General features: G+C 39.5%; 54 protein-coding genes, 2 rRNA genes and 1 pseudogene (1 of these 57 running past the window's edge). 31 read left to right on the top strand and 26 right to left on the bottom strand.

Translation table 11 applies throughout. The features are described from left to right. Nucleotides 1-330, bottom strand: the 5' end (the start) of a protein-coding gene (gene secA / locus AC5YD2_RS10685) for a preprotein translocase subunit SecA (protein WP_496126315.1). 2,388 nt of this gene lie to the left of the window's left edge; 330 of the gene's 2,718 nt are visible here — the first part of the coding sequence; its start codon is at nucleotides 328-330; the stop codon falls past the left edge of the window. A gap of 335 nt (nucleotides 331-665) precedes the next feature. Between secA and AC5YD2_RS10680 the strand changes: the two genes are divergently transcribed. Further along, nucleotides 666-1,301 (top strand): peroxiredoxin, encoded by a 636-nt coding sequence (locus tag AC5YD2_RS10680; protein WP_496126314.1) that lies wholly within the window; start codon nucleotides 666-668, stop codon nucleotides 1,299-1,301. 253 nt (nucleotides 1,302-1,554) lie between these two features. Next, entirely contained in the window at nucleotides 1,555-2,151 is a 597-nt protein-coding gene (locus AC5YD2_RS10675) for a dual specificity protein phosphatase family protein (protein ID WP_496126313.1), read from the top strand. Nucleotides 2,152-2,174: 23 nt separating this feature from the next. Here the strand turns inward: AC5YD2_RS10675 and AC5YD2_RS10670 are convergent, their stop codons facing one another. The 4 genes from AC5YD2_RS10670 to trpA are packed head-to-tail and all read right to left on the bottom strand — an operon-like array spanning nucleotide 2,175 to nucleotide 6,109. Next, nucleotides 2,175-3,140, bottom strand: a complete 966-nt coding sequence (locus tag AC5YD2_RS10670) for an SPOR domain-containing protein (protein ID WP_496126312.1) — start codon at nucleotides 3,138-3,140, stop codon at nucleotides 2,175-2,177. Further along, entirely contained in the window at nucleotides 3,127-4,416 is a 1,290-nt protein-coding gene (folC, locus tag AC5YD2_RS10665; RefSeq protein ID WP_496126311.1) for a bifunctional tetrahydrofolate synthase/dihydrofolate synthase, read from the bottom strand. Before folC ends, AC5YD2_RS10670 begins: the two co-directional genes overlap by 14 nt. After that, on the bottom strand, nucleotides 4,413-5,309 hold the full coding sequence (gene accD, locus AC5YD2_RS10660; RefSeq protein WP_496126310.1) for an acetyl-CoA carboxylase, carboxyltransferase subunit beta: 897 nt from the start codon (nucleotides 5,307-5,309) through the stop codon (nucleotides 4,413-4,415). The genes folC and accD overlap by 4 nt, the downstream gene beginning before the upstream one ends. After that, on the bottom strand, nucleotides 5,306-6,109 hold the full coding sequence (trpA, locus tag AC5YD2_RS10655; RefSeq protein WP_496126309.1) for a tryptophan synthase subunit alpha: 804 nt from the start codon (nucleotides 6,107-6,109) through the stop codon (nucleotides 5,306-5,308). Before trpA ends, accD begins: the two co-directional genes overlap by 4 nt. A gap of 348 nt (nucleotides 6,110-6,457) precedes the next feature. On the opposite strand from trpA, the gene AC5YD2_RS10650 reads away from it, so the two are divergent. Further along, on the top strand, nucleotides 6,458-7,807 hold the full coding sequence (locus AC5YD2_RS10650; protein ID WP_496126308.1) for a Na+/H+ antiporter NhaC family protein: 1,350 nt from the start codon (nucleotides 6,458-6,460) through the stop codon (nucleotides 7,805-7,807). 125 nt (nucleotides 7,808-7,932) lie between these two features. On the opposite strand, the gene AC5YD2_RS10645 is transcribed toward AC5YD2_RS10650, so the two are convergent. After that, entirely contained in the window at nucleotides 7,933-8,973 is a 1,041-nt protein-coding gene (locus AC5YD2_RS10645) for a helix-turn-helix transcriptional regulator (RefSeq protein ID WP_496126307.1), read from the bottom strand. 169 nt (nucleotides 8,974-9,142) lie between these two features. Between AC5YD2_RS10645 and AC5YD2_RS10640 the strand changes: the two genes are divergently transcribed. Together AC5YD2_RS10640 and AC5YD2_RS10635 are read left to right on the top strand one after the other, a co-directional pair. Next, nucleotides 9,143-10,018: a metal-dependent hydrolase gene (locus AC5YD2_RS10640; protein ID WP_496126306.1), complete on the top strand. Its 876-nt coding sequence runs from the start codon at nucleotides 9,143-9,145 to the stop codon at nucleotides 10,016-10,018. A 198-nt stretch (nucleotides 10,019-10,216) separates the two neighbouring features. Next, the gene (locus AC5YD2_RS10635; RefSeq protein WP_496126305.1) at nucleotides 10,217-11,092 is read left to right on the top strand and encodes a metal-dependent hydrolase; all 876 of its coding nucleotides are present in this window, start codon (nucleotides 10,217-10,219) and stop codon (nucleotides 11,090-11,092) included. 62 nt (nucleotides 11,093-11,154) lie between these two features. Here AC5YD2_RS10635 and AC5YD2_RS10630 read toward each other — a convergent pair whose 3' ends face one another. Next, nucleotides 11,155-12,150: a DUF2804 domain-containing protein gene (locus AC5YD2_RS10630; RefSeq protein ID WP_496126304.1), complete on the bottom strand. Its 996-nt coding sequence runs from the start codon at nucleotides 12,148-12,150 to the stop codon at nucleotides 11,155-11,157. 172 nt (nucleotides 12,151-12,322) lie between these two features. After that, on the bottom strand, nucleotides 12,323-13,441 hold the full coding sequence (locus tag AC5YD2_RS10625) for a CaiB/BaiF CoA transferase family protein (RefSeq protein ID WP_496126303.1): 1,119 nt from the start codon (nucleotides 13,439-13,441) through the stop codon (nucleotides 12,323-12,325). Nucleotides 13,442-13,648: 207 nt separating this feature from the next. Between AC5YD2_RS10625 and AC5YD2_RS10620 the strand changes: the two genes are divergently transcribed. Continuing rightward, nucleotides 13,649-14,659: an AraC family transcriptional regulator gene (locus AC5YD2_RS10620; RefSeq protein ID WP_496126302.1), complete on the top strand. Its 1,011-nt coding sequence runs from the start codon at nucleotides 13,649-13,651 to the stop codon at nucleotides 14,657-14,659. A 406-nt stretch (nucleotides 14,660-15,065) separates the two neighbouring features. Next, nucleotides 15,066-15,281, top strand: coding sequence for a cold-shock protein (locus tag AC5YD2_RS10615; RefSeq protein ID WP_496126301.1), 216 nt, complete (start codon nucleotides 15,066-15,068; stop codon nucleotides 15,279-15,281). A 70-nt stretch (nucleotides 15,282-15,351) separates the two neighbouring features. Here the strand turns inward: AC5YD2_RS10615 and AC5YD2_RS10610 are convergent, their stop codons facing one another. Beyond that, entirely contained in the window at nucleotides 15,352-15,627 is a 276-nt protein-coding gene (locus AC5YD2_RS10610; protein WP_496126300.1) for a hypothetical protein, read from the bottom strand. A gap of 205 nt (nucleotides 15,628-15,832) precedes the next feature. Here AC5YD2_RS10610 and AC5YD2_RS10605 point away from each other — a divergent pair, with 205 nt between their 5' ends. Further along, nucleotides 15,833-17,038 (top strand): acetyl-CoA C-acetyltransferase, encoded by a 1,206-nt coding sequence (locus tag AC5YD2_RS10605; protein ID WP_496126299.1) that lies wholly within the window; start codon nucleotides 15,833-15,835, stop codon nucleotides 17,036-17,038. Between the two features lie 11 nt (nucleotides 17,039-17,049). After that, entirely contained in the window at nucleotides 17,050-19,194 is a 2,145-nt protein-coding gene (locus tag AC5YD2_RS10600) for a 3-hydroxyacyl-CoA dehydrogenase NAD-binding domain-containing protein (RefSeq protein ID WP_496126298.1), read from the top strand. Between the two features lie 86 nt (nucleotides 19,195-19,280). Here AC5YD2_RS10600 and AC5YD2_RS10595 read toward each other — a convergent pair whose 3' ends face one another. Next, a complete protein-coding gene (locus AC5YD2_RS10595; RefSeq protein ID WP_496126297.1) occupies nucleotides 19,281-19,751 on the bottom strand; it encodes an Lrp/AsnC family transcriptional regulator in 471 nt (156 codons plus the stop codon). Between the two features lie 135 nt (nucleotides 19,752-19,886). Here AC5YD2_RS10595 and AC5YD2_RS10590 point away from each other — a divergent pair, with 135 nt between their 5' ends. Together AC5YD2_RS10590 and AC5YD2_RS10585 are read left to right on the top strand one after the other, a co-directional pair. After that, nucleotides 19,887-20,555: a LysE family translocator gene (locus tag AC5YD2_RS10590; protein WP_496126296.1), complete on the top strand. Its 669-nt coding sequence runs from the start codon at nucleotides 19,887-19,889 to the stop codon at nucleotides 20,553-20,555. A 206-nt stretch (nucleotides 20,556-20,761) separates the two neighbouring features. Further along, complete coding sequence (locus tag AC5YD2_RS10585; protein WP_496126295.1) at nucleotides 20,762-21,109, top strand: hypothetical protein; 348 nt, start codon at nucleotides 20,762-20,764, stop codon at nucleotides 21,107-21,109. Between the two features lie 73 nt (nucleotides 21,110-21,182). On the opposite strand, the gene AC5YD2_RS10580 is transcribed toward AC5YD2_RS10585, so the two are convergent. Together AC5YD2_RS10580 and AC5YD2_RS10575 are read right to left on the bottom strand one after the other, a co-directional pair. Next, a complete protein-coding gene (locus AC5YD2_RS10580; protein WP_496126294.1) occupies nucleotides 21,183-21,623 on the bottom strand; it encodes a GNAT family N-acetyltransferase in 441 nt (146 codons plus the stop codon). 106 nt (nucleotides 21,624-21,729) lie between these two features. Then, complete coding sequence (locus AC5YD2_RS10575; protein WP_496126293.1) at nucleotides 21,730-22,947, bottom strand: class I SAM-dependent methyltransferase; 1,218 nt, start codon at nucleotides 22,945-22,947, stop codon at nucleotides 21,730-21,732. A gap of 103 nt (nucleotides 22,948-23,050) precedes the next feature. Here AC5YD2_RS10575 and trhA point away from each other — a divergent pair, with 103 nt between their 5' ends. The 3 genes from trhA (at nucleotide 23,051) to AC5YD2_RS10560 (ending at nucleotide 25,921) form a co-directional block, all read left to right on the top strand. Next, nucleotides 23,051-23,701 carry a PAQR family membrane homeostasis protein TrhA gene (gene trhA / locus AC5YD2_RS10570; RefSeq protein ID WP_496126292.1) on the top strand — a complete coding sequence of 217 codons (651 nt, stop codon included), beginning with the start codon at nucleotides 23,051-23,053 and terminating at the stop codon, nucleotides 23,699-23,701. Nucleotides 23,702-23,843: 142 nt separating this feature from the next. Beyond that, a complete protein-coding gene (locus AC5YD2_RS10565; RefSeq protein ID WP_496126291.1) occupies nucleotides 23,844-25,157 on the top strand; it encodes an MFS transporter in 1,314 nt (437 codons plus the stop codon). 140 nt (nucleotides 25,158-25,297) lie between these two features. Next, nucleotides 25,298-25,921, top strand: coding sequence for a hypothetical protein (locus tag AC5YD2_RS10560; protein WP_496126290.1), 624 nt, complete (start codon nucleotides 25,298-25,300; stop codon nucleotides 25,919-25,921). 68 nt (nucleotides 25,922-25,989) lie between these two features. On the opposite strand, the gene AC5YD2_RS10555 is transcribed toward AC5YD2_RS10560, so the two are convergent. Next, nucleotides 25,990-27,027 carry a metallophosphoesterase gene (locus AC5YD2_RS10555; protein WP_496126289.1) on the bottom strand — a complete coding sequence of 346 codons (1,038 nt, stop codon included), beginning with the start codon at nucleotides 27,025-27,027 and terminating at the stop codon, nucleotides 25,990-25,992. Nucleotides 27,028-27,120: 93 nt separating this feature from the next. Between AC5YD2_RS10555 and AC5YD2_RS10550 the strand changes: the two genes are divergently transcribed. Further along, a complete protein-coding gene (locus AC5YD2_RS10550) occupies nucleotides 27,121-28,746 on the top strand; it encodes a phospholipase D family protein (RefSeq protein ID WP_496126323.1) in 1,626 nt (541 codons plus the stop codon). A gap of 200 nt (nucleotides 28,747-28,946) precedes the next feature. Here AC5YD2_RS10550 and AC5YD2_RS10545 read toward each other — a convergent pair whose 3' ends face one another. Next, the gene (locus AC5YD2_RS10545) at nucleotides 28,947-29,744 is read right to left on the bottom strand and encodes a lysophospholipid acyltransferase family protein (protein ID WP_496126288.1); all 798 of its coding nucleotides are present in this window, start codon (nucleotides 29,742-29,744) and stop codon (nucleotides 28,947-28,949) included. 194 nt (nucleotides 29,745-29,938) lie between these two features. Between AC5YD2_RS10545 and AC5YD2_RS10540 the strand changes: the two genes are divergently transcribed. The 6 genes and pseudogenes from AC5YD2_RS10540 to AC5YD2_RS10515 all read left to right on the top strand — a co-directional run bounded on the left by AC5YD2_RS10540 (nucleotide 29,939) and on the right by AC5YD2_RS10515 (nucleotide 33,740). Next, entirely contained in the window at nucleotides 29,939-30,076 is a 138-nt protein-coding gene (locus AC5YD2_RS10540) for a hypothetical protein (RefSeq protein ID WP_496126287.1), read from the top strand. Nucleotides 30,077-30,145: 69 nt separating this feature from the next. Then, nucleotides 30,146-31,477, top strand: coding sequence for a ribosome rescue GTPase HflX (hflX, locus tag AC5YD2_RS10535; protein ID WP_496126286.1), 1,332 nt, complete (start codon nucleotides 30,146-30,148; stop codon nucleotides 31,475-31,477). Between the two features lie 59 nt (nucleotides 31,478-31,536). Then, nucleotides 31,537-31,908, top strand: coding sequence for a hypothetical protein (locus AC5YD2_RS10530; RefSeq protein ID WP_496126322.1), 372 nt, complete (start codon nucleotides 31,537-31,539; stop codon nucleotides 31,906-31,908). A gap of 9 nt (nucleotides 31,909-31,917) precedes the next feature. Then, nucleotides 31,918-32,592, top strand: a complete 675-nt coding sequence (locus tag AC5YD2_RS10525) for an LrgB family protein (protein ID WP_496126285.1) — start codon at nucleotides 31,918-31,920, stop codon at nucleotides 32,590-32,592. Nucleotides 32,593-32,681: 89 nt separating this feature from the next. Then, a pseudogene (locus AC5YD2_RS10520) lies at nucleotides 32,682-33,130 on the top strand (DUF2147 domain-containing protein). Nucleotides 33,131-33,296: 166 nt separating this feature from the next. Further along, nucleotides 33,297-33,740 carry a DUF2147 domain-containing protein gene (locus AC5YD2_RS10515; protein ID WP_496126284.1) on the top strand — a complete coding sequence of 148 codons (444 nt, stop codon included), beginning with the start codon at nucleotides 33,297-33,299 and terminating at the stop codon, nucleotides 33,738-33,740. Between the two features lie 87 nt (nucleotides 33,741-33,827). On the opposite strand, the gene AC5YD2_RS10510 is transcribed toward AC5YD2_RS10515, so the two are convergent. Genes AC5YD2_RS10510 through pdxA form a run of 3 tightly spaced genes read right to left on the bottom strand, consistent with a single transcriptional unit; the run spans nucleotide 33,828 to nucleotide 36,505 of the window. Beyond that, nucleotides 33,828-34,688, bottom strand: a complete 861-nt coding sequence (locus AC5YD2_RS10510; protein WP_496126283.1) for a symmetrical bis(5'-nucleosyl)-tetraphosphatase — start codon at nucleotides 34,686-34,688, stop codon at nucleotides 33,828-33,830. A gap of 2 nt (nucleotides 34,689-34,690) precedes the next feature. After that, the gene (gene rsmA, locus AC5YD2_RS10505) at nucleotides 34,691-35,503 is read right to left on the bottom strand and encodes a 16S rRNA (adenine(1518)-N(6)/adenine(1519)-N(6))-dimethyltransferase RsmA (protein ID WP_496126282.1); all 813 of its coding nucleotides are present in this window, start codon (nucleotides 35,501-35,503) and stop codon (nucleotides 34,691-34,693) included. A gap of 33 nt (nucleotides 35,504-35,536) precedes the next feature. Continuing rightward, the gene (gene pdxA / locus AC5YD2_RS10500) at nucleotides 35,537-36,505 is read right to left on the bottom strand and encodes a 4-hydroxythreonine-4-phosphate dehydrogenase PdxA (protein ID WP_496126281.1); all 969 of its coding nucleotides are present in this window, start codon (nucleotides 36,503-36,505) and stop codon (nucleotides 35,537-35,539) included. A gap of 685 nt (nucleotides 36,506-37,190) precedes the next feature. Here pdxA and rplM point away from each other — a divergent pair. From rplM to AC5YD2_RS10455, 9 genes are all read left to right on the top strand, one after another. Further along, the gene (rplM, locus tag AC5YD2_RS10495) at nucleotides 37,191-37,619 is read left to right on the top strand and encodes a 50S ribosomal protein L13 (protein WP_496126280.1); all 429 of its coding nucleotides are present in this window, start codon (nucleotides 37,191-37,193) and stop codon (nucleotides 37,617-37,619) included. Nucleotides 37,620-37,631: 12 nt separating this feature from the next. Next, on the top strand, nucleotides 37,632-38,018 hold the full coding sequence (gene rpsI / locus AC5YD2_RS10490) for a 30S ribosomal protein S9 (protein WP_004647927.1): 387 nt from the start codon (nucleotides 37,632-37,634) through the stop codon (nucleotides 38,016-38,018). 545 nt (nucleotides 38,019-38,563) lie between these two features. After that, entirely contained in the window at nucleotides 38,564-39,217 is a 654-nt protein-coding gene (locus AC5YD2_RS10485; protein ID WP_496126279.1) for a glutathione S-transferase N-terminal domain-containing protein, read from the top strand. A 42-nt stretch (nucleotides 39,218-39,259) separates the two neighbouring features. Further along, nucleotides 39,260-39,694, top strand: coding sequence for a ClpXP protease specificity-enhancing factor (locus AC5YD2_RS10480; protein ID WP_496126278.1), 435 nt, complete (start codon nucleotides 39,260-39,262; stop codon nucleotides 39,692-39,694). 16 nt (nucleotides 39,695-39,710) lie between these two features. Further along, a complete protein-coding gene (locus AC5YD2_RS10475; RefSeq protein WP_496126277.1) occupies nucleotides 39,711-40,361 on the top strand; it encodes a hypothetical protein in 651 nt (216 codons plus the stop codon). 460 nt (nucleotides 40,362-40,821) lie between these two features. Continuing rightward, a complete protein-coding gene (locus tag AC5YD2_RS10470) occupies nucleotides 40,822-41,181 on the top strand; it encodes a roadblock/LC7 domain-containing protein (RefSeq protein ID WP_496126276.1) in 360 nt (119 codons plus the stop codon). Between the two features lie 64 nt (nucleotides 41,182-41,245). Further along, nucleotides 41,246-42,202: a hypothetical protein gene (locus AC5YD2_RS10465; protein WP_496126275.1), complete on the top strand. Its 957-nt coding sequence runs from the start codon at nucleotides 41,246-41,248 to the stop codon at nucleotides 42,200-42,202. A 12-nt stretch (nucleotides 42,203-42,214) separates the two neighbouring features. Next, nucleotides 42,215-42,748, top strand: a complete 534-nt coding sequence (locus AC5YD2_RS10460) for a GTP-binding protein (RefSeq protein WP_496126274.1) — start codon at nucleotides 42,215-42,217, stop codon at nucleotides 42,746-42,748. 11 nt (nucleotides 42,749-42,759) lie between these two features. After that, nucleotides 42,760-43,173, top strand: a complete 414-nt coding sequence (locus AC5YD2_RS10455) for a roadblock/LC7 domain-containing protein (RefSeq protein WP_496126273.1) — start codon at nucleotides 42,760-42,762, stop codon at nucleotides 43,171-43,173. Nucleotides 43,174-43,242: 69 nt separating this feature from the next. On the opposite strand, the gene AC5YD2_RS10450 is transcribed toward AC5YD2_RS10455, so the two are convergent. The 6 genes from AC5YD2_RS10450 to AC5YD2_RS10425 all read right to left on the bottom strand — a co-directional run bounded on the left by AC5YD2_RS10450 (nucleotide 43,243) and on the right by AC5YD2_RS10425 (nucleotide 51,780). Continuing rightward, the gene (locus AC5YD2_RS10450) at nucleotides 43,243-45,183 is read right to left on the bottom strand and encodes an acetyl/propionyl/methylcrotonyl-CoA carboxylase subunit alpha (protein WP_496126272.1); all 1,941 of its coding nucleotides are present in this window, start codon (nucleotides 45,181-45,183) and stop codon (nucleotides 43,243-43,245) included. Nucleotides 45,184-45,271: 88 nt separating this feature from the next. Further along, complete coding sequence (locus AC5YD2_RS10445) at nucleotides 45,272-46,105, bottom strand: enoyl-CoA hydratase/isomerase family protein (RefSeq protein ID WP_496126271.1); 834 nt, start codon at nucleotides 46,103-46,105, stop codon at nucleotides 45,272-45,274. 11 nt (nucleotides 46,106-46,116) lie between these two features. Next, on the bottom strand, nucleotides 46,117-47,274 hold the full coding sequence (locus AC5YD2_RS10440) for an acyl-CoA dehydrogenase family protein (RefSeq protein ID WP_496126270.1): 1,158 nt from the start codon (nucleotides 47,272-47,274) through the stop codon (nucleotides 46,117-46,119). A gap of 98 nt (nucleotides 47,275-47,372) precedes the next feature. Continuing rightward, nucleotides 47,373-48,986: an acyl-CoA carboxylase subunit beta gene (locus tag AC5YD2_RS10435; protein ID WP_496126269.1), complete on the bottom strand. Its 1,614-nt coding sequence runs from the start codon at nucleotides 48,984-48,986 to the stop codon at nucleotides 47,373-47,375. 21 nt (nucleotides 48,987-49,007) lie between these two features. Continuing rightward, entirely contained in the window at nucleotides 49,008-49,880 is an 873-nt protein-coding gene (locus AC5YD2_RS10430; RefSeq protein ID WP_496126268.1) for an SDR family oxidoreductase, read from the bottom strand. Nucleotides 49,881-49,968: 88 nt separating this feature from the next. Further along, the gene (locus AC5YD2_RS10425; protein ID WP_496126267.1) at nucleotides 49,969-51,780 is read right to left on the bottom strand and encodes an acyclic terpene utilization AtuA family protein; all 1,812 of its coding nucleotides are present in this window, start codon (nucleotides 51,778-51,780) and stop codon (nucleotides 49,969-49,971) included. A gap of 161 nt (nucleotides 51,781-51,941) precedes the next feature. On the opposite strand from AC5YD2_RS10425, the gene AC5YD2_RS10420 reads away from it, so the two are divergent. Continuing rightward, nucleotides 51,942-52,559: a TetR/AcrR family transcriptional regulator gene (locus tag AC5YD2_RS10420; protein WP_496126266.1), complete on the top strand. Its 618-nt coding sequence runs from the start codon at nucleotides 51,942-51,944 to the stop codon at nucleotides 52,557-52,559. A gap of 64 nt (nucleotides 52,560-52,623) precedes the next feature. Here the strand turns inward: AC5YD2_RS10420 and AC5YD2_RS10415 are convergent, their stop codons facing one another. The 3 genes from AC5YD2_RS10415 to AC5YD2_RS10405 all read right to left on the bottom strand — a co-directional run bounded on the left by AC5YD2_RS10415 (nucleotide 52,624) and on the right by AC5YD2_RS10405 (nucleotide 57,505). Then, nucleotides 52,624-53,787 carry an acyl-CoA dehydrogenase family protein gene (locus AC5YD2_RS10415; RefSeq protein WP_496126265.1) on the bottom strand — a complete coding sequence of 388 codons (1,164 nt, stop codon included), beginning with the start codon at nucleotides 53,785-53,787 and terminating at the stop codon, nucleotides 52,624-52,626. A gap of 522 nt (nucleotides 53,788-54,309) precedes the next feature. Further along, nucleotides 54,310-54,424 (bottom strand): 5S ribosomal RNA (gene rrf / locus AC5YD2_RS10410). A gap of 184 nt (nucleotides 54,425-54,608) precedes the next feature. Beyond that, nucleotides 54,609-57,505, bottom strand: a 23S ribosomal RNA gene (locus AC5YD2_RS10405). Between the last annotated feature and the right edge of the window lie 166 nt (nucleotides 57,506-57,671).

Genomic DNA, 57,671 nt, shown 5'->3' with positions numbered 1-57,671 from the left:
CAGGGTTTTACCTTCACCAGTACGCATTTCTGCAATTTTACCTTCATGTAAGGTAATACCACCGATCAGCTGAACGTCATAGTGACGCATCCCCATAATGCGCTTACCCGCTTCACGGCACACCGCAAAAGCTTCTGGTAGCAACTTATCTAGGCTTTCGCCTTTCTTATATCGTTGTTTGAATTCTTCGGTTTTTGCAGATAAATCTGCATCACTTAATGCAGAGATCGTCGGCTCGAGCGCATTGATCTTCTCGACAATTTTACGCATACGCTTCAGTTCGCGCTCGTTTTTAGTACCGAAGATACCTCCGATCAGACTTGCCAACATGTATAAACTCTCTAAAACTTGCTTATTAAAAATAAATTTTTTCTCAGACGTTATTATGGTGCTAGAAATTTGAAGTACAAGGGTTTTAAACAAAAGCATTCAAAAAATTCTGACCAGTGCATTTACAGCATAGCGTCAAGGGCGAATTAATGTAGCAAATTTAATCGTTCTATAGATAGTTGATTCTTATCAAACAAATCATTTTTTTAAATAAATTTTAAGTATTTATCCATTTTTTTCATAATAAAAGCTTAAAACACTATTTTTCATTCTAAATAAAATCCTCCATATTCTGATTCAACATACACCATATACAGCATAAATGAGGATTTAACATGTCTTTACGTTTAGGTGATATTGCACCAGATTTCCAACAAGAATCGAGCCAGGGTACCATTAATTTTTACGAGTTTTTAGGTGATCATTGGGCAATTCTATTTTCGCACCCTGCTGACTTTACCCCAGTCTGCACCACTGAGCTTGGCTTTACGGCAAAACTCAAAGATGAATTTGAAAAACGTCATGTCAGAGCGATTGCTTTGTCTGTAGATGATGTCGAATCACATTATGGATGGATTCAAGACATCAATGAAACACAAAATACTCAAGTGAACTTTCCCATTCTTGCCGATAAAGATCGTAAAGTATCCACGCTTTATGATTTTATTCACCCCAACGCCAGCGAAACCACGACTGTACGTTCTTTGGTGGTGATCGATCCAGATAAAAAAGTGCGTTTAATCATCACTTACCCTGCTTCAACAGGTCGTAATTTCCATGAAATTTTGCGGGTCATTGATTCTTTACAACTCACAGAGAACCACAAAGTTGCTACCCCTGCTAACTGGCAACAAGGTGAATACGTCGTGATTGTCCCTGCGTTAACAGATGAACAAGAAATTAAACAACGCTTCCCTCACGGGTATACAGCTGTTAAGCCTTATCTGAGATTTACGGCTCAACCCAAATAAAGAGCCATGATATCTTTTGACTTAGGTTCAAGATTCTTTGACGAGCCATCTTGAATCACACCGCTTATTTTCAAATAGGCCTTTTTCTTTAAACAACATTAAATCCAATTAAAATCTAAGCTACACCTCAATCATCAGATTCGTTTTTTTGATATTTTCATTCAGCTTTGGTTGCAAGAATCAACTTGAATCCACTGAACTTCGTCACCTAAAATCGCTTTAAATTTAAATCTTGAAAATATCTAGAACGACAATGAAAACAAAACCAAATTTTAATCATTTCTGTTACAGCTTGATCCTCTCTAGTCTGCTTTTAACAGGCTGTATGACCACACCTACGCTGCCAGATGATCGCAGACCAAGCCATTGGGGGAAATCAATACAGCGCGCTGATAATTTCTACCAAATCAGTTCATTTGTGTTTCGAAGCGAACAGCCTGAAGCTGAGATTATTCCTTTACTTAAACAACATCGCATTCAAACCGTTATTAATTTACGTAGTCGTGACCAAGATTCCAAAGTTTTATCCAACACCGATTTAAATCTCGTTCATATTCCAATACACACGTGGGCAATTAGCCGAGAAGATTTGCTCAAAGTCATGCGTGAAATTCAACATGCTCAATTGCAAGATAAAAACGTACTGATTCACTGCTATCACGGCTCAGATCGAACAGGTGCAAGTATTGCGATGTATCGCATTATTTTCGAACATTGGTCAACTCAAGATGCACTTGATGAGATGAAATATGGGGGTTATGGGTTTCATCCCATTTGGATCAACATCGAAAAAATATTCACCCCTGAAAATATAAAATGGATTCGAGAGCAACTCTCGAATCCATCTTAATTTTATCAGAACATCTACACAAATTAGCGCTTATCTAAAGGCACCCAATCAATCACCCATGCTGACTTCATGTTCAGGCTTGGATCAGTATTAATTTTCTTACGCGCTGCATCCGCAGTTTCACGGTCTTTCGAAGGGCCAACCATAATACGAATACCCTTTGACGTTGGGCTTTGCGTCACTTTATAGCCTTTGGCGCGAAGTTTCGCAGCAACGGCATCAGCATTTGCTTCATTGGCAGCCAGTGCCACTTGAACCATCCACTGTTTATCACCTTTTTCCAACAGCTCACGTGCTTTATCAGCTTCAGCTTTTTTCTTGGCTTCAGCAGCCTTTTTCTCAGCTTCCGCCTTACGTTTTGCATCAGCAGCTTTCTTATCAGCCTCAGCCTTACGCTTCTCATCAGCCGCTTTCTTTTCTGCTGCTGCCTTTTGTTCAGCTAGGCGTTTTTCTTCAGCCTTTTTCTGCTCTTCTGCTTTACGTTTTTGCTCAGCAGTCTGATCGGCTTTCGCATTCAACTGCTCTTGCTTCTTGGCTTCAGCTTTTTTGTCTTCAACTAACTGTTGAGCTTTGGCCTTTTCATCTTCAACCAACTCAGGGGGAATATGATCGGAGCTTTGCTGCGCCGTACGGTTTGCATTCATCGCAGCATATTCTTCAGCTGCCTTTTGAGCTGCTTGAGCTTCTGCTTGTTGTTGCATGCGTAAAAATTCAGCAGACTTCGCTTCTTGCTCTGCCACTGCCTTTTCCCGCGCGCGTCGTTGTTCTTCAAGCAGACGCTTTTCTGTTTCAACATCAACCGTTAAAGCTTCTAATTGAACTGCTTCAGCAGGACGATTGGCTTGTTGTTGTACTTTTTCAGTCGTCGGTGTTTGGACTTGGGTTTGATGTATTTCTTCTTTACCCTTTAATAGGAGGGCTGCCAATAAAACACCACCACCTAATAAAACAACGCCACCCATCCAACGCTGTTTGTTATTCATTGACATGCTCTAAATACTCCCAGACCGCTTCTAAGGTATGAAACGAACCACACACCAAAATCAGCTGATTATTATTTGTGTCTTCAAGCGCTGATTGAAATGCTGCTTGTACATTTTGATAGGGTTGAACTGTTTCACCTTGCAATGCGTTCTCTAATTGTTCTAAAGACGCAGCACGAGGCACAGCCATAGGTGCAATTTTCCACTCTAATATGGTATTTTTCAACAAGTTAACGACAGAATGAATATCTTTATCTGCAAGCATTGAAAAAACAGCAACCACTTCTGTGTACTGTTTATTGTATTCTAAGAAATTACGCAATTGCTTTAACAAAAATTCTACACCATGCGGATTATGTCCTGCATCAAAAATCACTGTTCTATCGGCGATTTTTCGTACGTCAAATCGCCCCTGAAGCTTGGCATTTTGAATCCCTGTCGCGATTGCTTGTTGTGAAACTTTAAGTCCACTCAACAAAACAGCTGCGACAGCCGTCGAAATATTATCAAGTGCTAAAGAACCGATAGGCAGTTTTAAGGTTGTCCCTGCACTTGCAAAGTTCCAGGTTTTTCCATCCAGACTATCGTTATAAAAATAGTCCCGATTGACGCAATAGAGTTGAGCATTTGAGTCTTGTGCTTTTTGTTGAATCGCCAGAGGTAGGTCTTGCTGCCCCCCAAAAATCACAGGAATATTGGGACGAATAATACCGGCTTTTTCAAAGGCAATTTTTTCAATCGTATCACCCAACCAATCGACATGATCTAAACCAATATTGGTGATCACGGCAACATTCGGATTCACGACATTAACGACATCAAGACGACCACCTAGTCCAACTTCAAGCACCCAGACATCGCAAGCCTTTTGCTTAAAAATCACAAAGGCAGCCAGTGTCGTTGCTTCAAAAAAAGACAGACTGAGATTACATTTACGGCGAGCTTGATCGACCAAGACAAAAGCAGCAATCAATGATTGATCATCAACTTCCTGACCAGCCAATTTGACACGTTCATTAAAACGATAGATATGCGGAGATTGATAAAGGCCTACATGATAGCCTTGAGCATTCAGGATAGAGGCCACAGTGGTTGAGGTTGAGCCTTTGCCATTTGTTCCAGCAACGGTCACCACTTTAGCATCCGGTGTAACCACACCGAGTTTTTCTGCCACAGGGATGACCCGCTCTAAGCCTAAATCAATCCCTGTAACGTGAACATGGCTCCAATAATCGAGCCATGTTTGTAAATCATCAGTTTCTAATGGTGCTGTGTGCATCAAGGCAAATTCATCAACTTCGCTACTATGCGGTAAACTGTATCACGTAATGCATGACGATGGACAATTTGATCGACCACACCATGATCAAGCAAAAATTCTGCACGTTGGAACGGTTCTTCCAATTTTTCACGTACAGTTTGCTCAATCACCCGCTTACCAGCAAAGCCAATCATCGCTTTAGGCTCAGCAATATGTACATCACCTAGCATAGCAAGTGATGCCGTTACACCACCGTATACAGGATGCGTTAATACCACGATATACGGTACACGTGCATCTTTCATTTTTTGGATTGCAGCGGATGTACGTGCCATTTGCATCAAAGACAACATGCCTTCTTGCATACGTGCACCACCAGAAGCGGCAAAACAAATCATCGGCTGTTTGGTTTCAATGGCTTTTTCAGCCGCTTGAACAAAACGATCACCGACTACCGTACCCATTGATCCGCCCATAAAATCAAATTCAAAAGCACATGCAATTAGAGATAAGCCTTTGATTTGACCCTGCATCACCACCAATGCTTCAGTTTCGCCTGTTTTTTCTTGTGCTTCTTTCATACGCACAGGATAAGCTTTACTGTCGACAAACTTGAGAGGATCTTTTGCAACGAACTCTTGACCAAACTCTTTGCCTGTTTGATCAAAGAACCAATTCAAACGATCACGGGCTTTCATTTTCAAATGTTCATCACATTGTGGACAAACATAAGCATTGAAAGACATCGCTGTACGGGTAACCAAAGCGTGGCATTCTGGACACTCTATGGTCGGTTCAGTAAATGTCGCTTTTAATGTCTGTTGTTCATCAGGAACATGAATGCCCGGAACAGAACGTTCTGTCCATGGTGTAATTGGACTCAAAACTTTCCCTGATTTCACTTCTTGATTCATACTAACTCATCGAGCGCAGCTCGAAGCTCCTTAACTTTATTGACCGCTTGCTCAGCAGCTTGTTCGGGTGCAAGGGTTGCAAAAGGTTTCACAAATGCACTACCCACAATCACAGCATCAGCCACGCTTCCCATTGCTTTCGCAGAAGCCGCATCACTAATTCCGAAGCCAACACCCACAGGTACATTGGTTACAGCTTTAATTTTTTGGATACGCGCCGCAGCTTCTGCGACATCCAAAGTTGCTGCACCCGTCACACCTTTCAGTGAAACATAGTAAATAAAGCCACTTGCTTGATTTGCTACATGTTGGATACGTTGATCTGTCGATGTTGGTGCGAGCAAGAAAATTTGATCCATATTGTATTTTTTCAATACTGTATCTAAATCTTTTGCTTCCTCTGGTGGTAAGTCCACCAAAAGAACACCGTCTACACCACTTTCGTGTGCAATCGAAACAAAACGCTCATAGCCGATCACTTCAACAGGGTTTAAATAGCCCATCAGTACAACAGGTGTTTCACTGTCTTTCTCACGGAACTGCTTTACCATGTTTAATGCATCGAGGGTATTGGTCCCCGCAGCTAGAGCCCGTTCAGCAGCCAGAGCAATTACTGGACCATCTGCCATTGGGTCGGAAAATGGCAATCCAAGTTCAATGACATCTACCCCTGCCTCAACCATTTGATGTAACAGTGGAACTGTTACCACGGGTTGTGGGTCACCTGCCATAACATACGAAACTAAAGCTTTACGCTGTTGAGATTTAAGCTGTGAAAATCGTGTGGCTAAACGTGACATAGGGGCTTACATTCCTTGAATTGTTTAAAATTGAGGAGTTGATATTGTAAAAATACAAGTCATCTCATTGTAACGCTATTTTTTACTCGATGAACAGAGCGAAACTGAGACAACACTACCTCAAATTCATTTAACAACACAGTGCACATTTATCAATATTTTGATTTTTTTCACAATGATCAAAAACACCTATTTTCGCTTTATTTTAAAATCATCAACGTTAATACTGACTTAGATATATTGATAAAAAAACATTATAAAAAAGTCAGTTAGAGTTTACATTTTAATTTTCCTTAAATAGCAAAAGCTGATTTATACTTCCCCTGTTTACTTATTTATTACTTTTTTATGACGACTCCCACATCAGGTAAAGCTCATCCTCGAGCGCTTGCCTTGCTTCCACTTATTGTTTTTTTAGCCATTTTTTTAGGCAGCGGTATTTATCACTCCCTGATTGGGACAGAATTTGCCTTCTATCAAATCAAAGCACCTGTTGCAGCGATCCCTGCAATTATTCTGGCTGTCATTCTATACAAAGGTAAATTAAACGCAGGAATAGAAGAATTTCTCCGCGGTGCAAGCCATCCCAATTTAATTCTGATGTTTATGGTCTTTATGCTTGCTGGAGCATTTGCAAGTGTCAGTAGCCTGATTGGTAGTGTTGATGCAACAGTTCAGTTTGGTTTATCCATTATTTCACCTGAATTCATTCTGCCCATGCTATTTATCATCTCGGCATTCATTGCAACAGCGATGGGTACATCCATGGGGACCATCGCAGCCTGTGCACCGATTGCTTTTGGCTTTAGCCAAGTCACTGAAATTAATGTACTTTATTCCATTGGTGCGGTAATTGGTGGTGCCATGTTTGGTGATAATTTATCCATGATTTCAGATACGACGATTGCAGCTACACGCAGTCAAAATGTCGAATTACGTGATAAATTTCGGGTCAACGTCTGGATTGCTGTGCCAGCAGCCCTGATCACTTTGATCATTTATATTGCTTTTAGTAATTCCAGCCAAACTGTTGATTATAAAGCTTACAACCCTTGGCTGATTGTTCCTTATATTGCCGTGTTCTTTTTGGCTTTTAGTCGATTGCATGTGCTCGCCGTATTGATGATCGGCATTTTGATTTCTGGATTTATTGGTTACACCGTTCAACCTGATTTCAGCATTCAAAAACTCAATACCTCCATTTATGATGGCTTTGTGGGGATGTTTGAAGTCGCACTGTTGTCCATGATGCTTGGTGGGCTTTCTGCGATTATGCAAAAAGAAGGTGGTCTGGAATGGCTCATTCAGCGTATTTACAGCGTGACTCGATTATTTAAAGTCGGTACACAACGCGCAGGAGAAATTGGCATTTGCTTCTTAGTCATTTTCTCCAATCTTTTTGTGGCAAATAATACCGTAGCGATTATTTTATCTGGAGATATGGCGCGTGAAGTTGCTAAAGAATATGGCGTTGATCCAAAACGTGCCGCGGCCTTGTTAGATATCTTCTCTTGTGTGATTCAAGGGCTGATTCCTTACGGCGCACAGCTTCTGTTAGCCTGCTCTATTGCAAAACTCTCACCCGTCGAAATGATTACAAGTATTTATTACTGCTGGGTGTTGGCAATATTTGCAGTTTTGGCAATTATTTTCCGTTATCCACGCTTTAAACAAGTCAGCGCTACAGCGAATACTTAAATTTAGCTTGGATCCATTGGTTCATGATTAACATAGTGCTAAGCATTACAATAGCAACGAAAAAGGTGAGTTTAGACTCGCCTTTTTTTATTTAAATTAATAATTTAAGCTCTGACAAAAACTGGTTAGAACGTCTTCTCTTTTTTATATTGCAGCAACGTTTTCCCTCTGCACGCTTTGTATGCTCGTGCCAATGCAGACTGATCCGAATAACCTAACTGATTGGCAATCTCGGATAAACTACACGCTTGATTCAGTAATTTTTCACACAGTTGCATACGTTCATCATCTAAAATTTCTTTGAATGTGGTGTGCTCGATTTTTAACTGTCTTTGAAGCGTTCGTACTGAAATATGCAATTGTTGAGCAATTTCTTCAATTTTAGGTGCTTGATGTTTGGCTTTTAGATAATCTGCAATATAAATCTGTAGTTGGTGCTTCGTACTGTTATGCTCATGATTCAAATGCTGTTTTGAAGCAATCGCATCTTCCGCTTGTTTCAAAAGTAACTCCATCAACGACGGATCTGCCTGTTCTAACTCTACATCCAAGCTGCTTAGACTAATCTCAAATTCATATCTTGAATGATTAAATATCACGTCACAGCCATAAAATTTTTGGTAATGATAGATCGGCATTTGAGGCGGATGCGCAAAGCTAATTTTTTGCAAGGGAAAATGATTTAAACCCACGATTTGATGTGCCATTTCTATGATAAATGCACTATTCAATTCATTAATTAAAATATAGTCATCCGTAATATAGGGCCAACTCAAAATCAGCGCTTGACCATTATGGCTCATTTGCATCGGTGTAATTTCTTCGCCATCAATCACCAGCCGACTAAAGCGCATCATATAATCGATTGACTCTGAAATTCTTTGGCTTCGCGTAGCCATATAACCGACCAAACCAAAATGCTCTGCTTTAATATATTTCGCCATGTCAAAGCAAATATTGGGAATTCCTAAAGCCTGTTGGGTCAACTGAATACACTGTTCAAAAAGCCGATATGACGATTGCTGTGCAATAGGCGCCGAGAGTATTTCTAATAGTTGTGTTTTGAATCCATGTGATTCTGCAAATGCCAAAGCATCCAAGTGTTGATGCGAGATATATGTTTTCCAGAGATGAAAATATCCATTGGGAATATGTATATCCTTCATCAGTACACCCATTGCAATGCTTTAAGCTGACTTCTCAAATCAGTATTCTCATTCTAACATTCGTTATTTTGATTTGTCGTAAACTGTATAAAAAATGGCAAGAACTGTCAAAACAAAGTTGTGAGCGGACGCCATACTGACTACAACTCAATAATGCTCTAAAAATAAGATGAACGCATTTACACAATATTCAGTCGAAGCCGTAGTACGTAACAACTTCGATTTTAAGTTAGAAGATATTCCGCGCTTTTGGTTTGGTGGAGATCCATTCAAAACACGTATGTTCGATGCTTTAAGCTTAACTTTCCCAGATGGAGAACGTTACTTCATTGAGTCCGTTCGTCTGTTTAGAGACAAAATCTCTGATCCAGACCTACAACAACGCGTTGCCGATTTTATCCGCCAAGAAGCACAACATGGCATCGCACATGACAAAATGAATCAAATAATGAAAAATCAAGGCATGCCTGTTGATCAATTTATTAAAGTTTTAAACAAAATGTTTAAATTCGAGCTCACCAAACGCTCCCCTGCTTATAACATTGCAATGACAGCTGCCGCAGAACATTTAACGGCATTAATGGCAGATACTTTTTACAGTCACAAAGAAACCTTACAGGATGCTCATCCCTATGTCCGTGCCTTATTGGCCTGGCATGCGATTGAAGAAATGGAGCATCGAGATGTTGCTTTTGATGTCATGAAACAAGTAGGGGGAGTCCCTGAACTGACTCGAAAATTTGCCTTAGCATTCACCACGGTATTAATGCTTGGCTTTACCACATATCGTGCCAATATCATGCTCAAATACGATGGTTTTGACCGTTTATCTAGGCTGAAAATGACTGTTAAAGGTCTGCCTTGGTTTATTGGAAGCAATGGCATGCTCACCAAAATGCGTAAACCTTATGCTGAATGGTTTAAGCAAGATTTTCATCCAAGCCACCATCCGATTATTGCTCAATACAATGTTTGGTTGGAAACACTAGCAGAAACCAACGATCCCATCCAAGCGGGTGAAGCATTTTGGCAAGCAGGTAAATAAATTAGCTCTGAAGTGCTTGATTGGTTAACATTTTAAAATCAATTGATCATGTTAAGCTCAATACACTGAGTCGATGCACTGAGTTGTTGAGTATTCATAAAGAGCATTATGATAAATAAAATGATCTTTCATGATAGAGACCCTATTTCATTTATTTTGCATAATCTGAATTCAATTGATTTGAGCGATAAAAATAAAATGAATGCAATTAATCATCCTTCTTTCGATCCAGTGGTTCGTAAAAATCTAGATTTTCGCTTAGATGAAGTACCGCGCTTCTGGTTCGATAATGATCCTTTTAAAACAAGACTCTTTGATGCATTGAGTTTAACCTTTCCAGATGGAGAACGTTATTTCATTGAATGTGTAAGACTTTTTCAAAATCAAATCGAAGACCCTGAGTTAGCCAGTCGTGTGAAAGATTTCATTCAACAAGAAGCGCAACATGGCATTTCACATAACAAAATGAATAAAATTTTGATCAATCAAGGAATGCCAATTGAAAAATATATTCGACAGGTCAATCAACGTTTCAAACACGCCCTAAAACGTTATCCAAACACCTTTAATATTGCGATTACAGCTTCATGCGAGCATTTGACAGCATTGATGGCGACCACATTTTTTAGCGAAAAAAGTACCATGCAGGGTGCACATCCCTTTGTTCGTGGACTTTTTGCTTGGCATAGTATTGAGGAAATGGAGCACCGCGACGTTGCTTATGATGTGATGATTGATGTTGCGAAAACTTCAAACGTGGTTCGGTATACCGCTCTGATTTTGGTTACGATCATGATGTTTGGTTTTACCATGCAACGAACTCATGGTTTGTTAAAACAAGATGGATTTAGTCGTATTGAAAGAGTCAAAATGTTTAAAGAAGGTTTGAAATGGCTCCTTGGTCAAAAAGGCATATTGACCCTAAAAAAACAGGACTATTTAGATTGGTTTGATCCAAAATTTCACCCGAGTCAACATCCGATTATTCAACAATATCAAGTTTGGGTGGAGACTTTAGCGAAAACACAAGATCCCATAGTCGCAGGTGAGGCTTTTTGGCAGGCAGCTCACTGATCTAATCTTTTAAGTAAAAAAGCTCACCTGATTAGATGAGCTTTTATTAGGATCTCAAACAGTCACCACTTCGCGTAGTGTTGCTCAAGCAGTCCATATTGTTGATCAAAATGAACAATACCCTGATCTTCTGTTTCAATCTGTCCTGTAATTTTAGATTGCCATTGGCTAAATTGACTACCGACCATCCGTAGATTCAGATTCTCATAACGGCGCCAACCCGTTTCAACCACTAAATTGAGTTTGTTGTCTAGAGAACGAATGGACCAATGATTTTCACCGGTCACTTCAAATAATACATCAGCCAATGGATACATCCGTCCATTGATCCAGAGGCAATTTTCATTGCCAAAGCTTTCATTTACACCTGATGCTAAGTTAATTCCAATTCGATTTTGTTGTTGATCCCAGAAATTACAAGACAACCAAAACCATGCCGTTTCAGGTCTTAAAAAACCACAAGTATCATCCAATGCCGCAAAACTACGTTCATTAAAGTCAATGCGTTCGCCTTGTTTATTGAAGAAAAAGCCTTCAACAGCCAAAGTCGTTAATTTTTGAGTATAGGTCCAACCATTGGTTCCTGTCGGACTACACATCGATAAAGGGTCTGTACCTGCACAAAAAATTCGAGCACGAAGCTGTTCTTCGCCATGTTTTTTTACTGCAATATAACGCACGCCATTGGCATGTTGAATATCGAGTTCGAAGGGAGAATGACTAAAATGACTATGATTAAATAAAGGTTGCTCATCTACAAGCGTAGCACGAGCCAACACATTGATGGCATTCCACTCTAACACTTGTTGGGTCTGATGATCATAGATATAGATAAATCCATGCCCTGCCCACGCAATATCTGCAATCGCAAGTCCAATACTATAGTGTTCATGTTGAATGCTACAAAACTTAAACTTCTTGAATTTAAGTTTCTTACGCCAACTTTTTAAAGTTTTTCCATAAGGCGTTTTATATACATACTTAGAAACAGTAATGGCACTTGGCAACTCAGCAAACCGCCCAAAACGGGGCTGTCCATTTATTTGTATTAAATCCATTTAAAAGCAGCCTAATGATCGTCTATAAATTTAGACTTTAGTCGAACTTTGTCATTATTACTGATTTTTGGAAATTAGCAAATTACTAAAATGATCAATTTAATTTTTTTAGTCGCCAGCTACTCGACTGGCTCAACTAAAAAAAATAAATCAGGTTCATTGCTTCGCTCTATTACCATTTCCCCTCACCCAAAGCCTGTCCAATAAATTGATACTGCGCTTCAGATCGTGAGAATTTAATAGGAAATGCCAACTGTGGTTCTGTCTCAGATGAATCGAGTTTCATTGGTACATTGACAACCCAACCACGTTGTTGGGCCAAATCTGATGTTAAAGCTTCATCTAGTTGCATCACAGGCTCAACGCAGACATCTAATTCTGAAAATATAGTTTTCCATTGATCAAATGTTTTTTCAGCAATCTTCATTTGTATTGCTTCTTTGACGGCTTTACGCTCATCACGATCAAATGAAGCACCTTTTTGCAAGAGAATGGGTAAATCCAAAGTCGTTGCTAAACCAGACATAAACTGCGGTTCTAAGCTACCAATGGAAAGATATCGACCATCACTGGTTTTGTAATAATCATAAAAAGTACCACCATTAAGATGTTCAATTTCAGGCTGTTGTTTTGCATCCCCCGCTAAAACCGCTGCAGCTGCCATATTATTTAAAGTGACCGCACAATCTGTCATGGAAATATCAATAAACTGCCCTAAACCACTGGTTTGACGCTCAATCACTGCAGATAAAATACCAATCACAGCATGCAATGAGCCTCCCGCAACATCAGCAATTTGTATCCCCATCGGCGGTGGACCATTTTCCAAACGACCAGAATGACCAGCGATGCCAGACAATGCCACATAATTAATGTCATGCCCTGCTTTATTTCTATACACACCTGTTTGACCATATCCAGTAATTGAACAGTAAATTAATCGCGGGTTAATCTCCGATAATGTTGCATAATCCAAACCTAAACGTTGCATAACATCAGGTCTAAATTGCTCAACGACAATATCGTATTCAGATATTTTCTGCTTAATCAGCGCAATACTTTCAGGATTTTTTAAATCTAAGGTAACTGATTGTTTATTACGATTTAAATAGCTATGTGAAGTCGCTTGACCATTGGCATAAGGCGGTAATAATCGGATTAAGTCAGGCCGTGTGGGTGATTCCACATGTACGACTTCTGCCCCCATGTCCGCTAGATATAAAGTGGCGAATGGCCCTGGTAATAGGGTCGAAAAATCGAGTACTTTGAGTCCTTTTAAAGCTGCGTTCATTGATTATTGATCCGTGATTATGTTGATTTTTCATTCATATTAAAAATTTAAATTGAGCTAAACAATGTCATGTTCAGCCATTTACCTTGATCATTTCGGCAATTTATGATGTATCAGAGCAATTACTCTAGTCATAATTGCTAATTTATATTCTAGTGTTATTTAGGTTAAGTAGAAGTGAATATCAAAGATACTGAAGGATTTAACATGAGCCGAGATACGATCAGTATCCATTTTGTGAATGCAGCCCTGACCGGTGTTAAGCGTTTAGGCATGGATGTCGATACTCTACTTTCCCATGTTGGTATTGAAGCAGAACTTCTCCGTCAACCTAAAGCCCGAATTTCTCCAGAACAATATACACGTTTTGTGAAAATGTTATGGATGGTCACTCAAGATGAACACGTTGGTTTTGATATCCAACCGCGTCGTTTGGGTACTTTTGCCATTATGTGCCAATTGGTGATCCATGCTAAAACACTGGGTGAAGCTTTAGAACGTTGTTCTCAGTTCTATAAATTATTTGGTGATGAATGGTCGGTTTCTTTAGAGCGTGACAAGCACGAAGCGCGTCTTGTTCCAATCATTCCAAAGTCAATGGATCCTGACCACTTTATTACCGAAAGTATGCTGATGATTTGGCATGGTCTTGCATCATGGTTAATCGAGCGCCGTATTCCATTAGAACGCGTTCATTTCTCATATCCGCGTCCGCAACATGCCGATGAATATGATGCTTTGTTCTTTGCACCCGTATTACAGTTCGATGCAGCACGCACAGAAATCACCTTTGCAGCAGATTATTTAGACCTTCCGATTCGTCAAGATGAAAATACACTTGAAGAGTTTCTAAAAGGTGCACCTGCTAAACTTTTAGTGAAATTCAAAAACACCAATTCTCTCACCTCACGTATTCGTGAAGTATTGAAGAGCCAAATTGGTGAAGAGATGCCAACATTGAATGATGTTGCAGCAATGCTTTACCTTTCTCCTCAAACCTTGCGTCGTCGCTTAGCGGCTGAAGGTAAGAGTTACCAAGGTGTAAAAGATGCATTACGCCGTGATGCTGCGATTCACTTATTGCTAAATCCTTCATTAACTTTAGAAGATGTCGCTCAACAAGTCGGCTTTAGTGAAACCAGTACCTTCCATCGCGCATTTAAAAAATGGACAGGCGTAACACCAGGTTTATATCGTCAACTCCATGGTTATCATTAATTTTTTAAATGTATGAAAAGCCCATAGTTTTCTATGGGCTTTTTTTATTTACGAGTTAAATTTATAGAGACTTGAAACCTATAATTAAAGTAATGATCTGATCTCATATGTTGAGTTACCTTCATTGAAAATGATAACTTTAAATTAATCAGCAACCTACACTATTGATTTTTAAATAATATAAATATATTAAATAATTATTATAAATTGATTGAATAATACTAAAATTGCTGTATCATGAAATTAACTAGAAAAAAGTGTTGTTTCTATAAATCTTCTTTAAGTATCGCAGTTTTAGTCATAATCCTCCGTTTTTTCAGATTTTAAGTGCTACTCTTTGTTATTTTCAAGTTAAAACAATGTCAAATTAATGACTTAAAATTATTAAAAATCAATAGGATTTATTATGTCTAATTCAACTCTTGTAAATGGTACAGTAAAGTGGTTTAACGAAACTAAAGGTTTTGGTTTTATTCAACAAGAATCTGGTCCTGATGTTTTCGCTCATTTCAGCGAAATCTCTAGTTCTGGTTTCAAAACTTTAGCTGAAGGTCAACAAGTTCAATTCAGCATCGCTCAAGGTCAAAAAGGCCCGAATGCTGTAAATATTGTTGCACTATAAGAATTAAGCAAATTTAAGGAACACATAGTTCATTTAAATTGCAAAAAAGCCTGATTTCGATCAGGTTTTTTTAGTTTAGAGGGAAGTCTTTTGCCTCTCTTATACAGAGTTCTGGATCAGCCTGATACATTACTCTTTTTCCATTTTGAATCAGCATTATTTCTGCTTTTGTGACATTAAAATTTTTATCATATTCACAAGCTAAACCACCGCTTCCTTCATCAGATGGGTGAATTCCGTAGATCATATAAATATAAAAACTGATCAGCAATAAAAAGCCTAATACAACAAATAAAATGATTCCGAGCAATATTTTTAAAATGATCTTTGTTTTCGATTTTGTCATCACATTAGCCCTTTTATATCTTATAAATTCCGTCATCTGTCTTTAAATACATCATCGATTCGATTCACTCTGTTGTTATTTAAAATCCGTTTATAAATGACAAAAAATATCAAACGACTCTCCCGTTCTCGTCATTGCACTCTCAAAAAGATCAATTACACTCGAAGCACCACAACAAATTTTATTTAATAAAAAAGGAAAGCATATGAGCGAGGCATACATCATTGACGCCATTCGCACACCGCGCGGAAAAGGAAAAAAAGACGGATCACTTTACGAAGTTAAACCGATTAGTTTACTTACCACACTACTGAATGAATTGGCATCACGCCATCAACTCGATACTTCTAAAGTTGATGATATTGTGTTGGGTTGTGTCACCCCAATTGGCGATCAAGGTTCTGATATTGCGAAAACTGCTGCAATTGCAGCGGGTTGGAATGATGATGTTGCAGGCGTTCAGATTAATCGTTTCTGTGCTTCAGGCTTAGAAGCCGTCAATCTTGCTGCACAAAAAGTACGTTCTGGCTGGGAAGACCTAGTAGTCGCAGGTGGCGTTGAGTCGATGTCTCGTATTCCCATGGGTTCTGATGGTGGACCTTGGGCGCTGGATCCTGAAACGAATCTAAAATCTACCTTTGTTCCTCAAGGGATCGGTGCAGATCTGATTGCAACTTTAGACGGTTATACGCGCTCTGATGTGGATGCATTTGCAGCCAATTCACAACAAAAGGCTGCCGCTGCGCAAGCCGCAGGTTATTTCGATAAATCAGTTGTTCCAGTGAAAGATAAAGCGGGTGTAAAGATTTTAGATAAAGATGAATTCATCAAACCAACCACCACTGCCGAAGGCTTAGCCAAACTGAATCCAAGCTTTGAAATGATGGGTGGTATGGGCTTTGATGCTGTTGCACTACAGAAATATCCAGAAGCACAAAAAATTAATCATGTTCATCACGCTGGTAACTCATCAGGTATTGTTGATGGCGCCGCTGTTGTGCTGATTGCCTCTGAAAAAGCAGTCAAAGAACAAGGTTTAAAACCTCGTGCCAAAGTATTATCAACTGCCTTGGTTGGCACAGACCCCACGATCATGTTGACGGGTCCTGCGCCTGCTGCGCGCAAAGCTTTGGAAAAGGCTGGCTTAACCATTGACGATATTGATCTGTTTGAAGTGAATGAAGCTTTTGCGGCAGTTGTCATGCGCTTTATTACAGAACTTAAAGTTGATCCTGCCAAAGTCAATGTCAACGGTGGCTCAATTGCAATGGGGCATCCACTGGGTGCAACTGGGGCAATGATTCTCGGTATTTTAATGGATGAGCTTGAACGCCAAGGTAAAAAACGTGGTTTGGCTACACTCTGTGTAGGCGGTGGTATGGGTATTGCAACCATCATTGAGTTGGTATAAGGAGAATCATCATGAGCGCAATTCAATATGAAAAAAATGCGGATGGCATTGTTATTCTCACTTTAGACTCACCGAATCAGTCTGCCAACACGATGAATGCAGATTTCCGTGTCGCTCTAGAAAATATCGTTTCTAAACTGAAATCAGAAACAGATATAAGTGGCATTATTTTTAAATCGGCGAAAAAGACATTTTTTGCAGGTGGTGACTTGGATGAGCTGATTCAGGCTCAGCCAGAACATGCCACTGAATTTTTCGGCATGATTCAAAAGATGAAAGCTGAGTTTCGTTACATCGAAACTTTAGGTGTCCCTGTGGTGGCTGCGCTAAATGGCACAGCCTTAGGTGGTGGTTGGGAAATCGCCCTCGGTTGTCACGCACGTATTGCTTTAAATGATCCTAAAGCAAAATTTGGTTTACCTGAAGTGACATTAGGCTTACTGCCTGGTGGTGGTGGTATTGCCCGTATGGTACGCCTGCTCGGCTTACAAAATGCGTTTCCGTTCCTGATGGAAGGCAAGCAATTTGGTGTTGATAAAGCGAAATCTTTGGGTTTGATTCAAGATACAGCTGACTCAGAACAAGAGTTAATGGATAAAGCAATCGCTTGGGTCAAAGCCAATCCCCCATCTATAAAAGCCTCACAACAACCTTTTGATGTGAAAGGCTATAAAATCCCTGGTGGTACACCATCTTCGCCACAAGTGGCTCAAGTCCTTGCGATTGCACCTGCCATGCTTCGAGATAAAACTAAAGGCTGTTACCCTGCTCCTGAAGCGATTATGGCCGCAGCGGTTGAAGGCGCACAGGTGGATGTGGATACGGCGCTCACCATCGAATCACGATATTTCACTTATCTGGCAACAGGTCAAGTGGCGAAAAATATGATTGGTACATTCTGGCATGGTTTAAATGCGATCAAGTCAGGTGAAAGTCGCCCTAAAGATGTCGAAAAATGGCAAGCAACCAAAGTGGGTGTATTGGGTGCTGGCATGATGGGTGCAGGTATTGCCTATTCAACAGCCATCAAAGGCATTCAAGTCGTTCTTAAAGATGTATCGATTGAAAATGCTGAAAAAGGCAAAGCTTATAGCCAAAAGCTTTTAGACAAACGTGTTTCACAAGGTCGTATGACCGCTGAAAAACGTGATCAATTATTGTCTTTGATCACAGCAACGGCTTCAGCAGCAGATCTTCAAGGTTGTGACCTGATTATTGAAGCTGTTTTTGAAAATCAAGAGTTGAAAGCCAAAGTCACTCAAGAGGCTGAAACCTATCTTGCTGATGGTGGTGTCTTTGCATCGAACACATCAACTTTACCTATTTCAGGTTTGGCACAAGCCAGCAAAGATCAAAAGAACTTCATCGGACTACATTTCTTCAGCCCTGTTGATAAAATGCAACTGGTTGAAATCATTAAAGGTAAAGAAACCTCTGCCGAAACTTTGGCAAAAGCTTTCGATTATGTCCAACAAATTGGCAAGACGCCTATTGTGGTGAATGACAGCCGTGGATTCTTTACCAGTCGTGTCTTTGGTACATTTGTTCAAGAGGGTTTACGTTTACTCGCTGAAGGTGTACACCCAGCAAAAATTGAGATGGCAGCACTCAAAGCTGGTATGCCAGTCGGGCCGTTGGCGATTCAAGACGAAGTATCTCTCACTTTATCTGAGCATGTTGCGTCAGAAACACGTAAAGCATTACAAGCTGAAGGTAAAGACCTCCCTCGCTCAGGTGCTGATGATGTGATTCATCGTATGATTCATGAGTTTGATCGTAAGGGTAAAGCAGCAGGCGCAGGTTTCTACGATTATCCTGAAGGTGGCAAAAAGCATCTATGGGATGGTTTAAGCCATTGGAAGAAAGACACTGATATTTCAGAGCAAGAAATGATTGATCGCTTCTTGTTTGTGCAGTCTTTAGATACCCTACGTTGCCTTGAAGAAGGTGTTTTAGAGTCCGTGATTGACGGTAATATTGGTTCAATATTTGGCATTGGTTTTGCCCCATGGACAGGCGGTGCTTTGCAGTTCCTCAATCAATATGGATTAAACAAAGCCCTGCAACGTGCAAATACCTTAGAAGCTAAATATGGTGAGCGCTTCAAAGCACCACAGCTTTTAATCAGTAAAGCTCAAAGTGGTGAAAAGATCTAAATCACTATCATAAAAGACCTCTCCTTGTGAGAGGTTTTTTTATCATTGAAGACATCGATTTCTCAAAACATGACTAAACATTATGGTTAAACATTTCTACGAACAGGAAAACCTTGAAAAGACTTAATCTCTTTGAGTGTGAACATACTTTGCATTTCTTTAATACCAGGCAATCGACGAATGATTGACATCGAAAATTCAGCATAAGTATCCAAATCATACGAGACCACTTGCAATAAAAAATCAGCATCACCGCCGATACTATAACAAGCTACAACATCCTCTAATTGCATTACTTCTTCTTCAAATTTTAAAGCTTCTGCTTCACTATGCCGATCAATAGAAACTCGGATAAAGACCATGACACCTAAACCTAGTTTTCGTCGATCTAAGAGAACGCCGTATCCACGTATCAATTTTTCATCTTCTAATCGTTTTACTCGGCGCCAACAGGGTGATGCAGACATTCCTATGTTTTCTGAAAGCTGTTGATTCGTCGTCCTTGAATCCTGCTGTAAAATTCTCAGGATGCTTTCATCCGTCTTATCGATTTTCATTGGAAAATTTAACCTTAATTTATTATAAATATTATTTTTTATACCCTAAATATAGCCAATATAGAAATAAATAGATCAGTTTTACCTCTAATTTTAAAACAAAATAATTCCAAATCTTTAGCCTATAAAACCAGTATGAATTATTTTCTCGATCTTATTCCCTATGTCATCACGCTCTCAATCGCAGCACTTATTCCTGGCCCAGGAATGCTCGGACTGCTCTTTAAAACCTTAACCCATCATTATAAAAATGCCTTATTCATGCTTTTAGGACTCATTACAGGGGATTTGATCTATCTGACGATTGCCTTATCAGGATTGAATTTTATCAATCAATTCATTGACCCTATGCTCAGTAAAATTCTGATCATCTTGGCATGTATTTATTTATTTTATATTGCTTGGAAATTGTGGCATTTCCGACAAGTTCCACTCTCCTCAGAATTGCAAGCAGATCAACTTAAGCAACGATACAATCAACAATCAAATAAAAAGCTTCATTCAGATTACGTCGTTGGCTTAGCCATTACTTTAAGTAACCCGAAAACCATCACATTCTATTTAGCATTGTTGCCTTCGATTTTTGGTACACACTTATCACTCAGTCTATCTTTTATGATGATGTTAGTTTTGAGTACGATACTCACTTTAGCCCTTGTCGGTGCTTTATATATTTTCTCTGCTTTGAAAATGAAAGCGCTATTAGACCAACCTCATTTCCAAACTTATTTGATGAAATTTATGGCAATCGCCATGACGACAATGGGTATTGCTTTAATTTACCTACAGATTATTCGGGTTTAATATCAAAAATAAATCTTTATTTCATACACTTAAATTTAATCAAGCATTTAAATTTATTCATCATAATCCATAGATTTTTTATCTTTGATTATCATTATAAATACCTTAATATTTATAGGGTTTTATCAATTTTAAAGTTATCACTGCTGATTTTGTGTTATAAAGTTACATTAACGAATTGTCTTCTTATCGCTTGGTACAGACCTATGACTGATCATTCTTCTCCTGAAAAATCACCTTGGGGTTGGAAAGCCTTAATCATTGCCGTGATCTTAAGTTGCTTCTTTATGGGCTTCTTCTATTTGGCAGTGACCAATGAGCCTGACTATATGCCAAGCCAACAGAATAAAGCAACGCATCAACATGCATTTAAAAACTCACCAGTCATGTCTGAAGAAGCATTAGCTGAAGCTGAACAACAGAAAAAAGAACATGAGCAAGCATCTCAACATGCACATGCCACTGCAGCGGATCACAAAATGACTGCCGAAGAACATGCAGCAATGTCTGACAATGATCAAGCTCTAGCGGAAAGCAAAGAACATAGTCATTAATAAATTTCAGTTAATAAAAAAGAGCTTATTGATAAGCTCTTTTTTTATACTTAGACTCTAATAAAATTTAGTTTCAGCTATGTCCTTCTAAATACATATCAATATGTGGAATTCCACAATCTAAATACTCCTCGCCTTTGATTCTAAAGCCCAGCGTTTCATAAAAAGGAATGGCATGAACTTGAGAGGACAGTTTCAAACATTGACGCTTTTCAGTTTGAGCATATTCAATGATCTGTTGCATGATCAATTGACCTATTCCTCTACCCCGATATGCCTTTAGAACTGCAACACGCCCGATGCTATTATTTTCTAATAATCGTGCTGTAGCAACGGGTTGGCTCTGCTCATGATTGAGGTCATAAACAACAAAATGAAGTGAAACAGCATCTTGATCATCCCATTCATCTTGTTCAGGAATAGATTGTTCTTGGATAAAAACTTTACGGCGAATCTGTGCTGCATCGCGTTTTAATTCAGCCCAAGAGCCACTTTTGATGATGTATTCACTCATTGCTATCCCCTAATGTTCCTATGACCGAAGTTTCTTATTGCTTAATTAATGTTTTCTGATTAGACAAACATATTAAAAAAGCAGTAGGAACTACTCTTAAAGATGATTAACACTTCTCACCAATATTTTTTTGATCCCATTGATTATTCAGCAGTAATTCCAGCGAATGTTTTTGGATCCCATACATCTTCTTCAGATCTTGAATTTGAGCGATCACCTCTACATCAGGCTCAAAAAAATCTTTACGTTTGGTCGCCAAAATCATTTTATTTTTACTGGTATGTTCTAAAGCGACAAATTCAAACACTTTGGTTTCATAACCATAGGCTTTCAACAGTAATGCGCGAATGGTATCTGTCAGCATTTCAGCTTGCTGACCTGCATGTATGCCAAACTGTAACATCGGCTGAATGACTTTTGGGCTTTGTAACTGTGGTCGCAACTCTTTGTGACAACAAGGCGCGCACATAATCACTTGAGCACCCAATCGAATCCCCGTATGAATTGCAAAATCCGTCGCCACATCACAGGCATGTAGTGCAATCATCACATCCAAATGTTCTGGTTCATAGGTACGTACATCGCCTTGGAAAAAATCCAATTGGCTAAAGTTTGAAGCCTGTGCAATGTTCTGACAAAACTCGACCATTTTCGGGTTCAACTCAACCCCTGTCACTTTAGGCGTTTGAAAATGCTGATTGATATAATCATATAAGGCACAGGTGAGATACCCTTTGCCGGATCCAAAATCAACTATATTCAAAGAGCGATCCTGATGATTAATTTGCTCTAAAGCACCTGAAAATATTTCAACAAATTTATTAATTTGTTTCCACTTACGCGCCATACTTGGAATGATTTGTGCCTTCGCATCAGTGATTCCAAGATGTTGTAAGAACAAACTATTCTGATCAACAAATCGATGTTTTGCTCGGTCATGACCTTGAGCGCTGTCAACTTTCTTTGTTGTTTGAGTTTGGCTTTGAGTCAGCATGGCTTTTTTCTTGTTTTTCTTCAGTTGAATTTCTTCAGCATCCGTAAACAGATTTGCTTGTTTACATTGTTGAATCAACGCTGAAATGACTGTTTCAGCCTCACTGATTGTATAGTTCTTGGTGATATCTTGCGTCTTATATCGATACACTGCATTTAACACAGTTTCATTTTGAAGCTGAATCAGACGTAGCGTAATCTTCTCTAAATCAACCAATTCACCTTTATATTGACTTAAAATTACACGATCAATTTTATGCGTATCAATGGCTTGCAACGTTGCATCTAAAAACTCTTGTTCCTGAATAAAGGAGAAAGCCACATGGGACATAGTTAAAACTCAAATCGATCTAGTCCTCTATTTTAAAGCGTCTTACTTTAAAGGTAAAACTTGATTATGATAGAAATGTACCTTTTAACGAATACATATCATCATGGCCCAAGCCAAAATTCCAAAAACTCAAAGTTACGATCCTGTAGAAGAAAAAATCAATGCATTTAGTCATGCGGTTGGTGCTGTACTCGCTTTCATCGCCAGTATTTTTATGTTGATGAAAGGCAGTTATTTACCCACAGGTCAATTTATTGGTTTATGCGTTTATGCTTTCAGTTTAATTTTATTGTTCTCGAGTTCAGCGATTTATCATTTTTCAACTGATGAAACAAAACGCTATTGGTATAAGAAATTAGACCATACGGCTATTTATTATTTGATTGCTGGAACATATACCCCCTTTCTCGCTATTGCTTTACCAACAGACAAAGCCAAGTATTTACTGATTGCACTGTGGGTGATTGCATTGATTGGTACACTATTCAAACTGGTTTTTATTCATCGTTTCCAAAAAATTTCTCTGGCGGCCTATTTGGTGATGGGATGGCTGGCTTTATTGGTAATTGATGATATGCAACGCTTTTTAAGTGATCAAAGTTTAATCCTTCTCATTGCAGGTGGACTTGCTTACACGATCGGCGCATTGTTTTATGTGTTAAAAAATGTAAGATATACCCACGCTATCTGGCATATTTTTGTATTGATCGGTGCAGGATCACATTTCCTCGCAATTTATCTTTACGTGCTATAACCGTCATTGACCACATCTTTAGCAACCCTAAATCAGTGGAAAAATTCGGTATTTCGTATTTTTTTAAAAAATTACGCCTTTTTTAAAAAGATTACGCTTTTAAAACTAAGTTCTTTTATTTTTATGAAGTGTAAGGTTTCTCATGGCGTCATCAAATTCAGCGGCAGAACAAACTCAACCCGCAAACTCTAAAACACGCGTATTAACTGCAAGTCTCGTGGGTACAACAATCGAATTCTTCGATTTTTACATCTATGCGACAGCAGCAGTCATTATTTTCCCTTACTTGTTTTTCCCTGCAAGTACAGACCCAATGACTGCAACAATTCAATCTTTAGCCACTTTTGCGATTGCGTTCATTGCACGCCCAATTGGCGCAGCTCTATTTGGACATCTCGGTGACCGTATTGGTCGTAAAGCAACGCTCGTAGCGGCTTTATTAACAATGGGTTTATCGACCGTAGCCATTGGTTTACTCCCAACGTATGCACAAATTGGTATCGTTGCTCCATTACTCCTTGCACTTTGTCGTTTGGGTCAAGGCTTAGGTTTAGGTGGTGAATGGTCAGGTGCAGTACTTTTAGCAACTGAAAATGCCCCTGAAGGTAAACGCGCTTGGTACGGCATGTTCCCGCAGTTGGGTGCACCGATTGGCTTCATCTTGGCGACAGGTTCATTCTTAACGCTTGGCGCATTTATGACTGAAGAAGCGTTTATGCAATGGGGCTGGCGTATTCCGTTTATCTCAAGTGCATTATTGGTCATCGTAGGTTTATGGATTCGTTTGAAGTTGCATGAAACACCTGCATTCCAAAATGTTTTAGATAAACAAAAAGAAGTAAATGTTCCTTTTGTTGAAGTATTTAAAAAGCATTCTCGCATGTTGGTATTGGGTACAATCGCGGCAATTTGTACATTCGTTGTATTCTATTTAACGACCGTATTTGCATTACAATGGGGTACAAAACAACTGGGCTATAGCCGTGAAGAATTCCTTCAATTACAGCTTGTAGCAACGCTTTGTTTTGCAGCCTTCATTCCACTTTCTGCGGTACTCGCTGAAAAGTTTGGTCGCCGTGCAACCTCTATTGGTGTATGTGTCGTTTCTGCAATTTTCGGTATCTTCTTTGCAGATATGCTGGAATCGGGTAGCACACTGATTGTGTTCTTGTTCCTCTGTATCGGTTTAGCGATCATGGGCTTAACCTATGGTCCAATTGGTACCGTACTGTCAGAAATTTTCCCGACATCAGTACGTTATACAGGTTCAGCATTGACCTTTAACATGGCTGGTATTTTTGGTGCGTCTTTTGCGCCATTGATTGCAACTAAACTCGCAACGGAATATGGCTTATCTGCAGTAGGTTATTACTTAACTGCAGCATCAATTCTTTCTTTAATTGCTTTCTTAATGATTCGCGAAACGAAAAATGATGATGTAAATAGCCAAATCTAATCTTTTAGATTTAAACAAAAGCCGGCTCAAATGCCGGCTTTTTAATGTCTAGATTTAATACATGAATTACATAAAACTTATATTAAAAGTGCATTATATTATTAAGATATAATTAAAACATATGTACTGTGAAATAAATTATGTCTCAGATATCCATAGAAGAAATTGATAAAGTCTTAAATCTGATTGAAGACAACAGGAGTGTCGAGGCTGTAAATTTTTTAGTAGAAAATACAGATTATAGTTTAAGAGAAGCAAAAGAGCTGGTTGACCATTTGATTGAAAATCCAAATGCTGATCCGAATTTGATGAATATCTCTCATAACAGAAATAAACTCAACGCCGATCAAGAAAGTGAAGTTGGAAATAATGCTGATAGCACATCTATGTCTTCCATTATCAGTCATTACTCAACTCGGCAAGTTTTTATAAAATATGACAATGGTATGGAAGTTGAAATTGATGAGTTTCATCCTTTATGGCAGCAGGCTATGCATAAATTTGGACGTGGTACACAATATTCGAGCAAACATGATTTTTTAAATGCTATGCAATCTGATAGTAATGAATGCTCAAAATCTGATGCAAACACTACATCACCTCAAGCTTACGCTCGGTTGAAAATGTTTTCTCATGCATCACCTCATCAAGCCTCTAAAGGTGTTGAAGATCTAAGGCAAAAAAGTGGTATTCCCAAACTCATGATTCTGCTGATTGTAGTATTGCTGGGTGTTGCAATAGCATCTTATGTTCTTCAAGGCTAATACATGATCTGTAGAGCCTTATGATCATTCAGAATGGATTGGAAATGCGTTAGAAAGCCAAACTTGAATTAATGAATCTCAATAATATCAATCATGGGTGGTACCCGAAAACGAAATGGAACACCGACCATTCCTGTTCCAACCGATACAAAGACATCGGCATTTTCATGCTGATACAAACCGCGCTTATGTCCTAAGATAGAGACTTTACGCATCACATAATTGGTCAACCAAGGCAATTCAACCTGTCCACCGTGAGTATGACCAGAGAGCATCAATGGTCGAGTCGGCAGTTTAGGCACCATATCCACAGTATCTGGATTATGAGAAAGAATCAGCCATGGTTTATCCTGTGGTAAATCTGGCATATAACGCATATCAGCCTTACCAGCCCACAGATCACCAACGCCAATTAAACGAAAATCATCAAATTCAACTATCTTCCCTTCGATATCCATCACATCATTCACTTCAAGTGCATGCTTGAGTAATGCTTGAATCGGTGGTCCAGGATATTGTTCATCATGGTTTCCATTCACAGAATAAACCGGTGCTTGAATTCCTTTCAAAATAGTTAATTCATCTGCCAATTTGTTTTCAGGTTCGTAGGTCCAATCCCCCGCCACCACGACAAAATCGGGTTTTTGCTGATTAATTTTCTCAACGATAATTTTTAACTGACGCTCATGTCCAGAAAAAAGACCAATATGTAAATCCGCAATGAGCGCTACTTTGACTGGTTTTTTTACATGTTGAGGAGAGGTTAAATTATTTTCTATATCAGGATTTGAGAGCTGGTACTGCACATGATTGATTTTCACCATATGCGGTTCGATAAAACGTGCATAGATCAATAGAGTAGAAAGTAAAAATGAAAAAATGCTTTGATGCAAAGAGAAAATTTCCATCCATCCTGCAAAAATACTAAAAAAGAACAATGGAAATAATAAATAAGAAAGGTAAAATGCCAACAAATGCACAAAGGCTTTAAATGGGTGAATCGTTTCTGTACGTGATTGACTAATCCAAGCTTGCGCGACTCCCCACACAGCCAAGATAGCAAAAATGATATAAAAACCCATTAAAATGGTATTTGTTGTCCACATATATTATCTCTTAACGCGACGACGAGCATGTTCGGCGCATTTATCTTCTGATTTGAGAGAATTATACTCTAGCCTAGCGAGTTCACCGAATACATTATGCAAACCATAAACAAGAATCAGATTCAATTCATACCAAAATCTAAGCCTCACTATCGCTCGATTTTGATTCTAAGTTCTTGCTTAGTGGTCGGCTTACCCGCATGTACGACGCTTCCCAAACAACAAATTATTCCTGCACAATACGCTTTTGATACCAATACAAATGATACAACGTTGTCTAAAATCATCACTCCACTCAAAGCACAAAATCCAGATTTAACAGGCTATCACATCTTATATGAACCCTTAGAAGCCATTGCTTCAAGGCTGCAATTGATTGATAAAGCCGAGAAAACCTTAGATTTACAATATTATATTTGGGATAACGACACGATTGGTTCCCTTGCACTCTACAAAATTATCCAAGCCGCGGATCGTGGAGTAAAAGTTCGTTTACTGATGGATGATAACAATGCCAAAGCCATGGAAGCCATCTATCTTGCGCTCGATCAACATCAAAATATTGACGTAAAACTCTTTAATCCCTATCGTTTAAGACGTTTACGTCCAGTCGAAATGATCATCGACTTAAAACGCATTAACCGTAGAATGCACAATAAAACGTTTACCGCTGATAACCAAATCACCTTAATTGGTGGTCGTAATATGAGTAATCAATATTATAACGTTAGTGATAATTATCAGTTCTCAGATGTAGATGTGATGTTGGTCGGTCAAGCTGTCGAGGAAATCACTCATTCTTTCGATGAGTACTGGAACCACAATTATGCTTATCCTGTACGTAATATTGTGAATCATCAGCAATACACATTACGTTATGAAGGACTTAAACAACAGCTCAAGACACATTATGAAGAGAAATCGATTCAAAATTATCTTGATCTCAGCAATCGAACCCATGATTTTGATCAATGGTTAAATTCAGGGATTAAACTGGATTGGGTAAAAGCTCAAGTCATTAAAGACTCACCTGATAAGATCAAAGCTAAGGCAAAAAAAGAACAACATCTTAATTTTCAACTTGTTGAACGCCTTGAAAAGCCTGAAGAGAGTGTAGATATTATTTCAGCTTATTTCGTTCCTGAGAAAAAAGGCGAAGAGCGACTAAGTAAACTTGCGCAAAGTGGTGTTCAGGTTCGAGTACTCACCAATTCTTATAAAGCCAATGACGTTTTCTTGGTACATGCTTTTTATGGTAAATATCGTGAAGATCTGTTGAAAAATGGGGTAGAACTTTACGAGTTTTTGCCCGCTATGCCCGAAGAGTTTCAAAATAAAAATAATAAGGAAATATCGAAACAGCTTAAAGTGAGTTTAAAGGGATTAAGTCGTTCCAGCTTACATGCCAAATTAATGGCGCTTGATGATAAACAAGTTTTTATTGGCTCTTTTAATTTCGATCCACGTTCAGCTAATTTAAATACTGAAATTGGTGTGATTTTAAACAGTAAAAATTTAGCAGATGCAGTTCATCGTACAATGGATAGTAACTTACAGAAGTATGCTTATAAACTGGTTTTAGATCCCAATCAAAAGATCAATTGGTTACAGCAAACACCTGAAGGAACTCAAACCTTAACAAAAGAACCTAAAATGAAATGGTGGCAACGAGCAGGCGTTAAAATGATTTCATGGTTGCCTATAGAAGGTTTTATGTAATCACTGTCTCTTGATCCTCATCAATTGAATTAATGAAGAAAAAGAGCTTCCCAGCCTATTAAAAAATGATCAAGTGCAATTTAGTGTGATCGTAATCGCTTCGAGAACCGACTTCATCTTTACTAGCGTTGTAGCAAAAACATCCAAGCCTGTTCTCAACGCTTTTAATCCCCTAGCATTGGTATAAATGTTTGCTGCTTTTAAGACGCTTTCGGATTTTGTAGCAAGACTTCTTGCTGAAGTTGTTCCAAGCCTTGCTGCATTCGCTCTTGCACTTCTTGGGTCAAACTTTGCACCGTATGACCAGCCACATCAATTTGAGGAAGTGTTTTTAAATGTGCAATGACTTTGGGCATTTTTAAAACACGTGTGACATGTTCAGTAAAACTAATATGACCGATATAGGGTGCAACGTTATCCAATTCACCCTGTTTATTCACATAACAAATTAAACAAATTTGGATGGGGCGCTGAGCATCAATCGCAGCCCCCAACAAACGACCATGCACTTTTTTTACTTTAGTTCCATCGGTCGTGGTCGCTTCTGGGAAAAATAATACCGGAATATCTTGTTTTAAAAATTCTGTGATCTGCTCTTTAATTCGAATTGAATCCCCAGATCCACGCTGAATAAATAAAGTTCCGCCACCTTTCGCCAATTTGCCAAAGATCGGCCAATTTTCAATTTCAGCCTTGGCTAAAAAGAAAACCCGTGCCCCTGAACCCAAAACAGGAATATCCAACCACGAAATATGATTACTCACCCATAATGCAGGCTGTCGTGGGATCTCACCATGCACTTGTACTTGGATATTGAATACATTGATCAAACGGCGACAAAAATGTTGAACATAACGTGTGTTTTGGGGATTATTAGGCTCTTTATACATTTGATGCCTAAAAATCAAATAAAACCCTTCAATCATTGCTGCAGAACCTGCAGTAATTTTTCGAGAATACAGCATTGTTTTAGAAAATATATTTAACTTCTTAGGCATTATTTCAGTCATCAATTTGTCGCATAGTAAATCAGCGGAAGCTTCTGATCGTTTATTTTCAAATATTCTATACCTTTTAAACTGGACATGCATTGATTATAAAAACCAGATACAAAGATCAAAAAATTCAATTTCAATCTATGTATTAAATTTAATATCATAAATTTATCGTTTATTTAGATTGATTGAAATTTATGAAGCATCCGCAACCGAGTTCAGAACAGTGGTTAATGCCGATCCATCATGCTCTATTGGCGATTACAGCAATGGTGGGTGGTTTATTTGCAGTGATGTTATTGTTTATTGCCATATTTCATGGAATAGCGCTCTAAAACCATCTATTTCCCATTCTTCATGATTTTTACTCTAAAATAGAATTTTAAGTATGGAGTAGGGACTTAGTGGAAGATTTTGAGCAACGTCAAGGTAACGAACGTGTTGTCCTCATTAGTGTCGCAGTTCAGATCCTTGAAGATCTTGATCAAGAAGAATTTCGTTTACTGGCAAAATCAGCCGGTGCAGATATTCTTGACCACATTCAAGCTCAAAGAATTAAACCGGACTCTAAATATTTTATTGGTTCAGGTAAGGCAGAAGAAATTGCTGAACGCGTAAAAGAACTAGAAGCAGATATTGTCATTTTCGATCATTCTCTCACGCCTTCACAGGAACGAAATCTTGAACGAGTCATTCAATGCCGCGTGATTGATCGTACTCGTTTGATCTTAGATATCTTCGCGCAACGTGCACGTACGCATGAAGGTAAGCTTCAAGTGGAACTTGCCCAACTCGATCATTTAGCATCCCGATTGGTGGGTGGCCGTATGGGACTCGATGGTCAAAAAGGCGGTATCGGTCTTCGTGGCCCTGGTGAAACTCAACTTGAAACGGATCGTCGTTTGCTTAGACTTCGTATTAGCCAATTAAAAGAGAAACTTGAAAAGGTCCGTCAAACCCGGATTCAAGGACGTGGTGCTCGCCAAAAAGCATCGATTCCTACGGTTTCATTGGTGGGCTATACCAATGCGGGTAAATCGACACTGTTCAATATTTTGGCTGAAAGTGATGTGTATGCTGCTGATCAACTTTTTGCCACACTCGATCCGACCTTACGTCGTTTAAACTGGGATGGCATTGGAACATTGGTTCTTGCAGATACCGTGGGCTTCGTACGTAACTTGGCACATGCGCTAGTTGAGTCGTTTAAAGCAACGCTCGAAGAGACCTTAGAAGCCACCCTACTCTTACACGTGATTGATTCAAGTAGTCCTGAAAAATTAGAGCAGATTGAAGCGGTAGAAAAAGTACTCAAGGAAATCGGCACTCAAGTTCCAATTCTACGTGTTTATAACAAAATTGATCAAACAGGCGAAGATGCCAAGATTATTTATGCGGAGCCACATTTACCTGATCGTGTGTATGTTTCTGCACATGCAAGTCAAGGCTTAGATCTACTCAAACAAGCTGTACAAGAATGTCTTATGGGACAATTACAGACTTTTGAAATATTGCTTAAACCCGCTTATGGCAAGCTCAGAACTCAACTCTATGCATTGAATGTGATTCAATCTGAAAGTCATGACGAAGAAGGCAACTTGATTTTAAAGGTTTGCATGGCACCTCATAAACTCGAACAACTGATTAAACAAGCACATTTACCAATCGATGAAATTTTAGGTGAAAAAGCGCAACAATTTAAAAGAGTTTTAGAAGAGTTTGAAATTAAAGGTTAAATGAGTTAAAACGTGAATAGTTAAACATAAAAAATGAACAAACCAGTAGATTAATAATGATGCAATGGATGAAAGAAATAGATTGGCCAGCGTGGATCGGCACCTTAGTTTTAATTGTAGGCTTCCGTGAAGCCGCCGTGTGGATTGCAACTCAGTTTGGCAAACCTGAACTGGGTAATCTGATTGGACTATTGAGTTTATTGGTTGTTCTGTTCACATGGCGTAAATTCAAAAAAATTCCACCACGGATGGTCGATGTAAACAATAAATTGATGAAGGAAAGTGCTTTTGCTTTTCTACCCATCAGCGCAGGTTCTCTCATTATGCTGGTTTACATGGGTAAAGAGATCCCGTTATTACTCGTTGTATTGTGTGTGAGCACTCTGCTTCCACTTTGGATTTACGCCAAAATGGCTAAACGTTGGTTATAGGGGAAAATCATGCTCAGTATTATGTTCGCATTTGCATTGACCTTCGTTGCCTATATGCTGGCTAAACCGTGCAATAGAAAAATCCCACAAATTCCTGTCATTGTTTTTGGTATGTTCTTCGTCATTTGCTTCTTACTCCTTGTAGGGATTCCATACGAAAACTACATGAAAGATGTCAATCCATTATTTAATCATTTACTTGGATACGTGACTGTCGCCTTGGCCATTCCACTTGCAGCAATGCGTTACGATGACCTTCCTTTAAAAGGAATTCTGGGTATTTTAATCTTTGCAAGTATCAGCGCCGTTGCCTTACCGATGGGACTGGCTTACTTATTCCATATGGCTGATTCAACTATTATGGCTTTTGCCACACGTGCCGTCACCACCCCTATTGCAATCAATATCGCGACTTTATTGCATGCACCAATCAGTCTCGTGATTTTAATTGTGATTCTTTCAGGTGTGATCGGTTCAGCTTTTTCACCTTTGCTCTTAAGACATATTAATGACGAACGCGCTTCAGGCTTAGCATTGGGTCTAGCAGCACATGCGATTGGTACAGCACAAGCATGGCAACGTGGAAGTGTGGCAGGTCGTTACGCGGCTTTTGGTATGGCGGTAAATGCCGTCTTCACCGCGATATGGCTACCACTCTTTATTAGTTTTTTGAACAACATGTGACTTAATAGACTGTTCAGGTGATTAATTAGTTAATTTTTCCAACTTAAGATGCTGTGCCAAATTTATTCACAGGTTCTTGGGTCATTTATATGGGATTCAGCAAATTTCTCTTAGCAATCCCTTTTACATTACTGAGTAATATCGTCATTGCGGATGATATTACAGGTACATGGCAATAGATCGATGATCGATCTGGCACTCCCAAGACCATCATTCAAAACTGTAAAGAAGCAAACGCGAGTTATACGGCTAAAGTCATCAAACTCACACCTCGCGCTGGTTATACTCTTCACCAAGTTTGTAAAAGCTGCCAGCACCTTTTACCAATAGACCTATTTTGGGTTTAGATCTGATTCAAGGCTGAGTGGAATCTAAACAAGCGAATCACTTTGATGGTGGCAAAATCATTGACCCTTTGTCGGGGAAGCTATATTCAATAAAAGCTAAATTAAATCAATCTGGTAAATGATTAACACTTTGTGCCTGTGTAGGAGTTTCCAGTCTCGGAACAAGCCAAACGTGGATTCGGCTCAATTAAACAAAAAATGTTAAGTACATCTCAAAATAGACCTCAATATTGGGGTTTATGATTTAGAGACTTGTAAACCATCAAATTATCTATTATTTTAAGAAAATTCTTGAGTTTTTACTCTAGTGAATTACGATTTCTGAATAATTTCAATGCTCTAATCAATGGAACTGAAATGACAAAAAAAATATTATTCGCTGTAACAGGAATACTCTTTTCCACTCAAATTTTTGCTCAAGATATCTCTGGGTTATGGCACAGTGTCGATGATAAAACTGGGGCCTCTAAAGCTATACTTGAGATCAGAAAAGATCAAAATAATACCTTTAACGCTAAAATCATTAAAATTACGCCTATACCAGGCTATACACCTAAAGAAACCTGTGTAAATTGTCCAGCGCCCTATACCAACAAACCGATCTTAGGTCTAGATGTGCTGACTGGACTTAAGTTTGACAAAGGAAATCAGTATAAAGGTGGCAAAATTTTAGATCCATTAAGCGGTAAAATTTACTCTATGAGTGCGAAGTTGAGTGCGAATGGTAAACGATTACAAATGCGTGGATATGTGGGAGTATCTGCAATTGGACGTAGTCAAACTTGGATTCGTGCGCAATAATTTTTGCATGTATAAACAAAAAAGCCACATGCCGTGGCTTTCTTAATCCATCATTTATAAAAAATCATGTTAATACTTAATAATCAATCATGACTGGTAAGCCGATACTGGATTATCCACAGCAAACATTTTTTGATCTTCTAAACGATACGCCAATAGCTGATGCCCCCAGACACAACCACCATCCACATTTTGGATTTTGTCTGAAATCGATTTACCTTGTAATGCTGCCCAATGCCCGAATATCACTTGATGCGTTTGTGTCGCTTCTGATTCAAATTCAAACCAAGGTTTAAATCCTTGTGGCATTGGATCATCTAAAGAATCTTTAAAGCTAAATTCCAACTCGCCAGATGCAGTAGTCAAACGCATTCGTGTCAGATAGTTCGTAATACATCTTAAGCGAGCATTTCCTTCCAGATCATCTGACCATAAACTTGGTTTTTTACCGTACATGTCTGTTAAGAAAGCATCGACTAAATCAAAATCGTCATTTGAAATGATTGCCTCAACTTCTTTCGCTAAAGTAGCCGTTTGTTCAGCAGTCCAAATACACGGTATTCCTGAATGGGTCAAAATCGTGTGCTCATTCGGAAATAGGCATAACGGTTGTTTACGTAACCAATCGATTAAATCATCACTATCAATGGCATCAATCACATCACGCGTATTGTCTTTATCTTTGGGCTCTTTAATACCACGAGCAACAGCCAGTAGATTTAAATCATGATTACCCAGTACCGTTGCCGCAACACCTGAGTCAACCAATTTTTTGATAAAACGTAACGCTCCAATTGAGTTTTCACCACGTGCAACCAAATCTCCTGCAAACCAAATAAAATCTTGATCTGGGTCAAATTTAATTTCTTTTAATAATGCTTTCAATGCTTCAAAACAGCCTTGAACATCACCAATCACATAGTTATAACGAATATTGGAGCGTTGCATGATTAACCTACCATATTGTCAGATAAAGCCACAAATTGTGCTAATGACAACGTTTCCGGACGTGCCATTGGATCAACACCTGCTTTCTCAAATCCATCTTCTGCCAACATGCCTTTTAAACTGTTACGAAGTGTTTTACGGCGTTGCGTAAATACATGTGAAACTAAACGCGCCAATGCTTTTTCATTCTTAGCAACAATGGGTTTATCCGCATAAGGTTCTAAACGGAAAACCGCTGAAGTTACTTTTGGTGGTGGATTAAATGAACCTGGCGGCACTTCAAACAAGAACGTTGGCTTACAAAAATATTGAATCATCACAGACAAACGACCATATTCTTTGGTGTTTGGTTCTGCAGTAATACGATCAACCACTTCTTTTTGAAGCATAAAATGCATGTCTTTCACTTGACCACCAAATTCCAAGAGATGGAATAACAATGGCGTTGAAATATTGTAGGGTAAGTTACCGACTACACGTAGAGGGCGACCATCTTCAAATAAAGTTGAATAATCAAAGCGTAAAGCATCCGCCTCAATAATGGTTAATCGCTCAGGATGTGGTACACGACCTGGTAAGCCTGCTGCTAAGTCACGATCAAGTTCGACCACAGTCAAGGCATCACATTCACCAATTAACGGTGAGGTTAATGCAGCCAAACCGGGACCAATTTCCAACACATTATCGCCTGGACGTGGGTTTACCGAACGCACAATTTTTGCGATAACACGTTGGTCATGCAAAAAGTTTTGACCAAATCGTTTTCGAGCCTGATGCCCTTCTTCTTTTGGGTTTAAGGCATTAATTTGATACATAAAACATTTCCAACGTGAATAAGTGATACTGAATCAGTGACGTGCTAAATCTAGTGCTAAATCAACAGCAACGTGCAAACTTGAACTTTTCGCGCGTCCAGTGCCTGCAAGGGAGAGTGCTGTACCATGATCAACTGATGTTCGAATAAAGGGTAAACCTAAGGTAATATTAATAGCTTCCCCGAATCCTTGCGATTTTAACACAGGTAAACCCTGATCGTGATACATCGCTAAAACTGCATCTGCATCTTTTAAATTATCAGCAGTAAATAAGGTGTCTGCGGGTAAACTCAAGCTCATCTTTACACCCTGAGCACGGTAACTCTCCAGTACCGGATTGATCACTTCAATTTCTTCCATACCCAAATAGCCATCTTCTCCTGCATGTGGGTTTAAACCACAGACCAAAATATTCGGCTGTTCAATTTTAAATTTTGTTTTTAAATCACGAATTAAAATATCAATCACTTGATGTAAACGTTCTGTAGTAATAGCATCCGGTACATCACGAAGCGCCAAATGTGTCGTGGCTAATGCAACTCTTAACGTTTTGGTTGCAAGCATCATGACCACACGATCCACGCCCGCGTATTCTTGGTAATATTCAGTATGTCCGCTGAAATGAATACCCGCATCATTGATTACTGATTTTTGCACAGGTGCTGTTGCCACACCTACACTTTGACCTGATATTGCATAGTCTGCTGATCGTCTTAATTGTTCCAGTACATAAGCTGAATTCTGAGGATTCAATTCCCCCAAAACCACATCTTGAGCTAACGGCACATGCTCCACATACAATTGACCTTGTAATGAAGATTGTTGCTGTCCGTTAAAAGGAATCAATTCCACGTCCATATTCATCGCTTTGGCTCGTGCGTTCAGCATCTCTAGATCAGCTAAAACAACAATCGGACGCTCGTCCACACGTTCAGCCAAACTCAAACAGATATCCGGCCCAATACCGGCAGGTTCACCACTTGTGACATAAAAAGGAAGCATGACTCATCTTCAAAAATGCAATATCTATAATTATACACAGCATTAAAATAATGAACTGAACTGATTTCAAGACTGACTGACTCTAAGCTAAAACAAATTGCATAAATTCAGTACCGATGTTCAATCAAAAATAGGGTTTATCAAATTTAACTTTATTCATTACTTCAACGACCAATTCAATTCATCTTTGATAAAACAGAACTTCTTTAAAATAATAATTTTGTTTTCATTTTCGGTAGCTTATAAACAGATTAAAAGATTCCTTTGTACATCAAAAAAGTAATATTTAAAATAATTGACTATTTCCTTGTTATTTTATTTCTTTGAGTAGATATAATCATTTCAATGTATCTAGGTTATAAAACAAACACTCGAATCAAAAAACAAATTTAGACAAACAAACAAATTAAATATATGATTTATAAAGATTATATTAAAAATATCGCAATAACGAAAAAATAAATCACCCACCCAAATGAGATGTAAGTCACATTATAAAATTAAAGATCAAAATTAATCTTCGATTATCTTTTAAACGCTTTCAATTGCGGACGAATTCAATTAAAATACAGCGCTTGAAATTTTATATTTCGATTGTGGATCTATTGGTTTTCCTTTAGAATTCGCACTCCTTTTTGTTTGGACAGATTCCACCGTCCAAACCAACTATAATAGGTAGTGGTTAATGAAAACTCTCAGCGCTAAGCCAGCTGAAGTTCAACACGACTGGTACGTTGTTGATGCTTCTGGCAAAACTTTAGGTCGTCTTGCGACTGAAATCGCTCGTCGTTTACGCGGTAAGCATAAAACTTCTTATACTCCTCACGTTGACACAGGCGACTATATCGTTGTTATCAATGCTGAAGAAATCACTGTGACTGGTAAGAAGTCACAAGATAAGAAATACTATCGCCATACTGGTTTCCCTGGTGGTATCCGTGAGACTAACTTTGAAAAGTTAATCGCTCACAAACCTGAAACAGTTTTAGAAAAAGCTGTTAAAGGTATGTTACCTAAAGGTCCTCTTGGTTATGCAATGATCAAAAAAATGAAAGTGTACGCTGGTACTGAGCATCCACATACTGCTCAACAGCCACAAGTTTTGGACATCTAAGGGATACAGCACATGGCTACTAACTATGGTACAGGTCGCCGTAAGACCGCAACTGCACGTGTTTTCCTATCAGCTGGTACTGGTAAACTCGTAATCAACAACCGTACTCTTGAACAGTACTTTGGTCGTGAAACTGCTCGTATGGTAGTTCGTCAACCATTAGAACTTCTTGAAGTTACTGAGAAATTTGACCTTTACATCACTGTTGCTGGTGGTGGTATTGGTGGTCAAGCAGGCGCTATCCGTCACGGTATTACTCGTGCATTGATCGCTTCTGACGAAACTTTAAAACCTGCTCTTCGTCAAGCTGGTTTCGTTACTCGTGATGCTCGTGAAGTTGAACGTAAGAAACTTGGTTTACGTAAAGCTCGTAAACGTCCTCAGTTCTCTAAACGTTAATTCGTTTACCGAATCGGACAAAAAACCTCGGCTTATGCCGAGGTTTTTTTATGTAGCTCTATTTTATTTAATAACACTTAAATCAATAATGTCTGATTAAATCCATAATCAGCCATCGAATAACATCACTTGCTATAAGCGAAACTATTAAAAAATAAATCGCCTTAACTTGATGCTTTTCATTTATTTTTTTAAACAATAGATATTCAAAGACATAAAGATAGACAGGAATCAGAAAAACAATCACTGTGTAAAAAAGTAGGAAATAGGAAAGTTTCAAGAATAACAAATACCAAATCGCATCAAGAAATCTCTCGTGTATAGAAAGATTTGAGGTACCTTGATATCGAAGTTTGTAAGGAAATAGTACAAACAAGAAATATTGAACAATCACGTATACTAAATTTATTTTTAAATATGTATAACGCATATCTTCCTAATTAGATCAATTGTCCATAAATGAGAATTGAATGATCGCAAAGTCTCCGTGATTTTATTGTCTAAGTTTAGTATCCTATCTGATTCACTTTAGCTTGCTTGTTTTTATGTCTGTTGAGAATACTCCGCTTCAAGGTATTACACTGTATAGCCATGCAGATGACTTTCGCTCTCACTGGATTCGCTTCCTTCTTGCAGAAAAACAAATTAAACATCATTTAATTATCGCCGATGATCAAGATGAAGATCTGGCCACGCTCAACCCCTATAATCGCCTGCCCATGCTTTTGGAAAATGATTTAAAACTATTTAATACGAGTATTATTTCTGAGTATTTAGATGATCGATATCGTCAAAATAAACTCTATGCGGATGCTCCAGCGCCTCGTGCGGAACAAAGACAATATATTTGGCGCTTTGAGCAAGATTGGTTAAAGCTCGCAGATGTCATGCTTTGTCATGCCGATACTTTAAATCCAGAACAAAAGAAAAAAGCGCAAAAACAACTCAAAGATACTTTAATTTCTTTAACGCCACTATTTCAACATTATCCTTACTTTATGTCGGAGCAATTTTCTATTTTGGATTGTATGCTCGCACCGATTTTTTTAAGACTGGGTTTAATGGGTATAGAACTCCCTAAACAGCAATGTCGCCCAATCCATTTATATTGCCAACGTATCTTTAATCGTCCAGAATTCTCAAAGTCTTTAACATTGCAGGAAAAGAATCGCTATAGTGCATATCTAAGTCAACAATAGTACCATTAAGCTTAGATTAGCAAATTTTATGGGTCATCTCTCATGTCTGAACAAGAATTGAATTTAACACCGACACGTCCATACCTTGCTAGAGCAATATACGAATGGATCTGCGATAACAACTTAACCCCTTATATGCTTGTCGATGCAACCCAGCCATTTACAGAGGTTCCAACGCAGTTCATTCAAGATGGGCAAATTGTACTGAATATTGTTCCACATGCAGTACATAAGCTTAATATGAGTAATGATGCTGTAACCTTCTCAGCACGTTTTGGTGGTGTATCTCGAGATATTTATGTGCCATTCAATGCCGTTTTAGGTTTGTATGCAAAAGAAAATGGTCAAGGATTGTTCTTCGATCCTGAAGAATATTCCAATGCACAAGTGACTGAAAATCAAGTAGAATCAAATCATAACGAAATTGAACAAATAGAAACACCGAAGAAAAAACCAAGTCTAAGGATTTTAGACTAAATAATAGGAGAAATTGATGGCTTTTGATTTAGTACAATATTTTGCTGAGCAGATTAAGAGTCAAAAGCCTCAGCTTCTGAGCCAGTATTCAGCAGAACAGCGTTGCCATTATCTCAATGAAATTAATGCATTAAGTTTAGGACGGTTAATTAGTCTTTGGCGCAAAGATGAAGATAAAATTTATCAAGAAATTCATTCTCAAGACCCATTATATGTTCAAGAAGTGTCTCGACACTTAACCACTTCTAAGCAAAATCAATCTGAACTTGCAAAACCTGAACTTGAGCAAGCAACAAGCGAAATTCTTAGCTTCCAACTGTCAGAGCTAAAACAGCTGGACGAAACAGGCAATTATAAACAGTCTGGCATGCGTGAGTTGCTATTCGGTCAGATCGAGCACCTATCTGGTCTAGCAAAGGATTGGGTTTGGTCAACAAATGAACTAAATGAGTTAATTGGCTCTCAACCGATCATTGAAGACGAGATATCATTAGATCAAACGATGAAGGAGTTTAATGAAATGGTTAGTCACGTACATAATGATTCACATGAAGTTGCTGAACCTGTAGTTACACCAGTGCCTACTTGGTCAAAAATTGTAGAACCTGCCGTTGCGATTTTTGTTTTAGCCATTCTTTACTGTGCTTTACAAACGGTATTGGCTTAATCCTATACCTTAGTTGTGACATATTTAATGCCTAATTTATAATTAGGCATTTTTTATTGAATCAAGCTTTTAATCTTCATATAAAAATAATAAATATCTTTTAATATTAAGATTAAGTAAACACAATGATTACTAAAAATAATTTAGACATAAAAAATTATTCAAATAAGATAAAAAATAATTACTCTACAACTAAAATTAAAAATTTTTAAATATTAAAAAAATAGATTAAACATGAAAATTTAGTAATATTTGTGATTAAAGTCACATAATAAATTAAAACACAAACTTATTTCACATGCTTAGCCAAACAAATTGTTATTATGTATTGTTGATTTTTTATTATCATTATTTATACTCAGTAGACCAGTTTAAATACTATGATTAAGATTAATTTAATTAAGATTATTTACTGGTACTCAATGATAATCGAATACAAATATTAAGAGAGAAATAGATTATGGCTAAAGTTACTTTACAATCACTAGAATCAATCGATGGATTTTGTGCAGCAGCATTAGTTGACGGGGAAAGTGGATTAGCACTAGCAGTTCAAGGTGGTAGTGGCATTGACCTAGAACTTGCAGCTGCGGGTAATACTGAAGTTGTTCGCGCAAAACGAAAAGTAGCGAAAGCATTAAACCTAAATGATTCAATTGAAGATATCTTGATTACTTTAGGTAAACAGTATCACCTTATTCGTCCTTTAGAGAAAAATGAAAATATTTTCTTATATCTAGTATTAGATCGTAGTAAATCTAATTTAGCTATGGCACGCCATGAGTTAAAAAGCTTCGAAAATGAATTAGATTTTTCATAATTCTAAATTGCCCATTTATATTGAGTAAATGGGCTTTTTACTCACCTATTATGAAAGAGTTAAAATGAACAACAAAGTTATCAATATTGCAATATCTGGGTTGGGCTCAATAACCATTGATGAAATAAAAAAAAGAATAATAAAAAATGCTCCAAATTCTATTAATATGAACTGGACAACCCTCAATGATTCTAATTTAGATTGCATTTTGATTAATGATGCTTTTTTTGAAAGTAAACATATTCAAAAAATTATTACCGAAAGAAAAATCCCTTTTTTAAAAATCACTATTAAAAGTATCGATAAAAATCATGCTGACCCCAACTTATTCTCTATATCCTTAAATGATGACACACCCATAAATACCCTAATTCAAAAGTGTATTAATTTTAAATATAACGTGACACAACCTGCAATTGAAAAAATTGAGTCCAATATACCTTTAAAAACATATCATTTTTTTAACGGTCTCTACTCTGAGTACTGCCATAAGCTTACTTTAAGAGATCAAAATGGTATTGTCGCTGTGATTGATCACCATGCACATGCTGCATGGCCTTACCTGTTGCGCAAAATTCCAAGATCAGATCCGTCTATTCATTACAATGATGCTGTGACAGCGGATTTAATGCAAATATCACGCAAGCATCAAGTCAATTTAGAAAACTGGGTCTTTGAACTGATTTATAGCTCAAATTATCTTTTAGAATTGCCTGAAGTATCGGCTTATTTTAAAATTAAATATTGGTCTCAGCCTTTATTTTCCGAAACAAAACCTATTCTTCAATTATCAGCAGCATTTATGATAGGCGCTCAAATTTCAGATGTTTCTGAGAAATTAGACATTCCTGTTTACATTGTTCAAAAATATATTGCCGCCAACCAAGCTATTCATAATATTGAACCCATTTCAGCAAAAAATGCCAAATTTGGTGTCGACTTAAACACAGCAGTGGCTATAGAGGAACAAAGTTCCACACTCAGTTTTTTTAAAAAACTTAAACGAAAATTTGGTTTTTAGCAGAAGGTTCATATGATTATTCAAAAGCACAAAATAGTATTCGCAGGCTCGATGGGTTCAGGCAAAACTGAAGCTATTAAATCATTATCGGATATTTCTGTTCTATCAACCGAAGCATATAACACTGATGAACAATCTCATAAAAAAATGCATACTACAGTGGGCATCGATTATGGGGAGATTACGCTTGAGGATGATATTAAAGTTGGACTCTATGGTACTCCAGGACAAGATCGCTTTAATTTTATGTGGGGAGTGATTAGCCAAGGTGCTATTGGGGCGATTATTTTAGTCGACCACACTTTAAAAAATGCCATTGAAGATCTTGAATACTATATTAATTTTTTCAAAGATCATACAGACAACATCATCATCGGTATTACACACACTGATGCAAACTTAGATAAATCTACACATATTTATCGTCAATGGTTAATAGAGAAGAAACAAAACTATCCTCTTTTCTTTATTGATGCTCGCAAAAAGATGGATGTGCTTTTACTCATCGAAGCATTAATTACAAAACTAGAAATTGAACACATGTAAGGCTTTTATTTATGATTCCTGCTTTAAAACAAAGACAAGTTCCTGATTCACTCATTAGGATTGCAAAAGATCAAATCAATGATGTCCTCCTGAATGTTAAAGGTGTCGACTTCATTATGATTTGTTCATCTGATGGTTTTGAACTGGCAACAGTTTCTCGACGTGATGCATTAAACTCAAGTAAACTCGCAGCAGTGAGTAGCTCAATACTTGCAATGGTTAGTGCCTTTTTGAATGAAATACAATTAACTGGCTGTCAAAGTATTACATTAGATGCTGAAAATGGGAAAGCCATTTTAACTGCAGTTCCGTCCGAAAAGAATCCGATGGTTATTGTGACTTTAGCGGCTAAAGATGTTCTTCTTGGACAACTTCTCTATAGTCTAAAACAAGCAAAACAAGTCATCCTTCAAGCAGATCAATAATTTTTTAATGGTCTCTGCAAAAATGACCCGCCTAAGCGGGTCATTTTTCAATAATAAATATATCTAGCATTAACCATCAATATTGAGTAAAACTTGTCGTTTTTTTACTTGTTGTCCGACTTGTCCCACAATTTCGCCCACAACACCATCAACATCTGACTTGATTTGCTGTTGGATTTTCATGGCTTCTAAAATGAGTAATGTTTGACCCTTAGTGACCGCGTCACCTGCATTTACTATAACATTGATAATCGATCCATCCATTGGTGCACGAATTTTACCATCACCCGCAACTTCGGCAGTTTCAGGGGGTAAATAGGTAATATTTTCTACCGCAATATTACCGTTGGCTGCATCTAGATAAACAAAGTTAGCTTCGATTGCATAATCTATCTTACGGCGTACACCATCGATCACGTAAATCAATTGTTCATCTGATTGATCCAAAAGATGAATTGTCTGCGTTTCACCACAGGCTTCAACCGTGACCGCGGAACCCTCTCGCTTCACGATCAAATCAAGTTTTTGCTCATCGTAACGAAGTTTGAGAGGTAGAGATAATGAAATCCCTGTATTCCAACTGCTTTGGGTTGATGCATTGGTCAATAGCGATGCCACCAATGCCAAGCTTTCCAAATTCAGACTTTGCTTATTTAAACTGACGTCATCTTGGAAATGTTCTTGAATAAAGGCAGTATTGGTATCCCCTTTTACAACAACAGGGTGACGAAGCAAATTAACCAAAAACTCTTTATTACTGTTTACACCCAACAAGACGCTTTCTTCGACTGCACGTGCCAGTGAACGAATAGCATCTGTACGTGTTTCACCATAGGCAATCACTTTCGCAACCATCGGATCATAAAACGGACTAATTTCACCTTGTGCCAACATGCCATGGTCTATACGAACATTTTTAGATTCAACAGGTTTCCAACGTAAGATTTTCCCTGTTTGCGGTAAAAAGTCTAAGCGTGGATCTTCGGCATAAAGACGTACTTCAATCGCATGACCTTTTAAAGTCAATTCAGATTGCTGCAAGGGTAATGTCTCACCATTCGCCACGCGAAGCTGCCATTCAACCAAATCCAGGCCCGTAACCATTTCTGTCACCGGATGTTCGACTTGTAGACGTGTATTCATTTCTAGGAAATAAAACTCACCCGATGCGTCCAATAAAAATTCAACTGTCCCTGCGCCAACGTAATCACAAGATTGAGCAGCCGCAACAGCCGCTTCTCCCATGCGTTGACGTAATTCTGGTGTCATCACGGGACAAGGTGCTTCTTCAACTACTTTTTGATGACGGCGCTGAATCGAACAATCTCGTTCAAACAGATAAACATAATTGCAATGTGTATCGCCAAAAACTTGGATTTCTACATGACGTGGTGCAATCACCGCTTTTTCAATAATCAGTTCGCCTGAACCAAAGGCATTTTCAGCTTCAGAGCGTGCGGTTGTTAATGCTTCAAGCAGATCTGATTCTTGATGAACCAAACGCATACCGCGTCCACCACCACCAGCTGAAGCTTTAACCATCAGAGGAAAACCCACTTTACGTGCCTGCTCTGCTAGGAAATCAATATCTTGTTGATCCCCTTCATAACCTGATACACAGGGTACACCTGCCTGAATCATCGCAATCTTAGACAGGCGTTTACTGCCCATGAGTTCAATTGCGGCAGCAGTAGGTCCAATAAAGGTAATATTATTATCAATACACGCTTGGGCAAAATCGGTATTTTCTGATAAAAAACCATAGCCCGGATGCACCGCATCTGCACCTGTTTTTTTACAAGCTTCGATAATTTTAGGAATCGATAAATAAGATTCTGAGACTTTCGATTCACCAATAAATACGGCTTCATCTGCCACTTGAACATGTCGTGCATACTGATCAGCCTCAGAATACACCGCCACTGTTTTATACCCCATCGCTTCAGCAGTTTGCATCACACGAACAGCAATCTCACCACGGTTAGCCACTAATACTTTTGAAAAAGCCATATGATCACCATTATTATTTTTAAAACCTCCTCGATTTAGCAAGGAGATATTTCCATTCTTTTACTTTGACTTAAAGCCAATAGCGCAATTAATCATCCATCCAATTTGGATTACGCTTTTGAATAAATGCCATCGTACCTTCCATACCTTCAGCACTATTGACAGCCTCGGCAAATTGCACAGCGGCATCATCTAATAAAGTATTTAAAGGCTCATGTTGTGCACGATGGATCAGCGCTTTGGTTGCACGAGAAGCCAATGGCGCAGTCCGTTTGATTTGATCTAGCGTTTGTTCAATCAACTGTTCAAGTTCACCTGGTGTTTTAGCAACCTCATGCACTACACCAACATGAAGTGCTTTTTCACCACTAAAACGTCCACCTAAAAGTGCTAAACGACGTGCTTGAGTCAATCCAACCCGCTTCACAACGAATGGAGCAATTTGTGCAGGTAAAATACCTAAACCAGTCTCAGGTAAACCGAATTGTGCATCTGCATGTGCAATTGCTATATCAGACACACAGGCCAAGCCAAAGCCACCACCCAATACCGCACCTTCTAATACTGCCACTACAGTTTGCGGTGCTTGATCAACCAGCTCGATCATCGAACCAAAGACACGATTGAAATCGATATAAGGTTTATTGCTCCCTACATTCATCGCCTCAGCACGAATGCCTGCCATATCTTTGATATCTCCACCAGCACAGAAATGATTTCCGTGTCCACGGAAAACCACGGCGCGAATTGAAGTATCATCCGCAATGGCTTTAAATACACTCATGATCGATTTGACCATATTAAGGCTCATTGCATTGCGACTTGCAGGACGGTTCAACCATATTTTTAGGATGGAACCGTGTTGTTCTAATTGAATGCTGTCATCTTCTAAGATGCGATTGAGTGGATGTGAATAGGTCATACTCATACTCCTTATTTACGTTTACCTGGTAAGGTATCCATAAGTTTGCAGATGATACCGAGCATGATTTCATCGGCACCACCACCAATCGAAACCAAACGCCCATCGCGATAAAATTGTGCGGCAGGGTTATCTGCCATAAAACCATTCCCGCCCCAGAACTGTAAACAACTATCTGCGACTTCACGTGTTAAACGCCCTGCTTTCAGTTTCGCCATAGAAGCAATTTGAGTCACATCCTCACCAGCGATATGCAGTTCACAGGCACGATAGTTCAATGCCTTCAGCGCTTCTACTTCAGTCATTAACTCTGCAAAACGAAAATGAATATATTGATTATTAATCAACGGCTGACCAAATGTCGTACGCTCACGTGTGTACTGAATGGTCTTTTCAATACAGTTCAACATACCACCCATTGCATTTGCAGCACCCCACATGCGCTCTTCTTGGAACTGTAGCATTTGCATCATAAAGCCCATGCCTTCCGTGCCCACCAAGTTACGTTGCGGAACACGTACATTGTCAAAGAACACTTGCGCCGTGGTACTTGAACGCATCCCCAACTTATCTAAAGGTTCAGAGAAACTGATCCCGGGTGTATTTGCAGGCACCACAATCATCGATTTATTGAAATGCGGTTTGCCCTCAGAAGTATTCGCCAACAAACAAAAGAAATCAGCTTGTAATGAGTTGGTGATCCACATTTTATGACCATTGATAATATAGTCATTACCATCTTTTGTTGCTGTGGTTTTCAGTGCTGCAACGTCAGAGCCAGCTTGAACTTCAGACACAGCTATCGCTGCCACTTTTTCACCCGCAACAGCAGGTGTTAAGAATTCATCTCGTAACTCTTTGCTACCAAAACGAGCGATCGCTGGGGTTGCCATGTCCGTTTGCACACCCATTGCCAGTGCCACACCACCTGAATTAATCGCACCTAACTCTTCAGCCACGACTAAATTGTAAGAATAGTCGAGGGCTAAACCACCATTTTCCTCAGGTTTGCAAATCCCCAAAAGCCCCAAGTCTCCCATTTTTTTGAAGACTTCATGAATGGGGAATCGACCTGCCTTTTCCCACTCAGCAGCAAATGGGTTAATTTCATTTTCTACAAATTGGCGTGTTGTACGACGTAAAGCATCATGTTCTGGTGTAAATTTCATATTGAATATCCTTAATTTTAATTTTGTTCATCTATTTCTTTTACTTGTAACGCATTAATCTTTGCAAAATAACTGTGAGAAAAAGCACCTGTGAGAAATTAGAAACGTGACACCCCAAATCGTGTTGGGTTCAATTCACGTTTCTCCGCTTCATAAATAGTTTGTAATAAGAAAATGAGTACTTTACGTGTATCTCGTGGATCAATGATGCCATCGTCATGCATCATCGCTGTGTTAAATAGTGCAGTAGATTGAGATTCCAACTTCATCGCGGTACTTTGCTCTAAGAAATCGAGCATCTGCTCGTTGGGCTCCATGCCCGAAGCTTTCTGCTTCCCTTCCGCTACAATACGAAGTACTTTACCTGCCTGTGCTGAGCCCATGACAGCAACATGGGAATTGGGCCATGCAAAAATAAATTCTGGTCCGAGTGGACGACCACACATGGCATAATTACCTGCCCCATAAGAACCATGTGCAACAATGGAAATCTTAGGCACAGTACAATTGGCAACAGCTTGAATCAGTTTAGAACCATGTTTAATAATGCCGTTTTGTTCGGCATCAGTACCCACCATGAATCCTGTGGTGTTATGCAAGAATAAAATTGGGCGACGTGTTTGTTCACATAAATGAATAAATTGGGCTGCTTTGGCTGCGCCTTGTGGCGTAATTGGGCCATTATTGGTAATGATCCCAATATGTAATCCACCAATTTGCGACCAGCCACATACCGTATGTGAGTCATATTCGTTCTTAAATTCAAAGAAATCTGAATCATCAACAATACGTGCAATAATCTCTTTCATATCCAAAGGTTGCTTTGGATCACTCGGAATAATCCCCAATAACTCTTCTGCTGAATAACGCGGTTCTTTATATTCAACATTGAGCCTTTCGGTGTGTTCTTTCCAATTCAAATGTCCAAAAATTTCACGTGCAATACGAATACCATCTGCATCATTTTCTGCTAAATACTCTGCTGTACCTGCAACCTGAGCATGCATTTCTGCACCACCTAATTCCTCAGCAGTCGCCACTTCACCTGTCGCTGCCAACAGTAATGGCGGTCCAGCAAGCAACATTTCAGTTTGCTTACGGACTGTAATCACATAATCAGACAGCCCAGGTTGATACGCTCCACCTGCGGTGGCATTACCATGAACCACAGACACTTGCGGAATACCCATCGCTGACATACGCGCTTGGTTGGCAAAGGTCGTACCACCTGCTGTGAACACTTCAGCTGCATAATTCAGGTTAGCACCACCACTTTCCGCTAACGTAATGATTGGTAATTTTTGCTTCATGGCAATTTGTTGCAAACGCAGCGTTTTATGCACACCCATCGGTGCCATTGTTCCACCTTTGATTGCACTATTACTTGCAGTCACCAAGCAACGCACACCATTGACAAAACCAATGCCTGCAATAATGCCTCCCCCTGCATCAGATCCATCTTTATCATCATGCATGTTGTAGCCAACTAGACCACAAAGCTCTACAAATGGTGAATCTGCATCGAGTAATAAACGTACACGCTCATAAGGCAAAATTTTACCTTTCTTCTCAAATTTAGCTTTTGCAGCATAAGAGCGTTCAACCCCCTTTTGTTGAACGGCACGCACTTCCTCCAGTTGAGCAAGTAGTGCTTTCTTATTGGTTTCAAAAACTTCACTTCCGACTGTAACTTCAGATTGGAGTATCGTCATGATGGTGATCCTTCAAATTAATTACTTTTTGTTTTTAATAACATCTGGAATAAATGCGCGGTGGAACCCATTAAAAGATTCGCTATTTTTAGCATCAGACAAGGGGAAAATACGTGTGCCTTGAGATGCAGCCCCATCTATACGCAGTGTCACACCAGAGACAAATGCAGCAGCATCTGAGAGTAAATAAACGATTGCAGATGAGACTTCAGACTCGGTTCCCATACGTTGCAGGGGAACATTGCCAGACAAATTTGGAATGATAAATTCAGCCACAGGACCAGAATAGGTATCCATCCCTGAAGAAAGAATCCAACCCGGTGCAACAGCATTGACGCGAACACCGGACTTACCCCATTCGACAGAAGCTGTCTTGGTCAAGTTGTCAACACCTGAACGTGCAGCTCCCGAATGACCCATTCCCGGCATACCACCCCACATATCAGCCGTCATATTGACGATGCTACCGCCATTTTTTTCCATCCATTGGTTATAGGCTTCACGCATCAAAAAGAAGGTTGAGTGCAAGTTATTACGAATCACGGCATCAAAACCATTCGCCGAAATACTGTCTAAAGTCGATGGAAATTGACCGCCGGCATTATTCACCAGACCATTAATTCGACCAAACTGAGCAATCACCTCAGCAATCATATCTTTGACTTGTTGTTCTTCACGGTTATCACAAACAATTGTATGAACTTTACCGCCATCTTCGGTAATTTCTTGGCTCACTTTATCGAGCTTCTCTTGCTTACGCCCTGTGATCACCACTTGGGCACCGAGTGCAGATAATTCATGTGCCGTACAACGACCAATTCCTGATCCACCACCTGTAACGATAACGACTTTATCCTTAAAGGCGTCTGCTCTAAATATGGAGTGATAACTCATCTGCTTATTCTTCCTTTCTGAATCTTTTTATTTATACTGCTTTTCAATTAATCAGTTTGGGGCGACTACACTCACCTCAACTTTTTTACTATTTATTGAGCAATGATGCTGGAATTTTCACAGGCATATCGAGTAACTGTTGTGCAAATGCCTTACCTTGTGGATCAATACGTAAGCTTGCAATACCACCACCGCCAAGTGCATTTTCAAGCAGAAAATTCAGTGCATTCATCCCTGGTAATTCATAACGAATAACCTTGTTGGATTGCCCTTCTGCTGTTCCTTCAAATACATGCTTCATGTATTCCGCGACATTTTCCTCGGTCAGTGATGCACGAATCCAAGGCAGGAATTCAGCTTGACGTGCAATCACACCGATGTTGCTGTAGTTCCCTTTATCACCACTACGCGCATGTGCAACAGTCACCAATGGCACTTCAATTTCCTGACCTGTCAACTGAGCAACCTCACCCGCAGGCAAAGTATTGACATTAAGGTCATTGCCCTTTGGAATTTGCACGCTATGACGTGCGCCATTGAGATCAACCTCAATGTTCAGCTGATCTTTATCGACCAAGAATGAAAATAATTTAATCACTGGTGATGGCTTAGGACGACCACCAACAATACCTGTCAGCGCTGGAGCCATACCTGTCGAGGCTTGAGCAATTTCAGAAGCAAAGAACATACAGGCCTCTTTGAACATATGTTTAACTGCAATTTTTACCACGACTTCACGACTTCCATGAATCCGTCGATGTGCACCATAGGTTGATTCCGTCCCTAAAATTTCAACTGACTTTTCACTAAATGGCGGTACTGAACGTAGCGTAAGTACGCGCTCAACTTTGGTTAAAATTGCATTGGATACAGCCAATGCTTTTTCTTCCGCATCCTTACCAGCCAACATAAAGCTCACCAAAACACGGTGACCATCTGGATAAGTTGTGCTGACTTTATATTGATTGGTTGGTGCTGTACCTGTTGCACCTGATACCTTGACACGATGCTCACCGACTTGTTCCAGCTTCACTTGACTAAAATTTGCCGTCACGTCTGGTAATAAATACGCTTGTGGATGTCCAATTTCATAGACAATTTGCTCACCCACCGTACCCACTGAGACCAATCCACCTGTACCTGTGGGCTTAGTCACGACAAAGGTACTATCAGCAGCAACTTCTACAATCGGGAACCCCATATTGTCAAAGCCTTCCACTAAGCGCCAATCGGTAAAGTTTCCACCTGTGCACTGAGCGCCGCACTCAATCACATGTCCTGCCAGTGAGCCTTGAGATAATTTATCGTAATCATCAAGTGACCATTGATATTCATGCAATAAAGGTCCGAGCACCACTGCCGAATCAACGACACGCCCTGTGATTACAATGTCTGCACCCAAGTCTAATGCATCACGAATTGCAACAGCACCTAAGTAAGCATTACTACTCGCAACATGCGCTGGGAGGTCTTCACCACTAAACATTTCTTTAATATTTTTCTTTTGAAGTTCAGGATGTTGATCCATTAAATCATCACCAAGAACCACTGCAACTTTTAAATCTAAACCCACATTGCTAATGACTTGCTGCAATGCATCACGGCACGCGAGAGGGTTCACACCACCTGCATTGCTGACGACTTTAATTTTTTTATCCGCTATCTTTTTAATCAATGGCGTCATCACACGACTGACAAAATCAAGTGCATAACCATGCGAAGGATCTGTCATTTTTGCCTTTGCCATAATCGACATAGTAATTTCTGAAAGATAGTCAAATACCAAATAATTAATATCGGACATATGTACCAACTGAAAGGCAGCGGTATTTGTGTCACCCCAGAAGCCTGAAGCACATCCAATTTTTACAACTTTTTGATCATCCTGATTAATTGTCATTGCTTTCTCATTATTCTGATTAGAATTTAACCCCAATCTACCAAGCAAGCGCTTGGTTTGTAAAGTGCAAAATGTTATGATTATTTGCAAATATGCTTAAAACTGAATAAGGACAACAGTTTTAAAGGAATCTAATGATAAAAATAGGATAAAATAACAAGATGATTGCGACTTCTATTGACCAGATACAGCCCATTGCATGCTTCGATGACACACCTCGTGGGCGCTTGCTGTTGGGTGCAGCATATTTATTTCATAAACAAGGCTATGCAAAAACTACGGTTCGAGAACTTGCCCAATTTATTGGCATACAATCAGGTAGCCTATTCCACCATTTTAAAACCAAAGATGACATTCTCGCGCATGTGATGGAACAAACCATCATTTATAACCATGCATGTCTACAAACTGCGATTCAATGTTCGAATGATCCCGAGCAACAACTCAAAGAATTGATCCGTGCTGAACTGCAAGCCATTTCAGGTGATACAGGTTCAGCAATGGCTGTATTGGTCTATGAATGGTTTGCACTGTCGCCAGAAAATCAGCAAAAGTTATTAAAACTACGAAATGATTACGAAGGAATTTGGCTGAGTGTCATTCAAACGTTGCATGATCAAGGTAAAATTAAACATGATCCTTTTATTTGGCGTCGTTTAATTGGTGGTTCAATCGCATGGACCGTGACTTGGTACAATGTAGATGGCAAATTATCATTGGACCAATTAACCGACATCGTTTGGGACATGACACTTCATCAGTCTACTTCTCTTGGCTAGAAAAAAATAGGTGACTTAAAAGCCACCTATTTTTATTCCATTTTATTTGCTTGTTGGTTTGATATTAAAAACCTAATTGACGGCTTGCCAAATCTTTCATGATTTCCTCTGCACCACCACCAATCATATTCACCTTCACTTCGCGGTAAATACGTTCAGATTTCATTCCTCTCATAAAGCCCATACCACCCAAAGTCTGTACGGCCGCATCTGCACAGAACTGCATGGTCTGAGTCGCAACATTCTTAAGCATACAAATTTGCGCGATCATTTCATTGCCTTGTAATTCAGGACGCCCCATCTTGTATGCAGTATCTTCAAGCATGGTTCTTGTCATTTGTAATCGTGTTGCCATATCAACCAACTTATGACGAACCACTTGATGATCGACTAAACGCTTCCCAAATGTTTTACGTTGTTGCGCCCAATCTAAAGCCTCTTCATAGCACACTTTGGCATAACCATAACTTCCCGCCGCTAAGAAAAAGCGTTCCATATTGAAGTTATTCATGATCACAAAGAAACCCATATTTTCGGGACCAATCAAATTTTTTCCAGGCACGCGCACTTGATCAAAATGTAAGTGTGCTGTATCCGATGCCCACCAACCCATCTTATCCAATTTATTCTTGGTAATCCCTGCAGAATGCGCATCAATCAATAACATTGAAATACCATTTGGACCTTTGGCTTCAGGATCTGTCCGAACAGCAACCGTGTAATAATCCGCACGAATACCCGAGGTAATAAATGTTTTTTCACCTGTGACAATATAATCATCACCGTCTTTAACTGCCTTAGTCTGTAAGGCAGCTACATCCGATCCTCCACCCGGTTCAGTAATGGCTAAAGCTGATATTTTTTCACCTGATAAAATTTGTGGTAAAACCTCTGCTTTTATTTCTTCGCTTGCAAAACTATTAATGGGTGGCGCACCAATCATATGTGACAGCAATGATGCAACTAGACCTCCTGAAGCACACTTCGCTAATTCAACACAACCGAGTAACGTATAGAATGCATCTGTCTCCGTCGTCCCCCCATATTTTTCATCAAAACCTGAAGCCATCAAGCCTACTTCGGCCGCCTTTTTATATAACTCACGTGGAAATGTACCAGCTTCATCCCATTCATTTACATAAGGTGTAATTTCTTTTTCTACAAATTTTCTTACAGCATCAGCGAATGCAAAATGTTCATCAGTATAATAAATTGGATTGTATTGCATCAAATATGTCCCTGAAATTATTTAAGTCCTTCAAGTTCATACTGACATTTCTTATTCAAGTTTTAATAGCAAGAAGCATCAATTTCTTAGCATTAATCAACAAACTTCAATTTTACAAACAGTATAAGATTGATTATTCAAGAGTTATTAAAGCTTATGATCTATTTTTAATAATAATCTTGTTAGAACATTTAATGGTGCTAGCGGTCGAATAAGTAAAAATTAGAATTTCTCAGCAATTAAAAATCCTGATCAATCAGATCAAAATATTGCACTCTTTATAATGACAAAAGATTTATATCACCACATGTGACCACCTATGTTGTTTTCATTTTTTTCTTTATAGAAAAACCAAAATTTTTTAAAAAATACTTAAGATAATCTCGTTCTTGTTGCTTTTGGGCTGACCTAGTTATCTAAAGAATTCATACTTTCTGATATTTACAAAGATTGTAATTTTTAGAGTACTTTAAAAATAAAAAAACACCCCCTTCATTAGAAGGGGGTGTTTTAGGAATAATGAGCTGGCGATGACTTACTCTCACATGGGTAACCCCACACTACCATCAGCGCAAAGAGGTTTCACTTCTGAGTTCGGGAAGGGATCAGGTGGTTCACTCTCGCTATTGTCGCCAGCACAACTGTTGTGACTTTGCTTGGGTCTTATTCACATCGTTTGATGTATGCCGTTGCTTGGTCAAAGAAGTTATTAACAGATATATCTGAGTTGAATATTGTGATACTAACGGCTTACTGAATCAAGCTATTTTGATGTATATCGAATCAATTGAGCTTTTATACAACAACTGTTTGGGTGTTGTATAGTCAAGCCTCACGAGTAATTAGTATTGGTCAGCTTCACATATCACTATGCTTCCACATCCAACCTATCAACGTTGTAGTCTTCAACGGCTCTTTAGAGGACATATAGTCCTTGGGAAATCTTATCTTGAGGTAGGCTTCCCGCTTAGATGCTTTCAGCGGTTATCCCTTCCGAACATAGCTACCCGGCGATGCAACTGGCGTTACAACCGGTACACCAGAGGTTCGTCCACTCTGGTCCTCTCGTACTAGGAGCAGATCCTCTCAAATTTCCAACGCCCACGGTAGATAGGGACCGAACTGTCTCACGACGTTCTAAACCCAGCTCGCGTACCTCTTTAAATGGCGAACAGCCATACCCTTGGGACCTGCTTCAGCCCCAGGATGAGATGAGCCGACATCGAGGTGCCAAACACCGCCGTCGATATGAACTCTTGGGCGGTATCAGCCTGTTATCCCCAGAGTACCTTTTATCCGTTGAGCGATGGCCCTTCCATACAGAACCACCGGATCACTAAGACCTACTTTCGTACCTGCTCGACTTGTGGGTCTCGCAGTTAAGCGCGCTTTTGCCTTTATACTCTACGCGTGATTTCCGACCACGCTGAGCGCACCTTCGTACTCCTCCGTTACTCTTTAGGAGGAGACCGCCCCAGTCAAACTACCCACCAGACATGGTCCTCGCTCCAGATGATGGAGCAGAGTTAGAACCTCAATATTACCAGGGTGGTATTTCAAGATTGGCTCCACTCGAACTAGCGTCCGAGTTTCAAAGCCTCCCACCTATCCTACACAAGTAAGATCAAAGTTCAATGTCAAGCTGCAGTAAAGGTTCACGGGGTCTTTCCGTCTAGCCGCGGGTACACCGCATCTTCACGGCGAATTCGATTTCACTGAGTCTCTGCTGGAGACAGCGCCCCCATCATTATGCCATTCGTGCAGGTCGGAACTTACCCGACAAGGAATTTCGCTACCTTAGGACCGTTATAGTTACGGCCGCCGTTTACTGGGGCTTCGATCAAGAGCTTCGCTTACGCTAACCCCATCAATTAACCTTCCAGCACCGGGCAGGCATCACACCCTATACGTCCACTTTCGTGTTTGCAGAGTGCTATGTTTTTAATAAACAGTTGCAGGGGCCTGGTTTCTGTGGCTGCTCGCCGCTCAAACCGCAAGGGTTATCACCGCCAGCAGCGTACCTTCTCCCGAAGTTACGGTACCATTTTGCCTAGTTCCTTCAGCAGAGTTCTCTCAAGCGCTTTGGTCTACTCGACCTGACCACCTGTGTCGGTTTCGGGTACGATTCCTGTGTAACTGAAGCTTAGAGACTTTTCCTGGAAGTATGGTATCAGCCACTTCACTGCACAAGTGCAGCTTGCTATCAGTTCTCAGCATAGAGTACCCCGGATTTGCCTAAGATACATGCCTACAACCTTTCACCTGGACAACCAACGCCAGGCTGACTTAACCTTCTCCGTCCTCTCATCGCATTACACAGAAGTATTGGAATATTAACCAATTTCCCATCGACTACGCCTTTCGGCCTCGCCTTAGGGGTCGACTCACCCAGCCCCGATTAACGTTGGACTGGAACCCTTGGTCTTTCAGCGTGCGAGTTTTTCACTCGCATTGTCGTTACTCACGTCAGCATTCGCACTTCTGATACCTCCAGCAGACTTCTCAATCCACCTTCATCGGCTTACAGAACGCTCCCCTACCACTTGCAATAAATTGCAAATCCGCAGCTTCGGCACATAGTTTTAGCCCCGTTACATCTTCCGCGCAGGCCGACTCGACTAGTGAGCTATTACGCTTTCTTTAAAGGGTGGCTGCTTCTAAGCCAACCTCCTAGCTGTCTATGCCTTCCCACATCGTTTCCCACTTAACTATGATTTTGGGGCCTTAGCTGGCGGTCTGGATTGTTTTCCTCTTGACTACGGACGTTAGCACCCGCAGTCTGTCTCCCGGATAGTACTCATTGGTATTCGGAGTTTGCATCGGTTTGGTAAGTCGGGATGACCCCCTAGCCGAAACAGTGCTCTACCCCCAATGGTATTCGTCCGAGGCGCTACCTAAATAGCTTTCGGGGAGAACCAGCTATCACCAGGCTTGATTAGCCTTTCACCCCTATCCACAAGTCATCCCCTGGCTTTTCAACGACAGTGGGTTCGGTCCTCCAGTTAGTGTTACCCAACCTTCAACCTGCTCATGGATAGATCGCCTGGTTTCGGGTCTACACCCAGCAACTAAACGCCCTATTAAGACTCGATTTCTCTACGGCTCCCCTATTCGGTTAACCTTGCTACTGAATGTAAGTCGCTGACCCATTATACAAAAGGTACGCAGTCACCGGACGCAATGCCGGCTCCCACTGCTTGTATGCATGCGGTTTCAGGATCTATTTCACTCCCCTCACAGGGGTTCTTTTCGCCTTTCCCTCACGGTACTGGTTCACTATCGGTCAGTCAGGAGTATTTAGCCTTGGAGGATGGTCCCCCCATATTCAGACAAGGTTTCACGTGCCCCGCCCTACTCGACATCATCATATCAGCCCTTTCGTGTACAGGACTATCACCCACTACGGTTGCACTTCCCAGAGCATTCCACTAGAACTGATATGACTTAATGGGCTTTTCCCCGTTCGCTCGCCGCTACTAAGGGAATCTCAATTGATTTCTTTTCCTAAGGGTACTGAGATGTTTCACTTCCCCTCGTTCGCCTTGCAACACTATGTATTCATGTTGCAATACCTACCTTATGGTAAGTGGGTTTCCCCATTCAGAAATCTCCGGATCACAGGATATTTGCCGCCTCCCCGGAGCTTATCGCAGGCTATTACGTCTTTCATCGCCTCTGACTGCCAAGGCATCCACCACATGCACTTAATTACTTGACTATACAACCCCAAACAGTCGTTCATCCTCTACAAGTAGGATGAGCAACAGATCAACCAATTACTTAGTCAATCATACAGTTCGCGTCTTGTGCATTTAAGCACTGTACAGCTTCAATCTAATTCATATACCAAAACGCTTGATTCAGTTAATCGCTAGTTTCTCATC

It is taken from the genome of Acinetobacter sp. CY73 (genome assembly GCF_059515865.1).
Note: the sequence above shows the minus strand (reverse complement) of the source record. Positions and strands in the feature narration are given on the sequence as shown.

Coding starts and splice junctions, on each gene's coding strand:
- AC5YD2_RS10680 (WP_496126314.1), top strand. CDS start 666: ATGTCTTTACGTTTAGGTGATATTGCACCAGATTTCCAACAAGAATCG.
- AC5YD2_RS10675 (WP_496126313.1), top strand. CDS start 1,555: ATGAAAACAAAACCAAATTTTAATCATTTCTGTTACAGCTTGATCCTC.
- AC5YD2_RS10670 (WP_496126312.1), bottom strand. CDS start 3,140: ATGTCAATGAATAACAAACAGCGTTGGATGGGTGGCGTTGTTTTATTA.
- accD (WP_496126310.1), bottom strand. CDS start 5,309: ATGAATCAAGAAGTGAAATCAGGGAAAGTTTTGAGTCCAATTACACCA.
- trpA (WP_496126309.1), bottom strand. CDS start 6,109: ATGTCACGTTTAGCCACACGATTTTCACAGCTTAAATCTCAACAGCGT.
- AC5YD2_RS10650 (WP_496126308.1), top strand. CDS start 6,458: ATGACGACTCCCACATCAGGTAAAGCTCATCCTCGAGCGCTTGCCTTG.
- AC5YD2_RS10645 (WP_496126307.1), bottom strand. CDS start 8,973: ATGAAGGATATACATATTCCCAATGGATATTTTCATCTCTGGAAAACA.
- AC5YD2_RS10640 (WP_496126306.1), top strand. CDS start 9,143: ATGAACGCATTTACACAATATTCAGTCGAAGCCGTAGTACGTAACAAC.
- AC5YD2_RS10635 (WP_496126305.1), top strand. CDS start 10,217: ATGAATGCAATTAATCATCCTTCTTTCGATCCAGTGGTTCGTAAAAAT.
- AC5YD2_RS10630 (WP_496126304.1), bottom strand. CDS start 12,150: ATGGATTTAATACAAATAAATGGACAGCCCCGTTTTGGGCGGTTTGCT.
- AC5YD2_RS10625 (WP_496126303.1), bottom strand. CDS start 13,441: ATGAACGCAGCTTTAAAAGGACTCAAAGTACTCGATTTTTCGACCCTA.
- AC5YD2_RS10620 (WP_496126302.1), top strand. CDS start 13,649: ATGAGCCGAGATACGATCAGTATCCATTTTGTGAATGCAGCCCTGACC.
- AC5YD2_RS10615 (WP_496126301.1), top strand. CDS start 15,066: ATGTCTAATTCAACTCTTGTAAATGGTACAGTAAAGTGGTTTAACGAA.
- AC5YD2_RS10610 (WP_496126300.1), bottom strand. CDS start 15,627: ATGACAAAATCGAAAACAAAGATCATTTTAAAAATATTGCTCGGAATC.
- AC5YD2_RS10605 (WP_496126299.1), top strand. CDS start 15,833: ATGAGCGAGGCATACATCATTGACGCCATTCGCACACCGCGCGGAAAA.
- AC5YD2_RS10600 (WP_496126298.1), top strand. CDS start 17,050: ATGAGCGCAATTCAATATGAAAAAAATGCGGATGGCATTGTTATTCTC.
- AC5YD2_RS10595 (WP_496126297.1), bottom strand. CDS start 19,751: ATGAAAATCGATAAGACGGATGAAAGCATCCTGAGAATTTTACAGCAG.
- AC5YD2_RS10590 (WP_496126296.1), top strand. CDS start 19,887: ATGAATTATTTTCTCGATCTTATTCCCTATGTCATCACGCTCTCAATC.
- AC5YD2_RS10585 (WP_496126295.1), top strand. CDS start 20,762: ATGACTGATCATTCTTCTCCTGAAAAATCACCTTGGGGTTGGAAAGCC.
- AC5YD2_RS10580 (WP_496126294.1), bottom strand. CDS start 21,623: ATGAGTGAATACATCATCAAAAGTGGCTCTTGGGCTGAATTAAAACGC.
- AC5YD2_RS10575 (WP_496126293.1), bottom strand. CDS start 22,947: ATGTCCCATGTGGCTTTCTCCTTTATTCAGGAACAAGAGTTTTTAGAT.
- trhA (WP_496126292.1), top strand. CDS start 23,051: ATGGCCCAAGCCAAAATTCCAAAAACTCAAAGTTACGATCCTGTAGAA.
- AC5YD2_RS10565 (WP_496126291.1), top strand. CDS start 23,844: ATGGCGTCATCAAATTCAGCGGCAGAACAAACTCAACCCGCAAACTCT.
- AC5YD2_RS10560 (WP_496126290.1), top strand. CDS start 25,298: ATGTCTCAGATATCCATAGAAGAAATTGATAAAGTCTTAAATCTGATT.
- AC5YD2_RS10555 (WP_496126289.1), bottom strand. CDS start 27,027: ATGTGGACAACAAATACCATTTTAATGGGTTTTTATATCATTTTTGCT.
- AC5YD2_RS10545 (WP_496126288.1), bottom strand. CDS start 29,744: ATGCCTAAGAAGTTAAATATATTTTCTAAAACAATGCTGTATTCTCGA.
- AC5YD2_RS10540 (WP_496126287.1), top strand. CDS start 29,939: ATGAAGCATCCGCAACCGAGTTCAGAACAGTGGTTAATGCCGATCCAT.
- AC5YD2_RS10530 (WP_496126322.1), top strand. CDS start 31,537: ATGCAATGGATGAAAGAAATAGATTGGCCAGCGTGGATCGGCACCTTA.
- AC5YD2_RS10525 (WP_496126285.1), top strand. CDS start 31,918: ATGCTCAGTATTATGTTCGCATTTGCATTGACCTTCGTTGCCTATATG.
- AC5YD2_RS10515 (WP_496126284.1), top strand. CDS start 33,297: ATGACAAAAAAAATATTATTCGCTGTAACAGGAATACTCTTTTCCACT.
- AC5YD2_RS10510 (WP_496126283.1), bottom strand. CDS start 34,688: ATGCAACGCTCCAATATTCGTTATAACTATGTGATTGGTGATGTTCAA.
- rsmA (WP_496126282.1), bottom strand. CDS start 35,503: ATGTATCAAATTAATGCCTTAAACCCAAAAGAAGAAGGGCATCAGGCT.
- pdxA (WP_496126281.1), bottom strand. CDS start 36,505: ATGCTTCCTTTTTATGTCACAAGTGGTGAACCTGCCGGTATTGGGCCG.
- rplM (WP_496126280.1), top strand. CDS start 37,191: ATGAAAACTCTCAGCGCTAAGCCAGCTGAAGTTCAACACGACTGGTAC.
- rpsI (WP_004647927.1), top strand. CDS start 37,632: ATGGCTACTAACTATGGTACAGGTCGCCGTAAGACCGCAACTGCACGT.
- AC5YD2_RS10485 (WP_496126279.1), top strand. CDS start 38,564: ATGTCTGTTGAGAATACTCCGCTTCAAGGTATTACACTGTATAGCCAT.
- AC5YD2_RS10480 (WP_496126278.1), top strand. CDS start 39,260: ATGTCTGAACAAGAATTGAATTTAACACCGACACGTCCATACCTTGCT.
- AC5YD2_RS10475 (WP_496126277.1), top strand. CDS start 39,711: ATGGCTTTTGATTTAGTACAATATTTTGCTGAGCAGATTAAGAGTCAA.
- AC5YD2_RS10470 (WP_496126276.1), top strand. CDS start 40,822: ATGGCTAAAGTTACTTTACAATCACTAGAATCAATCGATGGATTTTGT.
- AC5YD2_RS10465 (WP_496126275.1), top strand. CDS start 41,246: ATGAACAACAAAGTTATCAATATTGCAATATCTGGGTTGGGCTCAATA.
- AC5YD2_RS10460 (WP_496126274.1), top strand. CDS start 42,215: ATGATTATTCAAAAGCACAAAATAGTATTCGCAGGCTCGATGGGTTCA.
- AC5YD2_RS10455 (WP_496126273.1), top strand. CDS start 42,760: ATGATTCCTGCTTTAAAACAAAGACAAGTTCCTGATTCACTCATTAGG.
- AC5YD2_RS10450 (WP_496126272.1), bottom strand. CDS start 45,183: ATGGCTTTTTCAAAAGTATTAGTGGCTAACCGTGGTGAGATTGCTGTT.
- AC5YD2_RS10445 (WP_496126271.1), bottom strand. CDS start 46,105: ATGACCTATTCACATCCACTCAATCGCATCTTAGAAGATGACAGCATT.
- AC5YD2_RS10440 (WP_496126270.1), bottom strand. CDS start 47,274: ATGAAATTTACACCAGAACATGATGCTTTACGTCGTACAACACGCCAA.
- AC5YD2_RS10435 (WP_496126269.1), bottom strand. CDS start 48,986: ATGACGATACTCCAATCTGAAGTTACAGTCGGAAGTGAAGTTTTTGAA.
- AC5YD2_RS10430 (WP_496126268.1), bottom strand. CDS start 49,880: ATGAGTTATCACTCCATATTTAGAGCAGACGCCTTTAAGGATAAAGTC.
- AC5YD2_RS10425 (WP_496126267.1), bottom strand. CDS start 51,780: ATGACAATTAATCAGGATGATCAAAAAGTTGTAAAAATTGGATGTGCT.
- AC5YD2_RS10420 (WP_496126266.1), top strand. CDS start 51,942: ATGATTGCGACTTCTATTGACCAGATACAGCCCATTGCATGCTTCGAT.
- AC5YD2_RS10415 (WP_496126265.1), bottom strand. CDS start 53,787: ATGCAATACAATCCAATTTATTATACTGATGAACATTTTGCATTCGCT.